Raw genomic sequence first — 57671 nt, forward strand, 5'->3', positions numbered from 1 at the left:
CGATGCTGGAGCTGATACTGTCCGGCTGTTTGGGGTCATTCAAGAACAGCCTGGCTTTTTCTGTGAGCGGATCAAACAGGTTCAGACCATCCTGGGTGCCTACCCAGAGTTTCCCATCCGCAGCCAATTTCAGGGCTCTGATCTTGCTGTTGCTGATACTGTCAGCCTGATCCTGCTTGTGGTAGTAGACCTTTATCTGCTCACTGGTCCTGTCAAGGCGGTTGAGGCCATTACCGGTACCTATCCACAACACCTCATCCTTGCCGGTGATTGCCGACACCGTGTTATTGCTCAGGGTATTGGCCTCACCCGGTAAATGCAACAGGCGCTCGAAACCGCCGCTGACCAGGTTGGTACGGCTGGCGCCACCCAGCCAGGTTCCTACCCATAAGGTGCCTGACCTGTCCTGCAACAGGCGGGTGACACGGTTATCGGCCAGGCTGTGCCTGTCGCTGGCATGATGGCGGTAGGAGGAAAAACGCTGCTCGGCACCATTCCAGCGCTTCAAACCATCATCCGTCCCGATCCAGATGATGCCTTCGCGATCTTCCAGCAGCGAACTGACAGGGCCGGGGTCAAGTCCCTCCTTTGCACCCAGCCTGCGCTTCTCGGTGCCTGCCTTGTTCCAGACCTCCAGGCCGGCCACCGTGGCTATCCACAGGTTCCCCTGTCTGTCACGCAAGATACTTTGCACAGTGTTATGGCGCGGATCAGGCCTGGCATCGCTGTCGAGACGAAAATTTTCGAAGACAATCTTGCCACGGGGCAGCATGCTGAGACCGGCATTGCTGCCTACCCACAGATTGCCGTCTTTATCAAGGTTGAGCGCATTCACCTGGTCACTGGCAACACTGCCGGCATCCTTGTCATCATGACGCAATATCTGGAATCGTCCGCTGTCCGGGTCGAAGTGGGCAAGACCGTCACCGGTGGCCAGCCACATGCCGCCGGCACTGTCGCTGATGATGGCAGAAATCTGGTTACTGCCGGCACTGCGTATATCGGCCAGGTTGCGCCTGTACCTGACCATGGTTTCTGTCGCCATGTCATAGCGATGCAAGCCGCCATTACGGGTACCTACCCAGATACGCCCCAGTTCATCCTGATGCAGCGACCAAACCCAGTTATCGGCCAGGCTGTCGTTGCGGTTGGGGTCATGGCGGAAAAAAACTACCTTGGTGCCATCATAGCGGTGCAGGCCGCCCTGGGTGCCAAACCACATATAACCCTGGCGGTCTTGCAGCATGGACTGCACCGACTCATGCTGCAAGCCCTGGTCACGTCCTACCTGCTCAAAACGCAGGCTCTGCACATTGCCAGCCTGCACTGTGGGTAAAAACGACAGGAGCAAGACGAGCAAAAACAATAAACTGGTGCAGGAAAATAAAAACTGACGATATTGGTATGGGGTAGCCCATCGCTCCTGCCTCATTGCCGGCCCTCTATGTGCGCAAATGGTCTCTGAATAATTTGTCTCGGAAATTGCCATACAAGCTGGAAGTATAAGTTATCCAGCCCACAAGAAAGCGATTTGAACTCTCCCGGCATGGCGTTTTTCCGTGTTTGCGAGTAAATGACTTTAGCAAACTATACTGGCTATACAGGAAGCTGTCCCATCTTCCATTGAGAAATTTACGTTGCAGGACAACATGACAACAGGCAGACGACATTACTGCAACAGCATTCAATTTCTGCATCCCATGACACCGTCGGCTGCACACTGTTTTCCCGTTTATTATTTTGTCTCTCGAACATCTGGATAAAGACCTACTATCTAGAGGCATATCAAGGCAAAAGCCCGCCCCAGGGTTTATAATGCACACTTCAAGACCTCAGGATGGTCAACACATGGATAGACAGTTTTTTTACCTGATTTTCAATTAGGCAATGTTTATCTCCATTGGCACATATCCACCCTGCCTCCCCGGACTTTCAACTGACGACATCAGCATAGAAGTCGCTCTTGTTAAAGTATTGAAGTACACAGACAAGTATTGGCAATGAATCGATAACTATCGCAACCATCGGCAATCAAGCAGTGGCAACAGGTCGACAATATTATCTATGCAACAAGTAACAAAGAAAAACACCCTCATATGAATGCAAACGAAAAAATACTAGGACTGACAGAAATGCCCCCCCAGGAAATCTCTCTCGATGTCTTGCTGGAAAAATACGCTAAGGGTGATGAAGTCACCATCCATGACGTACAGTCACGTGTTGCCAGGGCACTGGCCAGTGTGGAGCAGCCAGACTTCCAGGCATATTACGAAGAAAAGTTTCTGTGGGCGCAAAAAAATGGTTTCGTACCGGCAGGTCGCATCAATTCTGCCGCGGGTATGGACTTGCACGCCACCCTGATCAACTGCTTCGTACAGCCGGTAGGGGATTCTGTCTCCAGCGCCACCGATGGCAAGCCGGGCATCTATACGGCCCTGGCTGACGCGGCAGAAACCATGCGTCGCGGCGGCGGTGTCGGTTATGATTTTTCCACCATACGTCCCAAGGATGCCCTGGTGCGCGGCACACGTTCGCGCGCATCCGGCCCGGTGTCTTTCATGCAGGTTTTCAATGCGTCATGCTCCACCGTCGAGTCGGCCGGCGCCCGTCGCGGCGCGCAGATGGGTGTCTTGCGTGGCGACCATCCGGACATACTGGAATTCATCCGATCCAAGGACAAAGGCGGGCTGACCAATTTCAATATTTCCATCGGTGTCACCGATGAATTCATGGAAGCCGTTGCCAAAGATACCGATTTCTGCCTCGTGCATAAAGCAGAACCAGGGGAAGACAAAAAAGCCGCTGGTGCCTATCAGCGCGAAGATGGCCTGTGGGTTTATGAAACTGTCCGTGCGCGTGAATTGTGGGATGTGGTCATGAAGTCGACTTATGACCATGCAGAACCGGGCATCCTGTTCCTTTCACGCATGAATGCAGAAAACAACCTGTACTATTGCGAAAAAATCGAGGCAACCAATCCCTGCGCTGAACAACCCTTACCAGACTATGGCTGCTGCTGCCTGGGTTCGATCAACCTGACCCGTTTCATCAAAGGCGCGTTTACCAATGCGGCAGAGTTTGACTATGACGCATTCCAGTCCGTCGTCACCATTGCCAGCCGCATGCTCGACAATGTGCTGGATGCCACCGCCTGGCCACTGCCACAGCAAAAAGCAGAGGCCATGTCCAAGCGCCGCGTGGGCCTGGGCTTCCTGGGCCTGGGCAGCAGCCTGGTAATGCTGGGCATACGCTATGACTCTGATGCAGGCCGCGCCTTTGCACAGAAAGTGTCTGAAGTCATGCGCGACGCCGCCTATCTTGCGTCTGCAGAACTGGCCAAGGAAAAGGGCCAGTTCCCCCTGTTTGACAGCAGCAAATACCTGGCCGGCACTTTCGCCAAACGCTTGCCTAAGAATGTACGCACAGCGATTACCAAACACGGCCTGCGCAATTCTCATCTGCTATCGATTGCGCCAACCGGCACCATTACACTGGCATTTGCTGACAATGCTTCAAACGGCATCGAACCCGCTTTCTCCTGGGTTTATAACCGCAAGAAACGCATGGCGGCGGGCGACAACAAGACCTATGAAGTAGCCGACCATGCCTGGCGTCTGTTCCGCCATATGGGTAACGACGTATCAGACGACAGCAAGCTGCCGGAACAGTTCGTCACTGCCCTCAACATGTCCGCCAGCGACCATATGAAGATGTTGCAGGTTGTGCAACCCTTCATTGATTCGGCCATTTCCAAAACGGTTAATGTACCGGCTGACTACCCGTATGAAGATTTCCAGAATCTCTACATGAATGCCTGGCGCGCCGGCCTGAAAGGCCTGGCGACTTACCGCCCGAATAATATCCTCGGCAGTGTCCTGTCCGTCACTACCGAAGCAGCCCCGGAAGTCAAACAGATACCAGACGACGACCTGCTTCGCAAGCAATTCGATGGTCGCCCGTTTGGCGACCTGGAATCGGTCACCTCCAAAGTGCAGTACATGACGTATGAAGGCAAGAAGACTGTCTACCTGACCGTCAGCTTCATCCATATCCAGGGTATGGTCGGTGGCGAACGCGTGACGATCGAGCGGCCGTTTGAATTCTTCATGCCCGCCGGCCAGAAGAACGATGGCCAGCAATGGATATCGGCCAGCATGCGCTTGCTGTCGATGGCGGCACGCTCCGGCGGTTCAATCGCCAAGGCACTGGCCGATATGCGTGAAGTGGTCTGGGACAAGGGCACGGTACGCTGCGGCATGATCACCAAGGACGACGGATCGCAGGCGCCGCTGTTCCATGAGTCTGAAGTAGCCGCCATCGGCTACTCACTGCAACGCATACTGATGAAGCGCGGTTTCCTTGATGCTGCTGGCAACCAGATACCCATCACCGTACTGGCAGAAAAGTTCAAGCAAAGAACCCACCACTATGGCATGGATGATCTTGCCTACGAAGGCGAAACAGCCGCACCGATCAGCTATATCCCGACCGGGAAAAAATGCCCCGATTGCGGCGCACACGCCCTGCAAAAGATAGACGGCTGCAGTCGTTGCGTTTCTTGCGGTTATGTAGGGGCTTGCGGTTAAGTGAGCAGGCAGTACCCACCCGGTTAGTTCGGGTGGGTACCACAGGTTAAATATCAGTTGCAGATTTTTTTAGTTGGCTGAAACAGGTACATAAAAATCAAATATCTCTCCTAATACAGCAGGTTCTGCCTTGCTGTGCATAGTGGTTTGAGTTTTTCACAGATCCGGTTTGCCTGCTCAGAAATGGCGATATGCATATCGCCAGCACTTTTCTTTGTAAGATACCAGCCTAGCGGTGCACTCCGCAAGCGGTGAATGAATTCACAGCGGTGGTTCGCATCGCTGATGGAATGGCTGAATGCCTTATCGAGGTCGATATTGACATAAACGTCTTCCAGAGTGGTTTCGAGCCTGCGGACAGCCAGTCCTGCCTGGGCTTCACGTACGGCGAACAAAGCGCTCAGGCCTGACCAAGCTTCTTGCGTCTTTGCTTTTTCCAGTGTCGGGCAATCAACCGCTGGCGGGTTGCCGTCAATATTGATCCAGTGTTTACCGGCATCACCTGCCTGACTGCCGGTAGTACGCAATGTTTCGGCGCCGCTATTGTCGGCATAACCGCCATCGACCAGTTTATAAGTACCATCAGACTGCGGGAAAGATCCTGACGGAGATACCAATGGGAAGCGTGCGCTGTGCAGTGCCGCCATCCCGACCTGGAACTGGCTAGCCAGTTTGCCTTGTCGGCCTGCACCGTCGCCCCAGTTACCAGTATTGGAGAGCCAGAGTCTTTGGCCGCTTGCTGATTCAGTACTGTTGAAATAAATTTTTGGGGCAGGTGCGACGCCAGCCGTAAGGCTGGTGATGGGCCTGGCCAGGGCGAATAAAGAAATGGCATTACTGCCCTCTGGCCCTTGTTGCGCCTTCAGATTGCCCAGTGCTTTTTGGGTGGCATCTTGCCAGCTATTGAGCAACGCCTGTCCGCGTTGAGGAACGATACCAGGCAGCAAGTCGATAGACAACATACGTGCCAATACAGGAGAAAGATGGTCTTGTATCAGTACATCGTCAATCAACAGTTCAAGATGCGCAAGTCTTGGCAGGTGCCGGCGGCAATCAGCAGGCCAGCCACCGCTGGCCACATACTCCTGCCTTAACGTCGCATAGACAGCGATGCCAACGCTGCCACCGGATACGCCACTGAGGCGATCAAGCTTTTGTCCGAATTCACCGCAGGACATATCATCGACCCTTGCCAGCAGCGTTGCGGTGAACAGGGCGGCTCTGATGCCACCGCCATAAGCGTTGACAATAATGTCCTGTTCTTTGGCTGGCTGAATTTGCGGAAGCATGAGTGCCTCGGATTTCGCCATCAGTACCTCTTCGCCTGGTACTTCCTTGAAAGGTGACCAGCCGAACTGGGCGTGGAGTACGAAGTACACGGCCAGGAGTACCAGGCTACCTGTCAACGCGAAGCCGGGTACATGGTACCCCAGTCGCCTGAAGCATAAAGTCAATGCGCACAACAACAAGAGACTGCTGCTGCAAAACAGCATGACGATTGCAGCAGATCCTATACTGCTTGTCAGGCTTTCTGCACCGAAAACCAGGAACAGGAACAACATGACAGCGGCAATGAACAGGCCCGCCAGACGCCTGACAGCATGCTCGAACAGAAGTGTTTCATTGGCTTCTGGCACGATGATGTTGAGCTTGCGCAGCAAGGAACGGCGATTTACCGTCGCCTTGTACAGCAGGATGGGTAGGTATGTCATCGCCAGCAAACTGCTCAGGACTGGGATGTTAAACCGGTCAGGCAGGCAGGACATGACCAGAAACATAGGCAAAAACAAGACCAGCAACCATACCATGCATGCACCGGCTGAGCGCAGGCTCCAAGGTTTTGTCAGCATCACGATAAACAAGGGTAACAGCGTTGATGCCCAGGGCATGAGTGTAGTGAGCAGGTTTCGCATGCCCCAGGATTGCTGGGCGTGAATAAACACCGAACCCAACAGGGCCGCGCTAAGTGCACCCAGTATCCTTGGTAAATGCACGATAGCTCTCTGCACATCGGACAGCAATAATCCTGAACGCAGATTGAGAGGCATTTGAAGCCCGGCATCAATGGTAACGAGCAGCCTTGAGGTATACCAGATCGTGGCGGCAAAAATGAAGACACTGAACGCGAACCAGAGCATCTGGATACTGCTGGATTGCAGATCAATCGTGCCATACAGCACTTCCTGTACTTGCCCAAGCCTGAGGAGGATAGCAGTAATCACTGTTGCCACCAGCACCGGGAGCAAGGACTGATACAGGACATAAGTCCAGGGAGTGATTAAGTGCGCTGTCCCGCTGGCTGTACGGCGGATTTTCTCTGATAAATCATGCATGCCCGGTCCTTGTCGAAGGAATGAACAGGATTAAATCATCGAGTAGAAAAAAAGACAATTAAATCTTTAAGCTTTTACCATTATCTGGGTGATGTCACACCGACAGCGCTCCCTTACACCTTCACACGCTCTGCAAAAAATGTCTTGGTGACATGCATAAAAAACATGAATTGAAAATAATTGCAAAATTGATTTCAAAAAACAACAACTATTTATCTACCACCGCTCAACGATGTTGCAAGACACATGTCAATTTCATAAACTATGTTAATAAAATATTAAATCCACTGAACGACATCAATTTGCTGCCCTGAGCAATCAGTATTTTTCTGACAACCCTGCTTTCCAGGTAAGAGCCGTTTGAGTCAGGCAATATGGTCTCAAAAAGGATAACAATCAACTTCATCGTTTTATCCACTTGCAATAGCACACCCCGATAACATCCGCCCATCCACCGACTTACTCATTTCAGAGAGCATCTTATGCAAGTACAACTGAAGCAAATACGCCGCATCGCCGGTACTGCCGCCGTGACCGGAGCCAGCCTGTTCTGCCATGGAGTACAGGCGCAAGGGACAAATGCCAAAGAGGCACCGCAGGCACCGCCGCTGGCAAGCCAGATTGCAGAGCACGATGTAACCGCAGACCTGATCAAGCCTGCGGCCAATCTGTTGAGTACCGAGCAACGCAAGATGGTGGAAAAATCAGGCCGGGAAATCCGCTACTTCCTGCCGATACAGATGACGGAGGGATTTATCTACAACCCTTCCAGCAAGGAATACGACAAGGTTTCGCTGCGCTCCTACGGGCGCAATCTTTCTGGCATACCAAATGTGCTGCGCCCGGACTTTGTCGCCCCTACCGTGGTCATGAAGCCAGGACAGACCGTGCGCTTTGACCTGAGCAACCGCCTGGACAAGGAGCCGGACTGTGAAAAAGTGGCGGCAGACAATGTCAATACGCCACATTGCTTCAACACCACCAATCTGCATTCGCATGGGCTGTGGATTTCGCCGTCAGGTAATAGCGATAATGTGCTGCTGGCGATCAAGCCCACAGTCAATTTTGAATATGAATACAATGTACCGGCAGATCACCCGGCTGGTACTTTCTGGTACCACCCTCACGTACATGGTTCAACCGCCATACAGGTTGGCAGCGGCATGGCTGGCGCCCTGATCGTCAAGGGCGACAGACAACCGACGATACTCAGCAACGGTGATCTTGATACCTTGCTCAATCCTTTCAAGCCTGCCGCCGGCAACTATGGCGAAGTAATGCTGATGCAGCAGATTCCTTATGCCTGCTTCATCAAGGATGCGGAGGGCAAAGAAGTGATACAGACCAACCCTGACGGCACCTGGCTGTGCAAAAAGGGAGATATTGGCGTCGTGAAGGATTTTTCCAAACAGTTTGAACCTGGCAGCTGGGGCAAGTCTGGTCGCCACACCTTGATCAACGGCTTCGCACGTAACCCGGATCGCCCACTCGTCATGGAAGCAGGCAAGTTATATCGCTGGCGCCTGATTGACGCAGGCGTACGCGAACCTATCGCCTTGCGCATCCGTAAAATCAGTGATGTCCGCAAACTGACACCAAGCGCCGCTACGCCGGAAGCACTGGAAGCCGAAGTCAAAAACGCCTGTGACGGTATTGACGTATTGCAGTTTGAAGTAGCAACCGACGGTTTGACCCGCCCCAATGCTTTCGCCAAAATCACCAATACCTTGCAACCTGGCTATCGCAGTGACATTCTGTTCAGCCTGCCGGAAAAAGGCGATTACTGCGTTTATAGCGATTCCGGCGCGACCGGTTCTGTCTCGTCCTTGCCGGACAACGCCAAAGTGATGACGGTGATCCATGCTGTCGGCAATAAGACCAGCGGCGATCAAACCCAGTTCGTCACCAAAGAACTGGTACGTGCAGCCGGTCTATTGTCGAGAAGCGTACGCGACACCATCATCAGGGATTTGAAGGACGGCCTGAAGCTGACAAAATTTGTGCCGCACAAAGCGATCCCGGAATCCGAGCTTACTGATCCGAAAAAACCGGTCGAGCTGACACTGGGCATCGACTTCCGTGGTGAAAAATTAAGCTTTGATGTCAATGGCGCCCCCTATAAACCAGGCGATGTTAATCAAACCCTGATTTTGGGACAGGTCCAGGAGTGGCATATCAGGTCTTATAACCCGACCAAGGATGGTGAAAGGAGTGTGCAGCATCCTTTCCATATCCACGTCAATCCTTACCAGATCATCAGCATTACCGATAAAAACGGCGTCGATGTCAGTGCATTGACGGACACGAAAGCTCCAACAATCGGGCAATACGCTGGTCTGCAAGGCACCTGGAAAGACACCATCATGGCAACGCCTGGCTACACCATCAAAACCCGTACCCGCTATCAGCGTTATATCGGTGAGTACGTCCTGCACTGCCATATCCTCGACCATGAAGACCAGGGCATGATGCAAAACGTCAAGGTTGTACTGCCGGACGGCAATGGCGGTGCCTCCACTGGCGCACATGGGGCGCATGGTTCGCACTGACAGAAACACCTCTCTGCCTTGACTGAACAATGATGTGGCTGCCCTGACGGCAGCCGCATCAGCATGCATGCCTGACCAAAATGCTGGAAATGAAGGAGTAAAAGATGAATATTTCAACATACCGAATACTTGCGTGTGCACTGCTGCTCAGCCTGTTCACCGCCCACGTGGATGCGCAGACGGCGACGCCCAGGGAAGTCTTGTATCGCAAGAACATTGATGAATTAAGCGCCGAAGAACTGGCTGCGTTCGAGCACGCGGTGAAAATGATGAAGGTGAAAAGCGCCAGGAACATTTATGACAGGACCGGTTTTTTATGGCAGGCCTGGGTCCACAATTGCACCTCGGTTGCAGTCAATGAAAAACGTCAATATGCACTGGGGAGTGGTGACAACAAACAGCTCTACGAGATCATCAACCAGCAATTAAATACCGGTGAAAATATCGACGAAACTGCCAACAACCCTTTCAATACCTGCCGCTTCGACAACCAGGTGAAAGGCACTGGCAACATCACGTATGAAAACCCGGGCATGTGTGAGCACAGGAAAGACACTTTCTTCCAGTGGCACCGGGCCGAGTTTTATTTCTACGAAAAAGCCCTGCAGGACGCCGACCCGGAAGGGCTGTATGGCCCGAGCACAAAGAACGTGACAGTACCGTACTGGAACTTCACCAAACCGCCCACCGGAAGCCGCTACCCCAAAGCCTTTGAAGACACTGCATCACCGCTGTGGTTCAAGCACAGGCTGCAAAATCCACCAGGCAGCAAACCTGACATGCCCAGCTATACTTCACCCTATCTGCTGGCTTACCTGATCTACAGGCAGGACTGGCCGAGCTTTGGAGGTTATCCGACCGGCAGTGCCGCCATCGCTGGTAATCCTGGCAATTCAGGCTCATTTGAGTCACAAATCCACGACGCCATGCATGACGAATATGTGAATGGCTATATGCGTACACCTTCCACAGCCGGTCTTGATCCCCTGTTCTATTCCTTCCATGCCTTTGTTGACTATGCACTCGAAAAATGGATAGAAGAACACGGTACAGAGACCATCACGGGTGGCACCTGGTTCATGCGCGGCGAGCAGGATGAGCGGCTGCTCCTGCCATCAGGCTTTGAACCTGGCAGCGGCCAGAAACGCGAGCCTTTCAGCAATTACACAAAGAACATGGGGCGCGCCGAGCTGTATTACGATACAAGAAAACAAGGCTTTGCGTATCAGGCAGGCGCTTTTGGTGAATTCGTCCCCAGAAGCCAGATTGACGCCATCATCGCGAAACATAACCTGCCCGGCGCAACACTGGGTGACGGTCCGCAAAGCCTGTTTAGCGAGTTGATGTCCTTTGGCGCACACGGTCCAGCCGCCAAACCCGATGCGGTAGTCCAGGGCAAGGTCAGGATACAGCCTCTGGATGGCAAAAAAGCCCTGATCGACATCGTACGCGAAGCCGGTAGCGATGATTACAGTTACCAGGTGGATGTCTACTTTCATCCGCAGAATATCGCGGCAGATATCGGCAACAAGAAATTCCGCGCACGCTATCTGGTCCTCAGTGCCAACTATTGGGCACTGTCTGGTCACCATCATCACGACGATACACCCGGCACTGCCTTGACGCTGACCCAGGACATCAGCAAGGATATCAGTAACCTCCGTCTGGGCGGCAAGGATGGCCAGGAATGGACGATCACATTGGGTATCAGCTCCCGTGACAATCACAGTGGCAAGTTTTCTTTCAATGCCCCCGTCGTCAACTACAGTAAATAAAATCAGGAGTATGCAATGGTTTCTTTTAAAACTGACATCAAGCCGATTTTTGCAAGCTATGTTCCCTGCATGAAAAGGGTGGTGCTTGGCGATCAGCAGGGTACGGCCAATCTTGAACTCGACAACTATGAGTGCGTAAAACGTTTTTACTACGAAGTGCAAGTGGCGATCCATGGCTATGACGTCGCTGTTGGCGCACCGCCCCTGCTGGTGAAAGATGGCCCGGACAAAGGCAAGCCGGCTGCCGCCCCACATCCCATGCCGCCCGGCGGCAAAGAAAAGCGCCTGAAGCAGGCCAGCATAGACTTATACGATCAATGGGTAAAAGAAGGCATGCGCGCCTGAAGAGAAAAAAAAGCATGCATCTGCTGTTGAAGATACATGCCTGAAAAACCTGGGGGAAAACACCCCCAGGCAAAGGGAAAGCAAGTGCAGTCCGGCGCGGCTACAGTCCACTGGTTTTCTGCGCAAGCTGATAGCCATCAGCCTGCCAGCCGCCACCGAGAGAACGTATCAGACTGACTGTTGCCTTGGCACGTGCACCATCAAGTTGCGCAGCTACGCGGCGTTGTTGCAAGACATTGCGGTCTGCATCAATCACATTCAAAAAACTGACAGAACCTTCACGGTACTGGATATGAGACAGCGCCGCCGCCCGCTCTGATGCCTGGAGTGCAGCATCCTGCGAGCGTACCTGTTCTGCCAGCAGGCGAAGCTCGGCCAGACTGTCTTCCACTTCGCGGAAAGCATTCAGCACAGTCTGGCGATAGTTGGCGACTTCTTCTTCATACTCAGCTTCAGCCTTGCTGACACCGGCCTGGCGACGACCGCCATCAAACACGGGCATGGACAGCAGCGGCCCGATCAGGAAGGTACGGGTACTCCAACTGAACAGGTCGCCAAGACTGGCCGACTCATGCCCCAGCGTGCCGGTCAGGTCAAAACGCGGGAAGAATGCCGACCTTGCCACGCCTATGCGTGCATTGGCTGCTGCCATGGCACGCTCAGCGGCAGAAATATCTGGCCGCCTTTCCAGCAAAGCCGATGGCATGCCTGCCGGTACATTGACTGCCGTGCGCGTCAATGGCGCTGGTTTCAGGTCGAATTCTGCCGGTGCCTGCCCGATCAGCAAGGCCAGTGCGTGCTCGGCATTGCTGCGGGCACGGGCTATGCCAAACGATTCCGACTGTGCAGTAGCCAGTTCAGACCTGGCCCTGGCGAGATCAAGCTCACTGATATCACCTTCGTCATAACGCCTTTGCACCAGCTTCAGCGTTTGCGAACGCAAGGTGACCGTGCCTGTGTAATGCGCCTGTTCAGCATCAAGCTCACGTATCAGGAAGTAGGTCTGCGCCACGTCCGCCTGCAAAGCCAGTTGCACGGAAAAAAGCAAGGCATCCCCTTTTTGCAGGTCAGCACTGGCGGCATCGACTGTGGCAGATACACGGCCAAATACATCAAGCTCATACGAAATACCGAGCCTGGCATTGTAGGAGGTGCTTGTCGGCACATTGCTTTTATCCGGTAAGCCCTGTGATACCGGTGATGGTCTTGCCCTGCTGGCCCCCAGCGCGGCATCAACCTGCGGGAACAGGCTTGAGCGGGCGTCTTCGCGCAGAGCTCGCGATTGCTTCAGACGGGCGGTGGCTGCCTTCAGGTTCTGGTTGGCTGTCATGGCCTGCGCTTCCAGGTCGTTCAGCTGCTCATCACCAAATACCTGCCACCATGCGCCGCGCTGGATATGTTCAGACGGTTGTACTTCTTTCCAGCCAGCGCTGGCAGCATTGGTAACATTGCCAGCAGGGGCGGCCGCTACTGCTTCTTTGAATGCAGCAGGCGTCGTGACTTCAGCCCGTTCATAGCGCGGCGCACTGGCGCAACCGGCCAGTATCAGCAACGTTGCCAGCAATGCAGACAAGGTTCCTGGGCGATTAAATTTATTCAACATGATAGATGACTCCATTTTTATTGAGACTGCAACGGTGTCACAGCATGACCTGGCCTGGCTTCGCCATGAGCAATGGCAGGCGCTTCATGATGGACGGCTGAATGCAGCTTGCGGCTGCCTTTCATGGAGCGCAGCAGGACATAGAAAACCGGCGTCAGGAACAGGCCAAACAAGGTCACACCCAGCATGCCAAAGAATACCGCCACACCCATGGCATGCCGCATTTCTGAACCTGCGCCTGTTGAAGTCACCAGCGGGATGACGCCCATGATGAAGGCAATGGAAGTCATCAAGATAGGACGCAGACGCAGGCGGCTGGCATCAATCGCCGCCTGCATGGGCGTGCTGCCCTGTAGTTCCAGCTCACGGGCAAACTCAACGATCAGGATGGCATTCTTCGACGCCAGACCAACCAGCACCATCAGACCTATCTGGGTAAAGATATTGTTGTCACCACCGGTCAGCCACACACCGGTCAGTGCAGCCAGCAAACTCATGGGTACAATCAGGATGACAGCCAGTGGCAGAGTCAGGCTTTCATACTGGGCAGCCAGTACCAGGAATACCAGCAGTACACTGATGGGGAATACCCATATGCCTGCATTGCCGGCAATGATTTGCTGATAGGTCAGGTCTGTCCATTCAAACTTGATACCGGCTGGCAGGGTCTGAGCTGCAATACGTTCTGCCGCCGCCTGTGCCTGGCTCGATGAATAGCCGGGCGCAGGACCGCCATTGATGTCAGCAGCTGTATAACCGTTGTAGCGCACCACCATTTCAGGGCCAAAGCCAGGTGTGACCTTCACCATCGATGACAGGGGCACCATTTCGCCGTTGCTGCTGCGGGTTTTCAGTTGCAGGATGTCTTCCGGCTTTTCGCGGAACTGTGCATCCGCCTGCGCCCTCACCTGGTATACCCGGCCAAAACGGTTGAAATCATTGACGTATAAGGAACCGAGGTAAATCTGCATGGTGTCGAACACATCGGTAATCGGTACGCCAAGCTGTTTGGCCTTGACGCGGTCAAGATCGACATTGAGTTGCGGCACATTGGTCTGGTAGCTGGAAAACATCGGTCCCAGTTCCGGCGCCTTTTGTGCCGCAGCAATGAAAGCCTGGGTGGCATTGTCAAGCTCCTTGTAACCCAGTGCAGCCTTGTCTTCAATTTGCATCTTGAAACCGCCGACAGTCCCCAGACCCATCACCGGTGGTGGCGGGAATACGGCAATGAAAGCGTCCTTGATGCCAAAATATTTCTGGTTCAGGCTGCCGGCAATACTGTTTGCTGACAGAGCCTTGCTGCGACGCTCTTCAAATGGTTTGAGTGTGACGAACACGATACCGGCGCTGGAACTATTGGTAAAGCCGTTGATGGACAGACCAGGGAAAGCAACAGCGCTTTCCACACCAGGTTCTTTCAGGGCGATCTCGGTCATGCGACGGATAACCGACTCGGTACGGTCGAGGCTGGCACCGTTGGGTAACTGGGTAAAACTGACCAGGTATTGCTTGTCTTGCGAAGGTACAAAACCGCCAGGCACGATATAAGAGACACCAACAGTCAGGCCCAGCAATACTGCATAAATACCCATCATCATCGATTTGCGTGAAATCACCCTGGCGACACCACTGGAATATTGCTCAGAACCACGGTTGAAGAAACGGTTGAATGCAGCAAAGAAACGGCCGAACAATTTGTCCATGACGCGCGTCAGCCAGTCTTTCTTCTCATCATGCCCCTTGAGCAGTATCGCTGCCAGCGCTGGTGACAGAGTCAGCGAATTGAAAGCCGAGATCACGGTAGAAATTGCGATCGTCATCGCAAACTGCTTGTAGAACTGGCCGGTCAGGCCCGTCATGAAAGCCAGTGGTACAAAAACCGCAACCAGGGTCAGGGCAATCGCAATGATGGGGCCGCTGACTTCACGCATGGCGCGATAGGTGGCTTCTTTCGGTGTCAGGCCGGCAGCAATATTGCGCTCGACATTTTCCACCACCACGATGGCGTCATCGACCACGATACCAATCGCCAGCACCATGCCGAACAACGACAAGGCATTGATGGAATAACCAAAGCCCAGCATCAGTGAAAACGTACCGACGATGGATACCGGCACTGCCAGCAGGGGAATCAGCGAAGCCCGCCAGGTCTGCAGGAATACAATGACCACCAGCACCACCAGGGCGATGGCTTCCAGCAAGGTTTCCACAACGGCGTGGATACTGGAACGCACAAACTGGGTCGGGTCATACACGATCTCATACTTCACTGAGCTGGGGAAGTCTGCCGACAGCTCCTTCATCGCAGCGCGCACCTGGTCAGAGACATTCAGGGCATTCGCACCTGGTGACTGGAAGATGGGGATGGCGACCGCTGACTTGTTGTTAAGCAGCGAGCGCAAGCCATATTCTGATGCAGCCAGTTCTATCTTGGCGACATCACCAAGGCGGGTGACAGCACCATCGTCCGATGTCTTCAGGATGATACCGGCAAATTCTGCCTCGCTTTGCAGGCGGCCTTGTGCGTTGACATTGAATTGCAGATCGGTATTCGATGTCGTCGGCGATGCACCGATCACACCGGCTGCCACCTGTATGTTCTGCTCGCGGATGGCATTGACGACATTGGCTGCGGTCAGGCCGCGTTGCGCTACTTTTTGCGGGTCCAGCCAGACACGCATGGCATAGTTACCCGAGCCGAACAGGCCGACCTCACCGACACCATTGATGCGCGCCAGCCTGTCCTTGACGTTCAGCACGGCATAATTGCGCAGGTAGGTCATGTCATAGCGGTCATCCGGTGAGGTCAGATGTACCACCATGGTCAGCGTCGGCGAACTCTTGATCGTGGTCACGCCCAGACGCTGTACGTCAGGCGGCAGACGAGGCAAGGCTTGCGACACCCGGTTTTGCACCAGTTGCTGCGCCTTGTCCGGGTCAACACCAAGCTTGAAGTTGATGGTGATGGCCAGGTTGCCGTCACTATTGGCCTGCGACTGCATATAGAGCATGTTTTCCACACCGTTGATCGATTCTTCCAGCGGCGAGGCCACGGTTTCTGCGATCACCTTGGGATTGGCGCCAGGGTATTGTGCACGCACCACCACGGAAGGCGGCACCACCTCGGGGTATTCCGAGATCGGCAACTGGAACACTGCCAGGGCGCCGGCCAGCAAGATGATTATTGACAGCACCCCTGCAAAAATAGGGCGGTCAATAAAGAATTTTGAGATATTCATGGGATTTTTTTACCTGTAGGATGTGCAGATCAGGACTTGTTCGCTTCCGCAGTATTGGCGGAGGACCTGACCGTCTCTTTATCACTATTCGCTTTGCTCATCGGTACAATATTCGGTGCGATACTGTCACCGGGACGGGTACGTTGCAGGCCATTGACGACAATGCGCTCGCCGGCTTTCAGACCGGCCTCAACCACCAGCAGATCATCCTGTCTTGCCCCTATGCGTACTTCGCGATAGTTCGTATGATTGTCTTTATCAACACTGAGGACAAAGCGTTTGCTCTGATCGGTACCGACGGCCTTCTGGTCTATCAGCAAGGCTTCACGCGGTGAGCCACCACCCAGGCGTATGCGGGCATACAGGCCGGGTAACAGCAGGCCATCCTTGTTGTCGAACACGGCGCGCACACGGATGGTGCCTGATGCACTGTCCATGCGGTTGTCAATGGAACTGATTTTTCCTTCACGCGAAAAACCATCTTCATTCGCCAGACCAAGGAAGACCGGCACCTGAGCATTCTTTGCCTGGGCCGGACTGACGTATTTCAAAAAGCTCTGCTCATCGACATCAAAAGACGCATAGATTTGCGACACAGATACCAGGGTGCTCAATGGCGGCGAGGTTGGCCCGGCAGACACCACATTACCCACCGTCACTTCGGCGCGTGAGATGCGGCCAGCCACCGGTGCAGTAATCTGGGTGAATTCCAGATTCAGTCTGGCCGCTTTCAGCGCGGCCTGGGCTGCCAGTACATTGGCTGCCGCTTCTTTGGAGGCATTCTGTTTTTCCTCAAAATCGCGACGGGCAATTGCATTGTCTGTCAGCAGACGTTCAGCACGCGACACGTCAGATACGGTATAGGCGGCGCGGGCTTCTGTTGCAGCCAGTTGCGCCACGGCCTTGGCAACTTCTGCGGCGTAAGGGCGCGGATCTATGGTGAACAGGATGTCACCTTTTTTGACCAGACTGCCATCCTTGAAATGCACTTCCTTGATGGTGCCGCCAACCTGCGGACGAATCTCCACCCTGTCGACAGCTTCCAGCTTGCCGGAATAGTTTTGCCAGTCGATGATGGAACGACTGACGACTTCCGCCACATCAACTGAAGTAGGTGGTGGTGCGCCCTTGGCGTCCGGTGTACTGGCCTGGACATGGATAGCGCCGATGACGCCGACGATGCTGATCAGTACGACGATAGCCGATGAAACAGCGATGGAAATATTTTTTCTTTTGAATGATGATGTAGACATGATGATCCTCGTGAGCGGTTTCAATTAAGAGATGATGTGGTCTTCCACAATCAATCTGCATGTGGAGTTAGTACGAAAGCATTACTGCTGGCAGGTGTCTGGTCATGGATATTCTCCTTCGCTGATGTCGGATTCTGGTTCATTAAGTAATAGCCGTATGCAGGCGGCGATGCAGAAAGGCAGCCAGGTCGCTCAGGGCCGGCGCATGATGCAGCAATGAGCCATGTCTTACGCCGGCATACCTGGCAACCTGCGTAGCAACCCCGGCGGCAATGAGTTCGGCTGCATATTTTTCTGCCTCCACATGCAGCACGTCATGCTCCGCAGTGGCAATGAACGCTGGTGGCAAACCCTGCAGACGACGTGATTCCAGCGGTGCGGCATAGGGGTGGAAGCGCTGCAGTGTCTGCGGCAGGTATTGGCGATAGCAGGCGGCGCATTGCTGCACGGTCTGGTCTGAGTCGTTTTTTTTCACGTCACCCAGGCGCGTCATACTGGGGTCCAGCATGGGCCCGATCAGGCCTTGCGCCAGGATGGGGCTGGCATGGCGGTCACGTGCGATCATGGTCAGACTGGTCGCCAGGTTACCACCGGCATCGTCACCGGCGACGGCAATACGGCCGGCGTCGACCGCTATCGCCGCCGCATTTTTCTGCACCCAGCTTATGGCGCTAAAAGCATCCTCCGGTGCTGCCGGAAATGGTCGTGCCGGCGCCAGGGAATACCCTACCGAGAGCACCGCAGCCTGGCTTTCTGCTGCAATCACCTGGGCCGGGATATCAGCGTCATCGAGCGTACCGCCGATAAAGCCACCACCGTGGAAGTACAGCACCAGGGGCAAAATCAAACCACCGACCGGCCGGTACAGCCTGACCGGTATCGCACCCAGGACGCCGGGTATCAGGAAATTATCGATTTTGATCGATGATTTCGATACTGTTTCAGACTGACCTGTGATTGTTCTGGCAATCTTTTTCTTGGAGTGAAGCATGGTATGGCGCGATATCCGCTCATGGAATTAACGATGGAGCGAATAGTAGGACGCTAAACCATCTAGATAAACTAGCAAATATTGACAAGACTATTCGGCTGGACGGAACAATCTTTTATTTCAAATGATGTATGCTTTAACCTGTCGAACAAACTTGTGCTATTCCACCGGTATTGCCGGTGCTGTATCAGGAATTTTTCCAAAGCAGGAGTTTTTCCAAAGGGCTTTTTTCAGGAGTTTTTTCATGGACCGTTTCCAGGCAATGCAGGTATTCATCCGCGTGGTGGATTCAAACAGTTTTTCGCGTGCGGCGGACAGCCTGGGCATACCACGTACCAATGTCACGACGACCATACAAAACCTGGAAAGCCTGCTGCAGGTCAGGCTGTTGAACCGCACCACACGTCGCATCAGCCTGACGCCGGATGGTGCGGCCTACTATGAACGCTGCCTGCGCATCCTGGCCGATGTCGACGAGACCGAAACCCTGTTCCAGAACGTGGCCCGTGGCCCCAAAGGACGCTTGCGTATTGACGTCCCTCCCTCCATAGGCAAACTGGTGCTGCTGCCGAATATCTGTGAATTCTATCAACGCAATCCGGATGTGGAGATCGTCATGGGCCTGGGTGACCGTATGGTCGACCTGGTACAGGAAGCCGTGGATTGCGTCATCCGTGTGGGCGAATTGCAGGACTCCAGCATGGTGGCCCGTCGCATAGGCACTTTCCAGAGCATCACCTGTGCAGCCCCCTCCTATCTGGACCAATATGGTGAGCCAGAACAGATCTCAGACCTGGAGCAGCACAAAGCCGTCCATTATTTCTCCAGCCGCAATGGTCGCAACCTGGACTGGGATTTCGTCGTCGATGGCAAGAGCATCGTGGTCCCGGTCAAGGGCAAGATCGCTGTCAATGATTCCGACGCCTACCTGGATTGCGCATTGAAAGGATTTGGCCTGATACAGGCGCCACGTTTCATGCTGATGCCCCACCTGAAATCAGGTGCTTTGCGCGAAGTCCTGCCGGAATGGACACCGCCCCCCATGCCTATCTCTGTCATGTACCTGGCAAACCGGCATCTGTCCCCCAAAGTAAGGGCCTTTGTTGACTGGACAGTGGAAATCTTCAGCGCTTGCCCGCTATTTAGTGGACGTGACAAGGAATTCCTGGAAGGACTTCAGGAATGTCATTTCGCTGAAATTTCAGCAGCAGTCCCCGTCAGCGCACAAAACTCCATACGTAACGTCATAGAAAGAAAAAACCTCGCCGAGAACGTTTTCTGACAACCTGAACGACAGAGGCTGTCACTGTCAGATGCTGACAGGACTGTGCCAGCGCTGCACCAGGAAATCAGCCAGAGCCCTGGCGGCGGGGCTCATGGGTCGTGATGGTGCAATGGCATAGACACCGCTTTCTTTGCCTGTCCAGTCTGGCAGTACCTGTACCAGTTGCCCTTTGCTGATGTCTTCGGCCAGGCTGACAGCAGAGCGAAAACAGATGCCCATGCCATCGACAGCCAGGTGCTGCACGGCATCGCCATTATTCGCACGCAGGCGACCACCTGGGCGGAATACACGCTCGCCATCCACGCCAAACAAACGCCATGTTTCACCATCATGGTTGACGGTGGAAACCAGGCAATCATGCTCTCTGAGATCAGCAACCGTGCCAGGCGTGCCACGTCTGGACAGATAGGATGGCGAGGCTGCCAGTATGCGACGGTTATCCAGCAGTTTGCGACTGATCAGATTGGAATCCATCAGTCGTCCGATACGGATCGCAAGGCCTATGCCTTCTGCCACAACATCAAGCAATTCGTCGGTGATCAGCAGGTCAAGCTGCAGTTGCGGATGCATCTGCAAGAAATCAGCGAGATGCGGCACCACGTGCGTGCGGCCAAAAGCGACGGAGGCACTCAGACGCAAATTGCCATGCAGTACAGCACTCTGTTCACGAACCCGCTCACAGGCCGAGCGCAATTGTTCAAAAGCGCTGGCGCTGTCATGGTAAAAACGCTGGCCGGCCTCAGTCAGCGACATGGCGCGTGTGGTACGGTTCAGCAATTGCACACCCAACTCCTGCTCCAGGCTCTTGACCAGACGGCTGACAGAAGACGGTGTCATGTTCAAGGTCTTTGCTGCCTTGGCAAAACCATGCTGCTCAACCACGCGATTAAAGGCCTCAACCAAGTGCCATGGCAATTTTTGCATTACGTCCTCCAAGGAATGAAACCAGGCTATTTGCAGCTATTATCATCACAAACAGGCATGGTTAAAATAAGTTTTTTGGGAGAAAAACTGATGGACAACCTGTTTCGCCACTTGCATCACCAAGCCGCCCCGCTCTGCCTGCCCAATGCCTGGGATGCCGGCAGCGCCTGTCTGATTGCTGACCTGGGGGCACAGGCGATCGCCACCACCAGCGCCGGCGTGGCATGGTCCCTGGGTTACCGCGACGGCGACGTATTGCCGCTGGATGAACATCTCGCCTGCATCAGGCGCATACATAGGGTGATTGATGTGCCGCTCAGTGTGGACATGGAAGGCGGCTACTCCGCCAACCCGGCTACGGTCGGCGACACGGTAGCGCGTTTCATGGATGCCGGTGCAGTCGGCATCAACCTGCAGGACGCTTCTGCCCCACCGGAATTATTGTGCGAAAAAATCATTTCAGCCCGTACTGCTGCGGCACGAGCTGGTATTGATCTCTACATCAATATCCGCACTGATGTCTTTGCACGCCAGCTGGTCGCAACAGAGCAACGGGTGGAAGAAACGCTGAAGCGGGCACAAGCGTATCGCAATGCCGGTGCGGACGGCATCTTCGTATTGGGTGCAGTTACTGTGGATGAGATTCGCCGTATTGCCAGCGGTACAGAATTATTATTGAATGTGATTGCCTGGCCGGGGCTGCCGCCAGTGTCCGAACTAGCGGCGCTCGGTGTGCGCCGGGTCAGTGCCGGTTCATGGCTGCCACAAACATTGTGGGCGCAGACGGCCACTCTGGTGCGTGATTTTCTTGAGCATGGCATGTCAGAGCCTCTGGTTGAGCAGGCCGCTCCGTATGGCAATATCAATGCACTGATGCCAGTGTAATCAGCTCTCCAGAAAGCGCTGGGCATCGAGAGCCGCCATGCAGCCTGTGCCGGCACTGGTGATGGCCTGACGATACACATGATCCTGCACATCACCGGCAGCAAACACACCCGGTACATTGGTGGCGGTCGCCATGCCTTCGGTGCCGGTACGTGTCTTGATATAACCGTTATGCATGTCCAGCTGGCCTTCAAAGATGCTGGTATTGGGCTTGTGGCCAATGGCGATGAAGACGCCATGCAAAGGTACGGCGGTGATGGCGCCATCGGTAGCCTTGATCCGGATGCCGGTCACACCGCTGTCATCGCCTACAACTTCATCAAGGGTGTGGTTCCATTTGACGTCGATCTTGCCCTCGGCCACCTTGGCCATCAGCCTGTCGATCAGGATCGCTTCTGCACGGAATTTGTCACGCCTGTGGATGACGGTGACCTTGCTGGCAATATTCGACAGGTAGAGCGCTTCTTCGACAGCGGTATTGCCGCCGCCGACCACGGCGACTTCCTTGCCGCGATAAAAGAAACCATCACAGGTGGCGCAGGCAGATACGCCCTTGCCCATGAAGGCCTGTTCAGATGGCAGCCCCAGGTACTGCGCTGAGGCGCCGGTCGCAATGATCAGGGAATCACAGGTGTATTGCGCCTGGTCGCCGATCAGGCGTATGGGTTTTTCATCAAGCTTGGCAGTGTGGATATAATCAAAGATGATGTCAGTATTGAAACGTTCTGCATGTTGCAAAAAACGCTGCATCAGTTCTGGACCCTGTACACCCATGGGGTCGGCAGGCCAGTTTTCGACATCGGTAGTGGTCATCAGCTGGCCACCCTGTTCCACGCCAGTGATCAGTACGGGGCTGAGGTTGGCGCGGGCGGCATAGATGGCAGCCGAATAACCTGCGGGACCAGAACCGAGGATTAAGACTTTAGCGTGTTTGGGTGTGGACATGGTGTTGTATGCTGGAAGTGTATAGAGAATTTCATAACCCGAGGTAACGGTCCAGATGCTGGTTAAACAGTCTGGCTTCCAGAAAACCGATGACGCGGCTTTGCGGTATTTCCTTACCCGACTTGTCGAAGAAAATAATGCCCGGCGGTCCGAACAGCTGGAATTTTTTCATCATGGCACGGTCATCATCATTGTTTGCCGTGACATCGATTTGCAGTAATTGCATGCCCTGCATCTGCTGGCTGATCTTGCTGTCAGAGAAGGTGAAACGTTCCATCTCCTTGCAGGCCACGCACCAGTCTGCATAAAAATCCAGCATGACCGGACTGCTTGTTTTTGCCAGTGCCTGTTCCAGTTCAGCCAGATTACGCACACGGGTAAACTGTTTTTCTGTGCCGTGCTGTTCGCCAGCTCTGGCCGTTGTCGTTACAGCGGCAGCATGCCAGTGTGCCAGCGGCTGCAAGACATCACTCCCCTTGCTGGCGGCACCGACCAGTTCCAGCAAGCCCAGGATCAGGCATACCAGCCCCAGTGCCTTGCCAGAATAACTGCCTATGCCTGCGCCGTTAGTCAGGGGATTGAAGACATGCAACATCATGGCGCAGAGTATGAGAAAAGCCCCCCAGGCAGCCATCATCACCGTCACCGGAAAAACCGGGCTGACCATCCAGATGGCAACCGCGATCAGCAACAAGCCGAATAGTTTTTTGACACCATTCATCCAGTTACCAGCACGCGGCAGCAAGCTGCCTGCTGATACACCGGTCAGCAATAAAGGTGCACTCATGCCAACTGCCATCGAGAACAGGGCCCATGCACCTGTCATGACATTCCTGGTCTGGCTGATGTACAACAGCGCACCTGCCAGAGGGCCTGCAACACAAGGGCCGACAATCAGGGCTGACAAGGCGCCCATGATAAACACACCGGTCAATTTGCCACCCTGCAATTTGCCACTGCTTGCACTCAGGCGGCTTTGCAGTGCACCGGGCATTTGCAGTTGATAGACATCAAACATGGACAGGGACAGCAAGACCAGCAAAAAACCAAAGCCGAGCAAGACCCACGGTTTTTGCAGGGCAGCGGCCAGTCCTTCACCAGCCAGGCCGGCTGCCACGCCAAGACTGGTATACACCAGCGCCATGCCCAGACTGTACGCCAGAGCCAATGCAAATCCCCGGCCCTTGGAGACGACACCTTCACCCACAATAATCGACGACAGTATAGGCACCATGGGCAAGACGCAGGGTGTAAACGACAGCAGCAAACCAAACACCAGAAAAGCAATGGCGATACGCCACAAACTGCCGCTGGCCAGCGTACGCTGCACCAGCGAACTGTCATCATCTGCACCGCTGGTAGTGCTCACACTGCCTGATGACGCCGTGCTTGCTGCCTTGGCCGCAGTACCTGTATCAGCAGTGGCAACTACCGGCGCGTCGGCTTCTGTCAGTATGCCTGGCTTGTCCAGGTTCAGCGCATATTTTTTTTCTATGGGCGGATAACACAGACCTGCATCTGCGCAACCCTGGTAACCAAGAATGAATACGGCTTTGCCTGTTGCATCAGCACCTGCCTGCAAAGGCACATCCACCACCAGCTTGTCCTGATAGATTTCCATTTCTTTATTGAAATTACTATCAAATTCACGCTTGCCAGCCGGTAGTATCGGCGCACCTGCAACGAGCGTTGCGGGTGTACTGCTGTTGAATGAAAGTCTGTCACGGTACAGGTGGTAGCCGGGCGCAATGACCCAGCTTACCTGGACTGTCTTTTTGTCCTGCAATTGCACCTGCACCTTGAATGCCTGTTCAGGGTCCAGAAAATCCCCGGCCATGGCCACTCCCATGCTGCACCAGACAAACAGCATGCCGATGATTCCGGCGATCAGATTATTGAGATAAGGCCGCTTCATTCATTACTCCTGAATATTTTCATGTTCCTGACCGGAGGTGCTCCCTCTGACGACCAGTCAACAGACGCTTGCTACCATTGATGTTCAAAACCGACTTGCACAGAGCGCGCCGTCAGTGGCTCCAACCCTGGGCTACCCCGATGGAACAGACGCCAGTTGCCTCTTTGTTCATATTGCTCCAGCCGGACATCCATACGCCAGTCCTTGCCCAGTTGTTTCCCCACTTTAAAACCAAGTGCGACCGCTCCAAAGCCGGACAGACGCTGATCAGCAGTCAGCAACTGATTTGAGCCAAAGACATACCCGGGTGGAAAAGGTGCACCGAGTTTGCTGTCATAAACAGGATCAAAATAAAAACTGGCTGCACTTTGCGAATACAGGCGCAGTGACGGCGTGACAGTCCAGCCACCGGCCAGCGGTTGCACATATTCTCCCAGCAGGGTGTGTGCTTTTACGTCATAGCTATCACTGTAATAACGGTAACTGATACGGCTGCTGCCTTCGCTGGCTGCGAAGTGATGATTCCAGCGCAGCATCAGTGCAGTCTGTCGGCGCTCACGCGGGCGATTGTCCAAAGCCTTGTAGGGGTCGGAATAATAACCATCGCCGCGCGCATGAGTAAGCGTGACCTGGGCGATGTCTTGCGGTGTCAGTATGCGGGTCATGCCCAGCATGATATCGAGGGTCTTTCTGCGTTCATTGACGACGATATTATTGACAGGATTGATCTTGTCTTTGGCATAGCCAAGACCGGCCAGCCAGGTCGTATTCTTATCGTCACTGGACAGACTTCCCTGGACCGATAAAGCCTGGGATACATAGTCATGCTCGGTAGAATAGGCCGTACCTACCGTCAGGCTGCCGGTAGGGAAATAGCGCGTGATGGAAGCATCACCGGCTTTCCTGTGATCATTCATGCCTGACGCACCGGATACTGCCGTGTGATAACGTGGTGATGCCCCCGATACCGAATCCGAAGTCAGGCTGGTTTGCAATAGCCATTCACCCGCAATGGGCAAACTCAAAGACATTGATGGAGAATTGACGTTGATACGTTTCAGGCTGGCCTGGCTTTCTTCATAGTTCAGGTATTTGAAGGCGATAGTCGCCTGTTCGGGCGGCGTTTCTGCATGGGCGTCTGCAGGCAACATGACTGTCATGGCGACACTGCTGCCAACGATGACACCGGGCAGCATCAGTGCTGCATGCGCCAGCATATTACCAATGGGATGGGTCACGGCTTTCTGTTCCTGTGTTTGCTTCATATTCGTCATGTGGTTTCCGTTCTCTGTCAGTTGCAACCACAGCCGCCGCCGCCAACACCGGCGCCGCCGCTTGCTGCTTCCTTGCTGGTGTACATGTGTTCGGAGAAGCGGGCAGCCAGCCTGTCTTCTTCAAAAGTCATCGCAGGTTTTGCCAGCATGCCTTTTTCCCAGGCTTGCACCTGTTTGAAGGGAGTCAACTGGCTGCAGGCGCTCAGACTGCTCATTGCCATACCTAGCAAACTCAGGCCTGCCAGGCGTATCAGGGACAGGTGTTTCTTGCTCATTTTGCAGACCCCAGTAAAGATTTGATTTTGTTTTCCAGCTCTTCTTTATCGCTTTCCCTGAAACCGCTATGCTCATGAACCAGCTTGCCGTCCTGGTCTATCAGGAAGCTGCTGGGCATGCCCTTCACGCCATAGCTGCGCGGGGTAGCGCCAGCGGGGTCAAAAGCAACCACAAAACGTGCCGGTGTGGTGTTGAGAAAGTTTTTGGCGTCTTCATTCTTACTGTCCAGATTCACCGCGATGATCTGCAAACCACGCGCACCGTACTTGCTTTGCAATTCATTCATCCATGGAAAAGACTGGCGGCAAGGGCCGCACCAGGATGCCCAGAAATCCAGGTAAACCAGCTTGCCCTGGTACTTCGACAGCTTGACAGTAGCTTCACTGCCATTGAGTTCAAAAGCCGGCGCCGGCTTGCCCTTGTCCAGGGCATGGGCCTGAACAACCACAAGCAAGCCGACCACCAAGGTACTGGCAAGCGTCTTGATCTTTTTAGGTTTAAAAAATGTATTCATGGTTCATCCGATGTGTATGTCGTAACTGGTTGCTCTTCCTCGCAGCCTGCAAGGGAATGGCAGATGCCTCCCTTGCCAGTTGCATTCGACGAAAGATCAGACTTGCGCCTTGTTTGCAATTTGTCGCACCTGACGACGACGCCAGATCAGCACGGCTGCCGCCAGCAAGACCAGTACGGCCAGCATGGGATCATTGCCATCCTGTATGGATGTGCAACCGCCGCCACCGCTGTTGCTGACAACGTTGGCGCTTTGCACTACCGGTATGGCTGCTGTTGCCGCACCTGTCAGCGCCAGTGTCAGGTTAGTGGCCGCATCATTGGTCTGTATGCTGGCGCTGCCATTCGCAGTGCCGGTGACAGCCGGATTGAATTGAATCGTCAAACCGCAAGATGCACCTGCCTGCAAGACAAAAGGCAGCGCCGGGCAGGCAGCGGTATCCGCGCTGGCTGCAATAGAGAATGCGCCGCTGAAACCCAGACTGTTCAGGCTGACGGCGCTTGAACCTGTATTGCTGATGACAAAGCGTTTGCTGACTGCGCTTGAGCCCAATGTGACAGAACCAAAATCAAAAGACTGTGGACTGACACTGAGCGATGCGGTATTGCTCGCCACTGCGACGCCATTACCGAGCAGGTTCAGACTGAGTTGTGCACCGCTATCCGTCACCAGCAAGACATCGGCACTGCGCTTGCCGGCTGCTCCAGGTTTGAAGCTGGTCTCTATCGTGCAACTGCCGGCGGGGCTGACGCTGACATTACCGGCACATGTGCCACCCAATACGAAATCATTCAACTGACTGCCACTCAATACCAGGGACGTGATTTTCAGAGCTGCGGTACCGGTATTGCTCAAACTGGTGGAATGGACTGCCGACGTTTTACCCACCTGCGTGTCGGCAAAGCTGATGGGGCCAGCTTCTGACAATACGGGCCTGGCCGAGGCTTTTGCCGTACCCGTGCCACTGACAGCAAGCTGCGTGTTACCGGCATTGCTCGCCACCAGCAGGTTGGCGGTCACATCCCCCTCGGCAACAGGGCTAAAATTGACGACCACATTGCAACTTGCCGCCACCGCCAGAGTATTGGCGCAAGTGCTTCCTGCCGCTACTGAAGCCACTGAGAAAGCAGCATTGCCACTGATAGTGATGGAGCTGATGTTCAGTATGACGTTACCTGTGTTTGTCAGTGTAATAGTCTTGCCTGTACTGCTTGCCAGGGTTTGCGACCCGAAAGCCAATACGGTCGGTGCAGCAGTCAGCACCGGGGTCGCTGCCGTGGCGCTGGCGGTCAGGTTGATGACCGTGCTGCCATTACTGGCGTTGGATGCATTTGAAGCGATATTGATCGTCGCAGCAAAACTGCCAGCCGTGCCTGACTGTGCCTGTGCAGTGACGGTACAACTGCCGCCCGCAGCAAGTGGTGTGCCGGTACTGCAAGTGCCGCCGAGCTTGAAAATGGCAGCATTGCTGCCAGCCAGACTGATGCCGCTGAAGTTCAGGGCTGCCTGACCGCTATTGCTGACCGTGACAGTCTGTACCGCAGATTGCGTATTGACCAGCACGGCAGCAAAATTGATACTGCTGGCAGACAAGGCAATACTGGGCAAGGGCAAGGCATTGCCGGTACCGCTGAGGCTGGCCGTACTGCTGCCACCCGTTCCATTGTGGCTGATCACCAAAGAAGCAGCACGTGCACCGGAGGTCGCTGGCTTGAAGCCGACCTGGACGGTGCAACTGGCGCCCGCATTGACGCTGCCGCCGCTGGCACAGCTGCCACCACTGATGCTGAAGTCGCCGACATTGGCGCCGGTGATACTGATATTGCTGATATTCAGACTGGCTGTACCTGTATTGCTCAGGGTGGCAGCCAGGGCATCAGAATTCTGCCCCACACTGGTGCCGCCAAAACTCAGACTGGCTGGAGACAAGGTGGCGACGGGCCCGGCGGTCACACCGGGATTACCGATATAGGCTGCCAGGTCGGCTATTTCGGCTGTGCTGAATTTGCCATTATAAAGTGAACCCATGCCGCCCTTGTTGGCAGCCCAGGAACTGCTGATCACTGTCGGACTGTTCGCGCCGCGCAAAATGCCGTTCACATTCAGAGCCGGGCTGGCACCGTGACAGGCTGTACAACTGGTCCCGCCACCGGTCGGGCCGTTCAGATACAGGGTCTTGCCATTGAGGGCATCAGCAGCAGAGGCAGTGCCGGATAAAAAGACTGCGCTGGCATAGAGGGCAATACAACTGGCCCGGCCCAGTGACTGGAAGAGTCGCGATTGCAAGCTGTTCATAGAGTTTCCTGTCAAGTTTCTTGTTAAATAAAAAAGCAAAGGTTCAGAAATACGGAATTAAAAAAACTGTGAACCAGGGCGCAGATACGCCAGTCCTTTTTCCACAGATACAGCAGTCCCAGCAGCAAACCTGGAACAAAAACCAGGCTGGCGGACAGGTAACCTGAGCGCAGATGCAAGAGGCTGAAAGCCAGGGCAGCCAGCAAAACCACCGCTGCCTGCCGCCACCTGCCCCGCCCGGACCATCGCATCAACTGATGTTGCAGGCCGGCACGGATAATCCATTCTTCCAGTACCGGCCCCAACAGCAGCAAACGCAATACCGTCAGCCAGGTCAGTGGAAAAACGGCATTGCTGCAAAAATTGCTGTAAAAACTGTCCGGGCCAAATTGCATGTATCAAAAAATCATGTGGTCAAACATCGACAGATTGCAGATGGACAAAAAACCGTGCACCATCATCGCCATATCCCTGTCGTGACATGGCGGTAAAATTCACAGGTCAATACTGAACCGGCCCGAACAGGTTCAAAAGAAAATGCAGATTGTTGAAAAAAAATCGATAAAAAAATAAATCCGGAAAATTTCAATTTTCTTTGAACCTTCTGTATGACATCCGGTATTCACAGCCAGGATGTCAACAAAGAAGTACAGCAAACCAGACAATTGCACGTCGGATAAAAGCTGAGAAAGCAGGAGTGGCGTATCAAACAATATGACAAGGGCACCACGAATGGTGAGGCGTCTGAGGTGGAACTTATACAATTGATATCAAGGGCGGACCGTAGCGCCTTTGAGGTCTTGTATCGCGCCTACTTCCAGCGTCTGAGCCGCTTTCTCTCCAGTGCCTTTCATAATTCGCGTCTGATAGAAGAAGTGATCAACGAAACCATGTTTGTCGTCTGGCAAAAAGCGGATACCTATAACCATGCGTCCAAGGTTTCGACCTGGATATTTGCGATTGCCTACAGACAGGCATTGAAGGCCATCAACCAGTCAGACGAGCCGGTCGACAACGAGGTGGGACAGGAACTGGACAATGAAGAAAATGAGCCTGAGCAACAACTGTCCCGGCTGCAACTGGGCCAGTTGATACAAGGCGCGCTCAAGTCTTTACCGTTTGAGCAACGCATCGTTGTCAGCCTGACTTATTTTCATGACATGGGTTATCAGGAAATTGCTGAAATGATCAACTGCCCGGTCAATACGGTCAAAACCCGCATGTTCCATGCGCGCCTGAAATTGAAGAACATGCTTTCCCTTCATATGGGAGTTACAGAATGAACCAGCCAGCAATGAATAAACACCCAGCCAGTGAAGACACGCATCGTGCGATACAAGAGTTGTTACCCTGGTTTGCCGCCAACAGCCTGACCAGACAGGAAAAAGACATGTTGCAGCAGCACCTGGCATCCTGCACCCAGTGTCAGTCAGAACTGGCGTGGCATCAGGCCTTGCGTGAACATGAACCGCAAGCGGCGATCATGCCTGATGTCGATGCAGCCTTTGCAAAATTGTTGCCGCGCCTGCCGCCGGAAGTACAGTCTGCCAGACAAACGGAATTACCAGTAGAGTTGCAGGCAGGATCGCAGGCGGGGTCTGTATTAAAAACAAAAACAGTAGTTGACCAACCGGCTCCAGGCTGGCTGGCAAGCCTGAAGTCAAGATTAAAAGAATACCTGCAACAACCGGGCCGGGACTGGGCCATGGCAACCATAGCCTGCCAGTTTGTACTGATTGCGGGACTGGGCTTGGGGCTGGTATTCCAGTATAGTGAGCAAGATGGCAGAAACCATGAGTACCGCGCCCTCAGTGCTGCATCGGGCATGGAAAGCGTCAGGCATGCTGATGGTGATATTGCAGTCAGCTTCAAACCTTCCGCGACAATACGCGAAATACAAAAGAGCCTGCATGCCAGCGGAGCCAGGATAATCGACGGACCAACCATCGCAGATGTCTATATACTCAGCGTACCGACAGAGCAGTACCAGCAGGCATTGCAGACCCTGAGCGCCGAAGCACATGTCGCCTCGGTCGCCTCACTGAAAACCGGTGCAACAAAATGAAGCTGCGCTTATCTATCTCTTTCAACATACTGCCAGGTTTTCTCATGGCTTGCCTGCTCGCCGCTACGTCGGCGATTGCAGCCATACCCAATGATGACACGACCGCCCCACAGCAGGTGCAGCAGGCCGCCGTTGCAGAACGCCAGTTACTGGTCATGCTGCGCATGCCTGCCCCCCATTATCGCCCTGATGTATCTTATGGTGGCAGCTATAAGAATGATATTACCGAAATCGCCAGACGCCGCCTGGCGGAAGAACTGGCTGGCAAATATGGCTTGAAAGTCATTGATAACTGGCCCATGCCCGCACTCAACATCAATTGCTATGTGATGCAGGCCGGCGAACATATTTCGCTGGAACAGGCCATCAGGCAATTGAACCAGGACCCGCAAATAGAATGGGCCCAGCCACTCAATACCTTCACCGCGCAATCAACCACACAGCCTGCCCTGTCACCTGCCGATGCCGGTCTGCAAGGCATGCAACTGGTTCAAAAATACTGGCAACTCAATGATGTCCATAAACTGGCTACCGGACGTAATGTACTGGTGGCCGTGATTGATAGCGGCATTGATACCGGCCACCCAGACCTGCAAGGCCAGGTGCCAGTCAGGGAGAATTTTGTTGATGGCAATCCTTATCTGCCAGAAATACATGGCACAGGCGTAGCCGGCATCATTGCCGCCCATCCGGATAGCAAGGGCATCACGGGCGTCGCTCCCGGCGCCCGCCTGATGGCTTTACGCGCCTGCTGGCAAGAAAAAAATGGCAGCACCAGTTGTAACAGCTTTACCCTGGGCAAAGCCATCAACTATGCAATCCTGAACCATGCCCAGGTCATCAATCTCAGTCTGTCCGGTCCTGACGATCCCTTGTTGCGCAAGTTGATAGATCTCGCCAATGCACGCGGTATCAAGGTGACAGGTGCTGTCGATTCAAGAAAAAGCGATGGCGGCTTCCCTGCTTCACATCCTGCCGTATTTGCCGTGTCCAACCAGCCTGAAAGTGGTATGCCGGACAAGAAAATACTGATTGCGCCCGGTATTGACATCCCTACGACAGCCTTGCATTCACGCTGGAATTTTGTCAGTGGCGCATCCTATTCGACTGCCCATATTTCTGGCATGATGGCGCTCTTAAGTGAGCTGCAACCGACGATCAAGCCGGTGAAAATACGCGATGGCATCATCATGCGCAACAGGCAGGATGATGACGTCAGGCTGAGTGGCAATATCGATTTTTGCGCCAGCATGAAACAACTGTCCGGACGATGTGCATGCGTCTGCAAGAAAGATTAAATGTCCGACCTGAACGACATCACGGCATATCAACAGGAACAGGTAGCGAATTGCGCCGACAGCTATTGATACCCCGTCCCTGGTTATTCACCCTGGCAACTGCCTCACTGGTATCGCTGCTGTGCCTGCCTGCCGGCATGGCGCAGGCGCAGACCAGCGGCAGCGTCGCTATCGTTTCTGATTACGTGTATCGCGGCATTTCGCTGACGAATGATAAACCGGCCTTGCAGTTCAACCTGGTCTACGACGCGCCGCAAGGCTGGTATGGTGGATTGTTCGCAACCCAGATGGCCGCGTCGGATAACCAGACCAGGATACGTTACATAGCCTACGGCGGCTACTCGCAAACCCTGCCCTCCGGCCTGAACTGGGAGCTGGGTGCCAATCAATTCCTGATGCCCCAGGACAGCAGCACCAATTACTCAGAAGTGTATGCAGGCTTGGGTTTTGAGCGTCTCAGCGCAAAAATCCATTATTCACCCAATTACCTGAGAGCCAACAACAAGAATATCTATCTTGATCTTGGTGCAACCTATCCTGTCACCGATATGCTTGATGCCTTTGTCCACATCGGCTTTTCGAGATTGCTGCCCGCCACGATCTACGACAGCAGGGCCACCCGTTGCGACGCCATGCTGGGCTTGAACTTGCATCAGGCAGAGTGGACCCTTAGACTGGGCAGAACCGTGCAATGCGGCAATCAGAAAACAGCTAACCCATATGCAACGGCTTTTCAGGCCGCTACCGTTTTGAGCATTATTCGGGCTTTTTGAATGGCAACTTGCCAGGTCCAGGTGATTATGCACAATGACTGAACTTCAGGTTCTGCACAGACCAGGTCTTGTCATTTAACTTTTTACAATAAAATTGTATTTTGTGATGCACATCACATTATTTAAATAAAATTTCAATAACAATTCCGCATGGAAAAAATGCAGCTGATGTGCAATCAGCTTTTCTGTTTAAAAGCAATTTCTTTCCTTTTCAAATGCATGTGGTGTGCTATGGCATCGGTCGAAACAACAAACGGAAAATGAACCCCGCCGGCAAAAAGATGTCAATACGGCAGCAATAATGAGAGTAATGGCTGGACAATCCCGCCCCGAGGACGAACCCGTCTGTGGCGACAAGACAATTGTGCATCAAGAGAAGATCAACCAATTCAACAGCGGATCATAAATGCCCATACAGGAAAAAATCAACGACACGATAGTCAGTTACTCTTTTACTGATCTTGGTACATTTGGTGGCCGTACCAGCGAGGTACGCAAAATCAGCGACAACGGAACCATCGTCGGCTATGACACCAAGAATGAGCATTCCCTGTTTGCTCCCTCATACATAGAAAAGAGCTATGCAGCCAAATGGAGTTTTTCACCGGCTACGCCGACCAGGACAGAAATCATCGCCGACGCCGGCAGCAAGATTACCTGTCTCAACAACAAGGGCCTGATGACGGGCTCTTCAGTGTGGTCCAGCACCGGGAACGGCAAAGTCCTGCAAGCCACTGTCTGGACCGAGACCCAGGCCATCAATCTGGGTTCGCTCAACGATAACAGCTACCGAAGTGAAGCAACATCTGTCAATGATGCTGGCCAGATCACCGGCATCTCTTATCTTGACAGCAAGCAGGGCAGTTACCACGCCGTCAAATGGCAGGACGGGAATATCAGCGACCTGGGTACGCTGGGTGGACGCTTCAGCCAGGCCAATTCCATCAACAAGTATGGCGTTATCGCCGGCTGGTCAGAGGATGCGAACCAGGGCTCCATGCATGCCACCATCTGGAATGGCGACCAGATCATCATCATGCATTCGAATTACAGCCACTCGCTGGCAAAAGATATCAACGACAATGGCGTCGTTGTTGGCGCCGTGTCCGGCGAGCATGTCAATCCCATGGCCAGTGTCTGGGTCGACCAGCGGGAAACCGTCTTATCAACAGGCGACAGTCTGTGGTCACGCGCCAACGCCGTCAATAACATGGAACAGATCGTTGGCTATGTGCGCTATGCGAATGAAGAACTTCAACATGCCAGTCTGTGGCTGAACAAAAGCAGCACAGCCATTGATCTCAACGATTTCATTGACCCGGCAATGCGTGAAGCCGGCTGGGTGTTGACAGACGCCAGAGACATCAATGAGCAGGGCGACATCGTCGGCACCGCTTTGAACACCCTCACCTATCAGTCGCACGCCTATCTGTTAAAGGCCAGCAATTTGTTCTCACCAGCGCCAGTGGTTACGATAACAGGCGTTGATGCTACGGCATTTTCGTCGGCACATTTGCTGTTACAGGTTCAGTAAAATTTTTCTGCATGCTGCCATACTTTGGCAGCATGCAGACATCACCCTTCTGGAAAGAGCAGGCCAGCTCCTGCCCTTATCCGCGCCAGCCCGGAAAATCAGCTTCCTTAAACACCGCTCTCTCCCTGATTAGCTTACGTACATTCAGGTACGTTTGCATCTTTAAAAAATCCCTTTAAAAACAAAGCACTAATTCAATTCCGAACTGTAGCAATTTGAAACGAATTAATCGCGTCTTTTTCCTTGACTTTAGTTAACAACATACTAATATTGAACAATTAACATGCAAATTAAGTAATAAGTATATGCGCTGATCTTCCATACCGTTTCTGTTTTCAACTCACCTGCAAATCCCTTTCCTCCAGGACTCGCCCGTGCGAGCCCCAAGGGGTCATCGTCGCCGTTTTCAAAGCGATGCCTTGGTGAATAAGGCTGGAACAGGCTTGATGAGCAGATGGCAAATTACCCTTTGTGGAATACGCGTCAAGGTTTTGCATGCCCAGATATTGCAAGGTTTTTGTACCTGATCCAGCTATCCAGACAAGCCCGATGCTGATCAGGTGTTTTAATCAACCGGAGAACTGTAATGGCAAAAAGTAAGAGTTTTGTAGAGGTGCTGGCTGACGATCCCAATGCTGTTCCTGACGTGATTTTACTCAATGGCTTTACGGGGAAATCCGCCATGGAGGGTTATACCCGCCTCTACCTGAACGCAGTACTGAATGAATTTTACGAAATACCCAGTGACGCAATCCTGCATACGGCAAGTGCTACTACTGCGGCTGACAATCCACTGGAAACCAGCTATTTGTGGATCAAGGCAGACGCCGAACTGATACGCAAAGGCAAGAGCGTTGCCGATACCAAGACCTGTTTCTTTACCGGCCCGATACAGAGCGCACAGACAGCCCAGACCAATGCGGCGGCCGCCGTCCAGAGCGGTCCGACAGGTGTCCAGAACTGTACGCAAGCGCCTGCCACATGCGGCAACACCGCCTGGCCAGGCTGTCCGGCAAATCCCAATTGAAATATTCGTGAAGTGGAAGGCCAGTCCTTTTTCTCATGCGAATGTGTGAAGTGATGACCATTTTCACCACAGCGTGGCTGTATTTGCCGTCATCCAGTTGTGCCCTTTGTTTTTATATTGACCTTGAATTGTAGTTCCACTCTTAGGAGAGTTAGTCATGACTACGCAATTCCCGATATGCCCCCCAATTACTCATCTACCCCCCTGCGGCGTTCAGACACTGTTGCCACAGTGTTTACCTCATACTGTCATCATCCAGCAATGCCAGCCGCAGACTTTGCAACCACCGTGCCTTCCCCATACGATCATCATTCAGCAGTGCCAGCCGCAAACGCTGCAGACACCATGCCTGCATACTGTGCATCCGCCATGCCCGCCTCAAACCTTGCAACCACATTGCCTGACACAAACTGTGCCAACACTGTGTATAGCTGGTACACACATTCCACCAACATTCACAACAACGACACCGGTCTTCAACACACCCGTGCAACAGACACCGGTTCAACACCAGGCACAAAACGCGTTCGCAGCACCGGCACAGGCACAGCAATTCGCTGCGGCAGCACCGGCAGGCGCAGGTCCTTTTGGCCCAACTGGCGTGCAATATTGCACAGCCGCACCACAATATTGCGGCAATACCGCCTGGGGTTGCCCACCACCCGCCGCCGCACCGCAACAGGCAGCACAAATGATGCCGCATCAGACCACCAATCCAACGGCATCGACACATTGCTTCATTTGCCCGCCAATGACGGTTGATGCAGCTGCCGCCAATGCCGCTGTTGGCCCAACTGGTGTCCAGCATTGCACGATTGCCCCGCAAGTTTGCGGCCACACGGCATGGCATGGTTGCCAGCCACCGTTTTCCGCTCCACCGCATTGCCCTACCGTGGTCGCTGCCTTGTGCCTGCCACCATTGACTGCGCCACAGCATTGCCCGACTGGTGTCGCTGTTTGCCACCAGACTGCCACACAGACAGTTGCACCGACACATCTGCTCGGTTGCACTTGCCTGCCGATGACGGTTGGCCCGGTAGTCCCTACACACAATATGCCAATTTGTGGCCATGGTTGCCTGCCTATGACGATAGGTCCTGTCGTGCCTACACATAACATGCCGATTTGTGGCAACACTTGCCTGCCGATGACAGTCGGTCCGGCAATCACAGTACCGGGAGTTTGCTAAGCGGCTCTGCCGGCAGGCTGATCACCTGACATCAGCCTGCCAGTCATCTGCAAAGCCCGGCAAGATCAGGCAACAACGGCCAGACAGGCAATGTCTGGCCGCGGGGATCTTGTCGTCCTGTTTTTGTTTTTCAAGCCCGAAGCGCGCACTGGCACGCTTCGGGCTTTGGTCTCCAATCAGTCTTTTCGCAAAAAACAAGGAGTAGCCCTGATGTTTTTGACGCCTTCCAACATGGCCCATTATCTGCTGGCGAGAGGCACGCTGACGCCGGCCACGGTAGTCAACGGTGACTTCATGGTCGTCGAAGCTGGCCGCCGCAATCGCAATTTTAAAATCATCCATCGCAATGGCAGCGGTCTCTTCATCAAGCAGATCAAGGATATGGAGGCGATGTCCATCTCCACCATGCAGCGTGAAGCTGCCTGTTACCGCATGGCTTTGCAAGAGGGCTATCATGGTCTGGCGCAACTGATGCCGCGCATGATAGACCATGATGCAGATCGCCATTGCCTGACCATAGACTTGTTGCCATCGGGTGAAAACCTGACTGAATTCCATCAACGCAGACACAGCTTCCCTGTGGAAATTGGCAAGATGCTCGGCGTCTCGCTTGGCACTTACCACCAGACCCTGCGCGGCAAACCCTTGCGTGCAGAAGACCTGGCAAATTTCCCACGTACCGCCCCGTGGATATTATCCTTCCACCAGACCAGCCTGATGGGCGGCAATACCCTCAGTGGCGGTGTGCAGCAACTTGGCGCCATCATCCGGCAATACCCTGACCTGCAAAACAACCTGATGCGACTGGCCCGGCAATGGCAGTACGACAGCATCATCCACGGTGACATGAAGTGGGATAATTGCGTGGTCTACCCTGATGCGGAAGGCAAGCTCAATTTGCGCATCATCGACTGGGAACTGGTCGATTATGGCGACGCCAGCTGGGACATCGGTGCAATATTACAGGCCTACCTGACTGCCTGGATATTTTCCATGCCTCTGGTGCAGGAAAACTCCCCTGAAAAATATGTCAGCAAGGCTGCTTATCAGCTTGAGACCATGCAGCCCGCCATCCATGCATTCTGGCGCAGCTATACAGAAACTGCGGGCATAGGCAAGGCACAGGCAAATGCTTACTTGTTGCGTTGTATAGAATACGGCGCTGCACGCATGGTGCAGACCGCTTTTGAAATCCTTTATTACTCAAACACCATGACGGCACATGCAGCAACCCTGTTGCAGGTCAGCCAGAATATTTTGCTTAATCCGCGCCAGGCAGCAACGGCCTTGTATGGTTTTCCCCAGGAGTTGTCATCATGAACGAACCCACTCTCACTGATGAATTGACTGGCATTTTCGAACGCCTGCATATCCACAGCTATGCCGGCTATTCCTTCGGCGATGCGACTGTCCTGCCGGTGCCTGCCTACCCTGGTGTGAATGATCCGGCCATGGTCTTGATGGAAGCCATACGCACTACCCTGTATGGCAAATGCTATGTGCGTGACTGTGGTGATGAAGTAGCGACTCCCGCGCAAAACCTGATCCCTGTCCTGACTCAGGTCAACCAGACACAGGACCGCTGGGACCCGGGCTGGAGTATTTACCAGCAAAGTCCGGACGGCCGCATTCTGGTGCAAAAAGGTGAACGCAGTCGCCCTGCCGTGGTCGGTGAATATGCAACCAACAAATGGCCGGGTGTACCGCCCGTACAAGGGGAGCAGGTCAACCTGCGCGTCTACCCTGGCACAGGTGACGCCCAGCAAGGTTTTTATTACGCCTTTGGCAGCAGCCTGTCTGACCAGTTTGACGATTATGCGTTGTTGCGCTTTTACTTCAATGTACCGGCACATGCAGCGACGGAATTACTGCATGGCCTGACCGGCAAGCTCAATCGCTATGCCATCCCGTTTCGTTTCAAGACCCTTGTGGATGCCAGTGCCTACCGGCGCGCTGACGCTGCGGTCTTGTATGTAGCCAAACGTTATCATGCCATCGTCAGTTCGCTCTTGCTGGATCTGCGCGAATCGTTAGGTGACAAATTGCGTCCTGCCGTACCGATGTTCAGCAAACGTTTTGCCGACGGTATAGGCATGGCAGAAGAGCCAGGCACGGGCGAAAGCTTTGGCATGCATCGATGCCGCCTGGTGGCAGAAGGTATCATCGACGCCTGGCTGGCGGGCACACAGGCAATCAGCGCACGCAGCGAAGCGGTGAAAAAACGTTTCAGCAACAATGGTCTTGATCTGGCCGCACCTTATCTGAACAAACGCTCTGTTGACTTGCTCGACACTGTCACTCTTACCGGGGGATTGAATTTATGAATACAGGCAAAGACATGTACCTGGACGTGGCTGACCGCATAGGCCGCAATCTTTGTCGTGATGCCGTGTGGGATGGTGCACGCTGTAACTGGCTGGGCTGGTCCATGGAGTCGGTCAACCAGACCTGGGTGCCTGCGTATCGCTCATTTGCCGGGGACCTGTACTCGGGGACCAGCGGTATCGCCCTGTTCCTGGCTGAGTTGCACCAGTTTAGTAGCGACAGACAGCAAAAACGGGTGATGGAAGCAGCACTGAACCAGGCCCTGTCCCTGTCGGCGCAAATGCAGGGCGCGGCGCGCAATGGTTTTTATGCCGGCGCCAGCGGCCTCGCCTATGTCCTGGTACGGATAGGACAATTGCAGCAAAACGAAGCCTTGATACAACGTGGCCTGAGTGAAATGGCGACGCTGTTGCCACTGGCGCCCGACGCGCACTACGTCGACGTCATCGGCGGCAGTGCAGGTGCCATACCTGCCATGCTGAAACTGGGGCTGGAACACCAGCGGGCGGACTTCGTCGAGATGGCGCAACGACATGGTGACGAACTGCTCAAACATGCTGTCAAGAGTGATCAAGGCTGGTCCTGGGACACCATGCATGTACCCGGCCAGAAAAACCTGACCGGTCATTCACATGGTGTTGCCGGTATTGTCACGGCGCTGCTGGAACTGTACCGTGCATGTGGTGAAGAGCGTTATCTGGAAGGTGCGAAACAAGGTCTGCGCTATGAACGTCATCTGTTCAGCGCACAACATAGCAACTGGCCCGATCTGCGCATGATGGATACCAGCCAGCCCGAAGCCGCACCCATCTATAACCTGGCCTGGTGTCATGGCGCACCTGGCATAGGCTTGTCACGCCTGCGCAATGTCGCCCTGCTGGACTCAGACCCTGAGCTGATACAAGAACTCAATGCAGCACTGCAAACAACTGCACATGCCCTGCTGACACCGTGGGTGCATGGCATGGGTAATTATTCGCTCTGTCATGGCTCCTGCGGCAATGCGGAATTGATGATCATGGCAGGCCATGACCTGAATCGCCCTGACCTGCTACAGGTCGCACACAAGGTCGCGCAAGAAGGCTGGCAGCACTATGGCCAGACTGAGATGGCCTGGCCCTGCGGTGTCGCAGGCGCGGGGGAGACACCCAACCTGATGCTGGGCACGGCAGGCATAGGCCATTTCTATCTGCGTCTGCATGACCCCGTGGCAGTACCCTCAGTACTGATCGTGACACCGCCGCAAAAACTGCCGCATTAAGGTTCTGTCATCTGAAAAAAACGGCATCGTCGCGAGTGACGATGCCGTTTTTTCTTCCTGACTTTTTTCTCCTGGTTTTTCTGATTCAGCCTGATTACAACAAACGGCTATAGTAAGCAACTTCTGCTTTCAGGCGTGCCAGTTCCGCCTGGTCGCCGCGTGCCACGGCGTCCTGTATGGACACGCCATACAGGGCTTGCGGTGGCATGCCTTTGGCTTTCAATGCCCGGTCCAGTGAAGGCAGCAAGCGTTCAATGGCGGCAGCAGAGGTCAGGTAATCGAGTACCTGGTCGCGGATGGCAAGCATTTTGCTGACATCGCCACTGGCGATGGCGTCATGCATGGGGACTGCATATAAAGCAGCGAGAGGTGCAGCATTGGTAGAGGCCATATCTATTCCTTTCAGTAGTGCATGCAGCGATATTGCTGGCATGCGATTGCAAAGAGGACATTTTCATCAAATCAAATGCGGGTGAACTACCCCGGCAGGCAGGAACTGTGCTTGCCGGTTCTTGCTCTTCATACGGTGCTGGTCAACGCATTCAGGCGATCAAGTACACGCCTGAGTTCGGCCATGACGGCTTGCCGCCTGGCTTCTTCAATTGCATACTTTTGTGCTGCTGCGGCAACATCCGCCCGGCAATGCGGACATGTTGTTTCATCTGGCCAGATGTACTCATTGCAGTTGCGACAAAGCGTCAGTTCCGGCAGGGGAGCACTGGGCGTACGTTCTGCCACCCTTGGTGGCGGGGCCGGCTCTTCAGGCAGCACTTCACGCCCCGGAATGGCTTCTTCATACAATTCAAATCTGCCTATGGCAAAAGGCTTGTCAGGCGCAGGCGCCACCTTGCGGATTTTTTCATGTATGCCGCGTTTTTCCAGTTTCAGTGCGCGGTAGTGGCAATAAGGGTTATTGCCAGGTTTGCCAAACAGGGAATCGGAAGTCCAGGTGCAGCCACCACGACAGACATCGGCGTAGTAACAGGTACGACAATGGCCCCACAAGGAATCAATATTGCGCATGCGGCCAAAGTGCAGGGCTTCAGAGGTGTTCCACAATTCTGCTACGGCAGTATCGCGGACATTGCCGCCGCCATAGGTTTCTGTCGCCAGCGAAGGACATCCCTTGATGGTGCCATCGGCTTCCAGGCCGATAACATTCTGACCGGCGGCACAACCTGTCCAGTGCAGGGTTTCATCGCCCAGACCACGCCAGTGATGCTCGAATGGACCGAAGTAACCAAGGTTATTGCCAAAGGTCAGCAACAGGCCGCGTTGCTGACCCTCATGGTAAAGACGGTTCAATAAAGGCATGAGTTCCAGGACACGATGCGGTTGCAACAGCAGGTGATCATTCTCTACCGCATTGCCCATGGCCACCGTGATTTGCAACTGCCAGTGGGTGGCGCCGGCTTCGATGATGCGATTGAACAGTGGTTCCAGCTGCTCTATGGTTTCTGCACCGATCTGGGTATTACAGCTGACACCCATACCCAGGGACTTCGCGGTTTCCATGGCGCGCAGGGCATCATTCCAGGAACCAACTACACCGCGTACCCTGTCGTGATAGTCCTTCATGCCATCGATGGAAACACCGATGCCAAACAAACCTGCCTCTTTACCTGCCTGCAACCTGGCCGTATTGAGGTTGCGCGCCCCGGTCTGTATACCTACCCGGATGCCATGGCCGGCAATGCGCGACACCAGTTGCAGCCAGTCCTTGCGCAAGAATGCTTCGCCACCTATCAGGGTGATTTCACGTGTGCCCAGGGCAGCCAGCTGATCGATCACCGACAATGCTTCATCGGTAGACAGTTCGCCCACCCTGCGTTTGCCTGCACGCGAACCACAATGACTGCACTTGAGGTTACAGGCGAGTGTAATTTCCCACACAACATGCACAGGGGTATGGCCATTCAGGTCGGACAGTGTGCGCGCCCTGGCGGGTTCGGATACGAGAGTTTGTTCCATGCTTGGCTCCGGTGGGAAATGCCAGCGAACTGGCATCTGGGATTAAGTGATGCCTGCTTACTTCCCTGCGTTGAGTTGCGCCAGCAGGCTTTGGGCATAAGCTTTGAGACGATCCACTTCTGCGTGGTCGCCACGGGCCTGTGCATCCTGTATGGCAACGCCGTAAGGTGTGACTGGATGAAAGGCGCTGGCGCCACCCAGCAGGTTGTTATAGGTATTCAGTTCAGTTTTGATGCGGGCAATTTCAACACTGTCACCACGGGCCAGTGCGTCTTGTATGGTGACGGCATACAGCGGACGTATTACACCGCCCTTGGTCTTGATGGCATTTTCCAGCTCAGGCAACAGGCGGGCAACATCAGCCGCTGCTGCCAGGTGGGTGAATGCGGCTTCGCGTGCAGCACTCAGTTGAGCCGTATCACCACTAGCAATGGCATCGCTCATCGCTGCAGCATACATAGGTATAACAGGGCCATAAGAATCTTTATTGGTAGTCATGAATTACTCCTTTAAATGATGCGTCTGATTCGTGCGTACTTGAGTTTGGCAAACCTGCTCGCTATCAATAATGCAAGCTTAGTTAGTATATTTTCAATTATTGGAAAGTCAATGTTATTATTTTTTGATTAATAAAATATTTGCAAAATATTGTGGCAAATCCTGCATCTTTTCCAAAGTCACCGCTGAATTCCGGCATGTCCAGTACATTCATTCAAGAAATGTTGAATGCGTTTAGTATCTGCTTTTGCGCAAGAACACCAAGGAATAAAAATGAAAAATGTGCAGGTCAGCGGCACCGAAGGTTATGCAGAGGCTGCTGAATTTCTTATCCCGCAATGGAAAGAAATTTCGTTTTCCCGGCAACATCAGATCGTCATGCATCTGTTACCGACAGCACCTGCACGTATCCTTGATCTTGGCGCTGGCATAGGTAGGGATGCTGCGGCATTTGCCACCATGGGGCACCAGGTGGTGGCAGTTGAACCGACCAGAGAGCTGCGTCAGGCCGGCATGACCTTGCACGCATCGACAAGCATCGACTGGCTTGACGACAGCCTGCCGGACCTGACGCTGCTTCGCTCACGTAAAGAACAGTTCGATCTCATCATGCTGACAGCTGTCTGGATGCATCTGGACAGTCAGGAACGTGAACAGGCCATGCATGTGCTGACGGAGCTACTGGCTGATACAGGCTTGCTCATCATGTCCCTGCGCCATGGCGCGATTCCAGCCGGGCGACGCATGTTTGACGTCAGTGCAGATGAAACAATCAACCTGGCACACAAGCATGGCCTTAACCTGGAACTGAATAAGCACACTGCATCCCTGCAAAAAACCAATCAACAAAATGGCGTCACCTGGACCAGGCTGGCTTTCCGGAGAAAACCATCCTGATCGCAAAGACGTCTTGCTGACCGGTCACAGATAACAGGAGCAACAGCAAGGGTCACACTAAATGACATATTGACCACAATTGCATTTTATGAAACACTTGGTAACACACTTCCATGAAGCTCACAACATCTCCCCCATGCCAACGATAGTCATCCCAAACAAACCGCTACCCCGCCCATGCACATCTGAAATCATCCTGCGTGGACTGAACAACCCGCGCGGTTTGCGTATCAAGGCAGATGGCAGCCTGTTGCTGGTTGAGGCTGGTACTGGTGACGCCGACAATCCTTTCTCTGGAAGGCTCTTGCAATTCAAGCCTGGTGCTGCGAGCAACTTCTTGCCGGCTGAGGTACTGGCTTGCGGCTTTCGTTCCATGAATATGCAGGCCCGCATGTGTCGCGATGAAATTTTTGGCCTGGCCGATATCGCCTGTGGTGACTATGGCCATAGTGAGAAGCGCTGGCTGTTGAGTCAGACTGATTATGTGGCCGGTTCACGCGTCATGGATGTGAGCAACCTGCCGCCGACTACCCTGTTCCAGAGCCATGGCAATCTGAATGCCCTCTGTTATCACCCGCAAAGAAAAAGCTGGCTGACAGTCAAACCCGACACCAACCAGGTGGTGGAGCTGATGGAAGGACAGCCAGAAAAAGTGCTTGCTGACTTGCCTGACTTGCCGGGTGGACAGCATGCCGTGCCTGTCACTGTCATACTCGATCAATACATGTCCGACACGACTACCCAGCCGGTACTGATTTCACTATTCTCTGGTGAGTTGCAAGGCGATGCAGACAAGACCGGTATCCATTTTCAAAAAGCAGTCAGCAAGATTTTACGTCTTGATCCTGACAGCCGTGAACTGACAGCGGTAGTGGAAGGCCTGACCTTGCCCACTGGTCTGGCTTTTACAGCCCAGCGCCAGTTACTGGTACTGGAGTTGTGCGCAGATTTTTGCCAGCCTATGCCAGCAGGACATGTACCGGACCAGGCCTGGCATGGTGGCTTTGAACGATATTCAGGTCGCCTGTTGTGCCTGGATTTGCAGACAGGAACGGTGAACTGCCTCGCTGACCATCTTGATACGCCATCGAATTTATGTGTAGACGGCAATACCGTTCTGATCAGCGAAGGCATGGGTCTGCCCGGCCGCCTCATCCCGGATCAGGACGGGCAGGCCCGGCCTTTGCAAGGCTATGTGCGCAGGCTGTTTTTGCCTGCCAGTTAGAGTCACACGTCCCGCTATACTTATACCTGTTTACTGCAGATTCTGCAAATGCGCTGTCAACTCGGCCAGCCTGGCAGGGAAAGGTTCTTGCGCTATCCAGTCAGCCGGGTCCCCTTCTTTTTGCCAGGCAAAGCCGACCACGGCCATCACCTCACCGGCCTGGCTCAGCAAAGGGATGGCTATCGCCGCCTGAGCGCCGACTGCCTTGGCGCCAGGGCGTATATTGCCACTATTATCGTCTTGCAGGTTGCAGGTCTGCACCGGCGCTTTGCGCAATTGTGCGGCACCCGCCATGCCCTTGCCATGGACGACATGAGCAACGGTAGCAATGACCGGCGGTGGTATGCGTAGTGCGGCACTCAGGTACAGGTCTTCACCACGTTGTATGTGTACCGTGCCAGCCGCAGCGCCCAGACTGGCGATGCTGGCTTCCAGCCATTGCTGGTGTTCACTGTTTTGTTCGTACATATTTTCTCCTTATCGGTTTAAACGTCCCTTTGCACAAATTTTTCGTATAGTTGCTGCCAGCTGAAATCTGTTGCGGCGGCGATCAGGCCCATCTCTTCGCAGCGCCGGTATACGGCCAGACTGATCGGGTTACAGCTCGCAGGCAAGCTCTTGGCGATGGCCAGCTTTTCTATCCTGGTCGACTTGTCCAGTGCCTGCATTAAGGCGGCAACACCGTATTCGTCAGCATGTGGTGTGACGCATCGCCAGAGTTCCGGGCTGATGGAGCGGCCAGCTGCCCAGCGCTCATAAGCCAGGTCAACCAGAATGACCGCCAGCGCGGGATTAGCTCTTGCATCGACAGCCTGTACCGGCCACAAGGGGCTGTCAAGAAAGAAGGTCTTGACCACCATCTGGTTCCAGGCTGCCTCATCAAATGCCTCCACCGGATAGGGATTGCGATGCGCCATCGCCTCAAAGACAGGGCGCATGCTGGAACGTATCGCTTCACGCGCCCTGTGCTCTATGGACTGAGTAGCAGGGTAAAGAGCAAAGCCGCAATACAGGGCAATCAATTCATTGATCTCGGCACTATCGGCCAGCCTGTCCAGTAAAGCCGCAAATGCCTGCTCATCATCATGCATGCCGGCATACGCGATCAGGATGAAAACGACTCTGGCGGCAATGTCGATGCTCCAGTTTCCGGGGTCAAAGCCGGTACGCAGCAACCCAGCCCGTTGCAATTCTCCTGCATCCAGACACAGGTCTGCCTTGCCGAGTTTGCGCGCCGCCATACCCATAGCCTTGAACAGCTTGCTGTCTTGCCCATCATCGGCAATCAACTGGCATTGCTGTCTGAACCACTGGCACGCCGCGTCGCTGCTACGCGCGGTTATCCAGCCATCAAGCAAGGTGATAGCTGCTGTTACCCTGGGCAAAGAGCTGGCTGGCATAGCTGATGTATGTATCATGATAAATCCGGCACTGTTAAGATTCTGGCTCAAGTCCCTGGAATGATACGCTGCAAAAAGCGTGTCAATGCAAAGGCCAACACGCAAAACACCACGGCTTCGGGTGTACCGCCAGCCACGGCAATAACCAGCGCATCCAGCAGTGATGTTGCGGCAATCAGTTGCGCCACAGCCTTGGGTACTGCCCCAGCAATATGGCGGGTGATCAACAGGCGCACCGCGATGATATCAGCCACGGTCAGGGCAAGCAGCATCAACAATGGCAAGGCGCCGTCTGACCAGGTGTGGACAAAACGGCTGCCATACAAAACCACCGGCAGCGCCAGTATCATCAAGGGCCATAAGCTGCCCAGGCGGTTCAGGCTCTCTTGTTTTGCAGCGTAGGTAAGACCGACCACATGCGCCCAGATCGCCAGCGCCGCCAGCACCACCGCAGTGTGTACAAGTACGCCATGATTTCCCGACATCGTGACAGCTTCGGCAGACAAAGTCTGTTCAGCGATATTGCCGGTAATAGCCATGGCGCAGGCAGCAGCAGAAAAATACACCAGGGCACGGCATAGTCCCATGATCAGGGGGCTGAAAGAATTACCCTTGTGCCAGACGTTATAGAGCAAAATCGTGGCCGCCAGCGCCAGGCCGCAAACAAATGCCCAAATGCCATACTGACTCAGCACCAGCAGACCAAAAGCCTGCATGACAAAACCCATAACGAACACCGTCCTTGCTGCAATCTGTCCGGAAGGTATGGGGCGGCCCGGCCTTTCACGGGCATCGATTTCGCGGTCGAAGGCATCATTCAGATACATGCCTGCACAATAGAAGGCAGATATCGCCAGCATGACCAGCAGGGTATGTATGGCAGACAGCGGGCGACCGGTAATACTGCTGGCCACGATCGTACCAGCCAGGACATTGCTCCATACCGTGGGCAAATTGGATACCCGCCCCAGACGCAGGTATGTGTTCATGCGGCTATTGCTGAGGCTGACGCTATTCATGGTGTTTTCCTGTCGCTTCACAGTTTTAACTGAGTCAGTTGATTTTGCTGAGACCGTCTGACCGGCTGCTGCAGCTCTTTCATGACAAAAGACAATTCACGGGCAATGGCCGTCGCCTTGGCTTCCGTTTTCAGATGTGCAGGCAAGACATCCCAGGTGTAGGTTTCCACCTCCAGGTGGCTGGAAAATCCCTGGATTTGCAGGGCGCGCAGGGTTGCCAGCAAATCATCCCTGGTAGAACCCAGCCCAACTCCTTCAAGCTGTTCGTCACCATCCCAGAAGATCGGCACATGGCAATGAACGCGCCATTCACCGTTGGCTTTACCAGCTGCATAGGCAGCAAGTGCAGGCGGCAAATCGACATAACGTTGCAAGCCATCGGCTTGCCGCGCCACGACCTGGTGCAGATACACGCCATCGTCATAACGCTGCAAAGCCGGCAGCAGATCATCTTGCATATTCTTGATGCGCAAGGCGCAAGACAGCTGTATCTTGGGTATGCGTATGCCGATTTCTGTCAGTGCCTGCATGGAAGCAACCGGGTCCTCGAATTCAACCGCCGCATGGCAAACGTCATAGCAAATACCGAGATGGTGACGCATCAGTCTGGCAGCATGCGCCTCGGTGGTTTCGCACAGATCAGCCAACTTGGCTATACTCGCAGTTGCCCATAACTGCTCGGTAAAAAATGCCCTGACTTCAGCAGCAGTTTCGAGAAAACAGCAAGGTTCCGGTTCCAGCGCCAGGGCGATGGATTTGCCGCTTTGTTCTTCCAGTTTTGCCAGCATGGCGACTGCACGCAAGAGTTGCTCGACGACTTGCTGCTGTGCATCCACACCCTGTACTTCAGCCCTGAAACCACCAGGTACGGTAGAAATGCTGCCCTCCACGCCATCCGGCAAGAGCTGAGTCAATATACGTGCACATTGAGCGGTGTAAGCCAGGCGTGCCTCATGACGCCAGTCTGGCTGGTATACCTGTTCCTTCACCCCGACTGCGTGGAACGGCCCGTAGGGAAAAGCATTGATAGTGAATACATAGGCATTCAGGCGTTGCAACTGCGCCTGGAAAGCCTGCAGGGTCGCCGGTTCAGACAGGCTGAGGGCTGCCTGCCCGGACAGGCGCAGACCTATGCCGAAAGCCTGCTCATCAGCCAGTTCCAGCCTGGTTCGTATCAAGGGTACGGTTTCTTCCAGACTGGCCGCGACTTCTTCCCAGCTTTCACCAGCGTGAATATTGGTACAGTAACTGAGATGTACGGTTTGCGGTGGCAGCGCTATCTGCATGCAACCTCCTGCTGTTGTCCACCATGCGGATTTTCCTGTACCTGATCGCGTTGCTGTTGCAGCCAGCATATCGCAGCATTTATCATTGCAGCATCCATCTCATGCACTTCAACACCGCTGCCTATGGCGGCAAGCAGGGTGATGGTGAGTTCACCACCAAGATGTTCGCGAAATTCACGCAGCCCCTGCAAGACCAGCAATTCACCTTGCTCATTGCTGGCAAGCAGCTGGTTATGCCAGAGGTCAAAACCGAGTTGTGACAACAGGCGATGTATGCGTACGTCTTCACCAGCCGGAAGCAGGCCGGCCAGGCAGGAATAACGGGCATCAAGCGCCAGACCTATGGCTACGGCTTCGCCGTGCGACAGTGCATGCGCAGTCAAACGTTCAAGCTTGTGCGCCACCCAGTGGCCATAATCGAGCGGACGCGCCGAACCACTTTCAAACGGATCACCACCATGGGCAATCTGGTGCATGTGCAGACTGGCGGAACGGGCAATCACGGCATGCATGACATCACTATCAAAAGCAGCCAGTGCATGGACCTGTTTTTCCATCATCAGAAAGAAGGCATGGTCACGTATCAGTGCAACCTTGACGGCTTCCGCCAGGCCGGCACGTTTTTCACGGTTGGGCAGTATTTCGACAAAGCAGGCATCATTGATGACTGCCCATGGTGGAGCAAAGGTGCCAATCAGGTTTTTCTGTCCCTGCCAGTTAACGGCATTCTTGACGCCTACACCACTGTCATCCTGAGCCAGCACTGTGGTCGGGAAGCGTATATGCCTGACCCCACGATGGAAGATGGCCGAGGCATAACCAACCGCGTCGAGCAAGGCGCCGCCACCGATGGCGACCGAATACGAATGCCGGTCTATGGCTCTTTCAGACAGCGCCTCAAGCAGGTTTGCCACAACATGCGCATCATTCTTGCAGGCTTCGCCGCCGGGCATGACGACGATATCACCGACCAGTTCTATCGCCTGTGCGTGAAAACGTATATAGGCAAGAATCTGTTCAAGCAGCCCCGGCATGGCTTGCGCCACACCGGCATCGAGGAAGATGGCAATACGATGACGCCTTTGCGGTTCACGCACAGTAAGGACAGCACGAAAGTCAGGATTGGCAATATCAAAGGCATGACGGGTAAACACCACCGGGAAGGAATAGTCGACACGTACGTGCTGTTGCTGCCAGTTGCCGGACAGCGCACCCAGCGGGCTGACATCAAGGTCGGGGATGCGGTTGAGCTCTGCCAGTTTCACGATGCGCACTCACTCTTAAAATGTGTTGGAGCCGAAACAACCTCTACGTTGAAAAACATTATAAATCTGATATTCATTAATGTGTAAAATTTACAAGCACCCGGATTTACTACCGGGTGCTGTATTGCATGATTCAATATGGGAATGGCATTTGGAAAGCCGGCCCCGCTGTCGTGCCATCATTGAGGCCCGACGGTGTTTCCATCAATTGCTGTGCAGCCAGTTGCAGCGAGAACATCAGACCCACGGCCTGCCCCAGTTTGTCCGGTTCATCATTGAAGGCGATATGCAGTCCATTGAGCAGGGCCTGGTAAGTGCGGGCAAACTGTTCCTGCAGAATACGTGCGCGCGAACCTTTGGGGTACACCGCCAGGTTAGGGTCATCCATCATTGGCCAGACGCCGCTAGGGTCAAACGGGATGACCTCGCCATCGTAGGCAAAGCCCTCACCTTTTTTGACAAGGCGCCGTCCGTTGACGATCTCGGCATATTTGTAATAGTGAGATAATTCATGGTCACCGTCACCAGGATGACGCGGATTGGCCCCCTCCCCCTGGCGCTTGATTTCATCAATGGCACGGCAGGCATCTTCCAGCGAAGTGATGGCAAACAGCTTGCCCTTGCCATGCCATTGAGTGACCTGCTTGTCGGCATTGCCAAAGCTGATCTGCCCGGCATTGCTCAAATTGGTCAGTGCGACTTTGATTTCATCATAGAACCAGCCTATGGTGAACCTGGAGGTATCAACAGGGTCGCCGCGCCTGGCACGGTAATGCACGGTTTCTATGGTCTTTTCCGGTTGCTCTATGGACATGAAGGCACGCAATTGGTCTATAGAGCATTTGCGCAGACGTACATTCAGGTCTGCACGCAAACCGCCGGGTAAAGAGCCGGGATAAACCGGTACAAACTTGGGCCGGTTGAAAGATGGCTTGCCGCCTATGGATATCATCAGATTTGATACCAGGGCCATGTGCAGCATTTCTTCCATCACCACACTGCGTATCAGCTGGGCCACTTCGATGTTGGCGCCAGGCTTGATGCTGTACAACGCTGTCAGGTATGGCGGTATGGTGGAATGCTCGAGCTCGATTGCCTGCTGCAGAGCCAGGTGCAGGTCACCGACCGAGTCGAGTTCCATATACAGCGGGTTATCCAGCCATTTGAGCAACATCTCACGTTTCTTGGTGGACAGGTCACGGGTCACCGGCATGTAGTTGGGGTCTGACACCGGGGCCTTGAAGACATTTTTCAACGCAAAGATCTTGTTGCTCAGACTGGCGTAGTTGGACAGGTCAACGATCTTGTGCATGATAGGGTACAGATCCGCATATTGCTGGAAGATGGGACGCACATCGCTCATCCAGTCCGGCGTATCAGGTATGGTATAGCCACTGAACACCAGAGCATTGAGGCTGAATGCACCGTTCTGCACACTACCCTGTGGTGGTGGCGTACTGCCAAGCTGATAAGTGACACCATACACCTGACCATCGATATAGCCACGCGGATTACCTGGATCTGCCGACTTCAGGTTCAATTCGGCGACACCATCACTGCCAGTCGTGATGCTAGTGGAAAAACTTAGCGCGCTTTGCGGTACACCAACCACTTGTGGCCCTGGTGCCGGGCCTTGCGTGGTCTGCCCAGCCATGGCGCTGGAATCAAAATTCAAACTGATCTGCGCATTGGCCAATGGTTGCCCAAAGCTGCTGGCATACAGTTTGACGGTGGTGCTTTCTGGCGGATTGAAGCGGAAGACAAACTGGTCAGCCCGCACCCATTGCCCGTTCGGGTTCTCAGCCAGCAAGGGCTGGCTGCCATTCTGTATCAGCCCCAGCGGCGTATTCGCTGCCGCACTGAGCTGGCTGTCGCTGAGGTTGATGGTGACGATGCCAGCAGTACTTTCATACCAGGCCGGCGTCTGGTAATTGACTTCACCGAGCAATTGCGGTGGACCATCATTGGGCAACAGGGCTACGGTCAGGCTGCCAGAATCGGCACGTGGCCCGCCGACTGATGCCGTTGGCAAGCTATTGCCCAAGTCCAGTGTCAGTACATTGCCGACAATCTGGCCTATGGCATCATTCGCGGTCTGCCCTGGTACGGCAAACAGGCGACGGCCCGGCACTACATGCCTGGGTTCACCAGCCTGGCGCAAACCTATGCTGCCGACCACACGTCCAAAAGTAAAATTGGGCGAGCTCATGGTATCGTCGAAACCATCAACATTGAACTTGATGCTGAACTGGTCCGGCGGTTGCGCACCACCGAGCAATTCATTGAGAAAGCGCGACTTGCCCGCACCGATCAGCTTGACCTGCTCCAACACGGACTGATAATAGGCACTGAAGAAAGAATCAGGTTGACCGGCCGGATAGCAAACCCAGATATCAGCAAACGGGGCAACGGCAAAACGGCTGTGGAAACCCAGGCCAGACTCCGCGCTGCCCAGATTGATCGAGAAGCCCCAGATTTCCGACACCATCTGCTGTTCACTATCGAGGTCAACCAGCTTGCCTTCTACCCTGTGGTCGGAACCGTTGACTGACAAACCGATGACCGGGTCCAGATGCGGATCAGAGCAGCTGCTGCCGTCGCGATACACCACACTGGTGACAAGACAATTACGGAAACGCCATGAACCTGTGCCATTCGGATTCCACCAGCCATTGCTGGCACCGGAACCAGGCAACTGATAGTTCGAGCGAAAACGCGAAGTATTGAAATGCTCGGGATCATTATTGACAGTCGATACGTCAGCCTGGAACTGGCCGGCAAAAACCAGACGGGGCAGGTTAAGGTAACTCATTGGGTCTCCTGGGATAAAAATCTGTCACTGGCATGACATGGATTAAACATATGCCTGGGTATGCTATTGCGTACAAAAGTACGTTCAATTAATTGCACAATTCATAATTACAAATATTGAAACATTAATGCGAAATAATCAATGCAAACTTGGTAACAAATGTTTAAATAACCAAGCTTGGCTTGTTATCATTCGAGAAATAATAATTTACCAATCTATAGTTGCAATAAAGGATGGATCAAGATAATAATTAGGCAACAGGACCTATCTCCACCATCAGTCACAGGACCAATTTCCGCCACATGCAAGCTTTATTGATTTTGAACATCGTCGGTCTGACACCGCGCCTTTTGGGGGAATTGACACCCAGGCTGAAAGCATTTGCCGATCATGGTCAGCTCTTGCCAATGCAAACCGTGACGCCGGCAGTCACCTGCAGTGTGCAGGCCAGCATGATGACTGGCTTGACTCCGCAAGAGCACGGTATTGTCGGCAATGGATGGCTGTTTCGCGACCTGTCAGAAATCTGGTTCTGGCGGCAATCCAACAAGCTGGTCAATGGTGAAAAGATCTGGGAAGCCGGCAAGGCGCGCAATCCCAAGTTCACTTGCGCCAATCTGTTCTGGTGGTACAACATGGCATCAAGCCATGACTATGGGATTACCCCGCGCCCCATCTACAAGGCCGACGGACGCAAACTGCCTGATTGCTATACCACGCCACCAGACTGGCGTGAGCAACTGAGCCAGAAGCTTGGCGCCTTCCCGCTATTCCAGTTCTGGGGGCCGGCCACGACCATCAGATCAAGCCGCTGGATCGCCGATGCCGCCAAGATTGCCATCACTGAGAAAGACCCGACCCTGACCATGGTCTACCTGCCGCACCTGGACTATGACCTGCAACGCCATGGTCCTGACCTCAGCAATCCGGCAGTGCAGCAATCATTGCGCGACATTGATGCCGTTGCTGGTGACCTGATAGCGCATGCGCAACAGGCTGGCCGCCGAGTCATGATCTTGTCCGAATACGGGATCACGACTGTCGACCGTCCTGTGCACTTGAACCGCATATTGCGCGAAGCCGGTTACCTGGTCGTGCGTGAAGAAGATGGCGGAGAATTGCTGGACCCGATTGCTTCCAGCGCTTATGCCGTCGCCGATCACCAGATTGCCCACATCTATATTTCACGGCCTGAACTGGTGGCGCCGGTACGCCGGCTGCTGAGCGCCATACCCGGCGTGGACGGCATATGGGCGGGCGCAGAAAGGGCAGAGCTTGGTCTGGATCACCCGCGCTCTGGCGAACTGGTGGTGATGGCTGACAGGCATGCGTGGTTCACCTATTACTACTGGCAGGACGACGCCCGCGCACCGGACTTCGCCCGCACGGTAGAGATACACCGCAAACCCGGCTATGATCCGGCAGAGTTGTTTGTCGATGCTGGCATACGCCTTCCCAAGCTGGCAGTTGCCTGGCGCCTGGGCAAGCGCCTGCTCGGTTTTCGCAGCCTGATGAACGTCATTGGCCTCGATGCCAGCCTGGTCAAGGGTTCACATGGTCGCCCTGTCGACGATGCACAGGATGGCCCTCTGCTGTTGTTTGACCGCGCCGCCACCTGCCCTCCAGACCAGGCCAGGGCCACTGCCGTCAAGGATATAGCACTGAACATCATTTTTAATGAAGGAGTGGGCAAATGAATCAGAATGGAAAATACCCCGATAACTTCGTCGCTGACAGCACCATCGTCGACGAAATGTTTTCTGACCGTGCCGTCACCTGTCCCTGCTGCAATGGTACGCTGACTCCACAGATGCTGCAAAACCTGCTCGCTCAGGCCGGGCAGTTGCAACTGGGCCAGGCCGCCTTCCGTCAGTTACCCAGTGGCGGCAATGGCATGATGATAGACCCACATGCCCACATGATTGCCCGCACTACCGACGACTATGAAGCGATGGCCAGGGCCGGTATCGTCGCCGTCATCGAGCCGGCGTTCTGGCTGGGGCAGTTGCGTACCAATGTCGGCAGCTTCATCGACTATTTTTCTACCATCACCGGTTTTGAGCGGTTTCGTGCCGGCCAGTTCGGTATACGCCATTACTGCGCGATCGGTCTCAACCCCAAAGAAGCCAATAACCCGGCGCTGGCAGAAGCGGTACTCGACATCCTGCCGCGTTACCTGGGCAAGGAAGGTGTGGTGGCGCTCGGTGAAATTGGCTACGATGAACAGACAGAACTCGAAGACAAGGCCATGCGTGCGCAAATCGCCATGGCGCTGGAATTCGACCTGCCCATCATGATCCACACGCCACATCGTGACAAAAAGCGTGGTACTACCCGCACCATGGATGTGCTGGAAGAATGCGGTTTTGACCCGGCCCGTTGCGTCATTGATCATAACAATGAAGAAACCGTGCAAGAGGTACTAGACCGTGGCTACTGGTGTGCGTTCACCATCTACCCGTCCACCAAGATGGGCAACGAAAGACTGGCCGACATCGTCAGCCATTACGGTCCTGAACGCATCATCGTCAATTCTGCCTGCGACTGGGGTGTATCAGATCCGCTGGCCGTACCCAAGTCTGCTCGCCTGATGGCTGCACGCGGCATCAGTGCCGACGTGATACACCAGGTCGTATATGCAAACGCCCTGGCCGTGTACGGCCTGAACCAGGAAATGCAGGAAGTCCACTGGTGCCAACCGGCCAGGATAGACCAGCGCAACCTGTATAGCGGCAACTCGGTTTTGCGCGGGCAAACACCGAGAGTCGATGAGAACTTGCTCAACCCTGACATTATCCGCTGAACTATGGCGGACATTTGAGTTGCCGGACGACATACAAAGATCATTGATTAATGGTTAAAATGACTGATGCTTGCCGGGGGTAACTCTCCGGCGCCCTGAATATCAGCGCAAATACCAACTCAAATGACTCGCACCTATGTTGAAATGGCTTAAAAACACCTTTTCCAAACCCCGGGAACCTGCTGAAACATCCCAAGCCCAGCTTCAGGAATCCATCAGCACTGAGGGACGCGAACCAGCGCCAGCCACCCAGCTGGCAGCACAGCCCGCAAAGGTGGTGGAAAACCAGATGGACAATACCCCAGATGTCATCGCCATTGCCTATCAAAAGCTGGGTATCGATCCTTCTGAAAACCTGGCTGTCAACATACTGGCCGACCGGCTGTATGACAAAAACCTGTTGCCAGAAGCCGAGGCTCTGTACCGTTTGATATTGAAGCAGCAGCCAGACTCGCTGGAGAACTGGATCAACCTGGGGCTGTCACTCGATGGTCAGTCACGCTTTGCAGAGTCGATTAGCTGTTATCAGTATGTCCTCAATCAAAAGCCCGACTTTACGATCGCTTGCTTTAATCTGGCCGTCAGCCTTTCTTTTCTGGGCAAGCCCCAGGAAGCTGAAAAAATGTATATGCGCACCCTGGAAATTGATCCCAACATGGTGCACGCGCATTTCAATCTTGGTATCCTGTTCCAGCAACGTGACCACTTCGATGGAGCCATACATCACTATCAAGAGTTGTTGAAAATCGACCCCACACATTATTTTGGCTATTGCAACCTGGGTATGATCCATGCGAGGCAGAACAGGCTGGAAGAAGCCGAGCCTTGCTTTCTGCAAGCAATTGCCGCACAGCCATCCATGGCGAATGCCGATTTTTTCCTAGTACAGTTGTACCAGCAATTGGGTCGTCATGCAGACGCGGAGACACAACTGAAAAGACTACTGCAACGCCAGCCAGAAAATGGCAATGCACGTGAAGCCTTGCTCAATCTCTACACACAGCAGCGTCGCTTTGCAGAGGCTGCCGACATATACAGACAGATGCTGGAGCAGATGCCCAATGAAGCAGCTATTCATTACAATATTGCCGTAGTGCTGGCAGAGCAGGGCAAGATGGATGAGGCGATGCGTTATTACCAACAAGCCCTGCAATTGAAGCCTGACTTTACCGAAGCCCATTGCAATCTTGGTCTGCTGTTCCAGCAGCAAGGTAAATTACAACAGGCTGAAGCCAGCCTGCAACGTAGCCTTGACTGCAATCCCTGTTTCACCATCGCGCTGGCCAATCTCAGCCACATACTCAGCACTTCAGGTCGCGCCAGCAAAGCTGAAGCCAATTACCGCAAAGCGATAGCACTGGAGCCACAGAATTCCGAACACCAAAATGGCCTGGGTCGTCTGCTTTCTCAACAGGCCCGTTATCAGGAAGCGGAAGCCTGCTACCAGCAGGCACTCAAACTGAATCCGGATTCATGGACTGCCTTGCATGATTACGGCAGGCTGCACATGCTGTTCAGTCGACTGACGGCAGCGCAACAATGTTTTGAACAGGCCATACGACTCAAACCCGACTTCGCCGACGCCTACAACAGCCTTGGCGCCCTGTTTGATGACCAGGGCATGGTGGCTGAAGCAGTTGATGCTTACCGCCATGCGCTGGAATTCCGCCCGGACTTTTCCGAAGCTTACGGCAATCTCCTGTTTGCCCTTAATTATCATGCAGACCTCAGTGCAGAAGAAATTTTTGCCGCCTACCGCGAATATGAACAACGCTATGCAGCACCGCTGTACCAGCTACAACGCCCGCATACAAATCAAAAGCAACCAGATCGTCGTCTGAAGATAGGCTATGTTTCACCAGACCTGCGCCGCCACCCTGTACAGTATTTCCTGGAACCTCTGCTGGCCCATCATGACAAGAGTCAGTTTGAAATCCATGCCTATTCGGAACTGGTGACGGAAGACGCCGTATCAGCACGTTACCGCGACTATACAGATCACTGGGTACCGACCGCCGGGCTGAGCGACGACGCCA

General features: G+C 54.0%; 44 protein-coding genes (2 of these 44 cut by a window edge). 21 read left to right on the plus strand and 23 right to left on the minus strand.

Going from position 1 to position 57671, the window contains the following annotated elements; genetic code table 11:
• Window positions 1–1366 carry the 5' end (the start) of a hybrid sensor histidine kinase/response regulator gene (locus tag LZ463_RS00265; RefSeq protein ID WP_241452586.1) on the minus strand. Its footprint begins 3842 nt before the window's first position, so the window shows 1366 of its 5208 coding nt (coding positions 1–1366); its start codon is at window positions 1364–1366; its stop codon lies beyond the left edge, outside the window.
• 730 nt (window positions 1367–2096) lie between these two features.
• Between LZ463_RS00265 and LZ463_RS00270 the strand changes: the two genes are divergently transcribed.
• Window positions 2097–4586, plus strand: coding sequence for an adenosylcobalamin-dependent ribonucleoside-diphosphate reductase (locus LZ463_RS00270; protein ID WP_241452603.1), 2490 nt, complete (start codon window positions 2097–2099; stop codon window positions 4584–4586).
• Window positions 4587–4696: 110 nt separating this feature from the next.
• Here LZ463_RS00270 and LZ463_RS00275 read toward each other — a convergent pair whose 3' ends face one another.
• Window positions 4697–6919: a hypothetical protein gene (locus LZ463_RS00275; protein ID WP_241452606.1), complete on the minus strand. Its 2223-nt coding sequence runs from the start codon at window positions 6917–6919 to the stop codon at window positions 4697–4699.
• A gap of 482 nt (window positions 6920–7401) precedes the next feature.
• On the opposite strand from LZ463_RS00275, the gene LZ463_RS00280 reads away from it, so the two are divergent.
• From LZ463_RS00280 to LZ463_RS00290, 3 genes are all read left to right on the plus strand, one after another.
• Entirely contained in the window at window positions 7402–9468 is a 2067-nt protein-coding gene (locus LZ463_RS00280; RefSeq protein WP_241452615.1) for a multicopper oxidase family protein, read from the plus strand.
• A gap of 104 nt (window positions 9469–9572) precedes the next feature.
• Window positions 9573–11243 carry a tyrosinase family protein gene (locus LZ463_RS00285; protein ID WP_241452624.1) on the plus strand — a complete coding sequence of 557 codons (1671 nt, stop codon included), beginning with the start codon at window positions 9573–9575 and terminating at the stop codon, window positions 11241–11243.
• A gap of 15 nt (window positions 11244–11258) precedes the next feature.
• On the plus strand, window positions 11259–11588 hold the full coding sequence (locus LZ463_RS00290; RefSeq protein WP_241452626.1) for a hypothetical protein: 330 nt from the start codon (window positions 11259–11261) through the stop codon (window positions 11586–11588).
• Window positions 11589–11688: 100 nt separating this feature from the next.
• On the opposite strand, the gene LZ463_RS00295 is transcribed toward LZ463_RS00290, so the two are convergent.
• From LZ463_RS00295 to LZ463_RS00310, 4 genes are all read right to left on the minus strand, one after another.
• Window positions 11689–13191, minus strand: a complete 1503-nt coding sequence (locus tag LZ463_RS00295) for an efflux transporter outer membrane subunit (RefSeq protein WP_241452627.1) — start codon at window positions 13189–13191, stop codon at window positions 11689–11691.
• 17 nt (window positions 13192–13208) lie between these two features.
• Window positions 13209–16430 (minus strand): efflux RND transporter permease subunit, encoded by a 3222-nt coding sequence (locus LZ463_RS00300; protein WP_241452629.1) that lies wholly within the window; start codon window positions 16428–16430, stop codon window positions 13209–13211.
• Between the two features lie 29 nt (window positions 16431–16459).
• Complete coding sequence (locus LZ463_RS00305; protein ID WP_241452630.1) at window positions 16460–17683, minus strand: efflux RND transporter periplasmic adaptor subunit; 1224 nt, start codon at window positions 17681–17683, stop codon at window positions 16460–16462.
• Window positions 17684–17825: 142 nt separating this feature from the next.
• Entirely contained in the window at window positions 17826–18674 is an 849-nt protein-coding gene (locus LZ463_RS00310; protein ID WP_241452632.1) for an alpha/beta hydrolase, read from the minus strand.
• 244 nt (window positions 18675–18918) lie between these two features.
• On the opposite strand from LZ463_RS00310, the gene LZ463_RS00315 reads away from it, so the two are divergent.
• A complete protein-coding gene (locus LZ463_RS00315; protein WP_241452636.1) occupies window positions 18919–19956 on the plus strand; it encodes a LysR family transcriptional regulator in 1038 nt (345 codons plus the stop codon).
• 27 nt (window positions 19957–19983) lie between these two features.
• Here the strand turns inward: LZ463_RS00315 and LZ463_RS00320 are convergent, their stop codons facing one another.
• The gene (locus LZ463_RS00320; protein ID WP_241452640.1) at window positions 19984–20883 is read right to left on the minus strand and encodes a LysR family transcriptional regulator; all 900 of its coding nucleotides are present in this window, start codon (window positions 20881–20883) and stop codon (window positions 19984–19986) included.
• A gap of 90 nt (window positions 20884–20973) precedes the next feature.
• On the opposite strand from LZ463_RS00320, the gene LZ463_RS00325 reads away from it, so the two are divergent.
• Window positions 20974–21768, plus strand: coding sequence for an isocitrate lyase/PEP mutase family protein (locus LZ463_RS00325; protein ID WP_241452642.1), 795 nt, complete (start codon window positions 20974–20976; stop codon window positions 21766–21768).
• Here LZ463_RS00325 and trxB read toward each other — a convergent pair whose 3' ends face one another.
• The 7 genes from trxB to mrtJ all read right to left on the minus strand — a co-directional run bounded on the left by trxB (window position 21769) and on the right by mrtJ (window position 29382).
• Window positions 21769–22713, minus strand: a complete 945-nt coding sequence (gene trxB / locus LZ463_RS00330; protein WP_241452643.1) for a thioredoxin-disulfide reductase — start codon at window positions 22711–22713, stop codon at window positions 21769–21771.
• Between the two features lie 31 nt (window positions 22714–22744).
• Complete coding sequence (dsbD, locus tag LZ463_RS00335) at window positions 22745–24628, minus strand: protein-disulfide reductase DsbD (protein ID WP_241452645.1); 1884 nt, start codon at window positions 24626–24628, stop codon at window positions 22745–22747.
• A gap of 71 nt (window positions 24629–24699) precedes the next feature.
• Window positions 24700–25902, minus strand: coding sequence for a DUF3570 domain-containing protein (locus LZ463_RS00340; RefSeq protein ID WP_241452647.1), 1203 nt, complete (start codon window positions 25900–25902; stop codon window positions 24700–24702).
• A gap of 17 nt (window positions 25903–25919) precedes the next feature.
• A complete protein-coding gene (locus tag LZ463_RS00345; protein ID WP_241452649.1) occupies window positions 25920–26177 on the minus strand; it encodes a DUF4266 domain-containing protein in 258 nt (85 codons plus the stop codon).
• Window positions 26174–26692 (minus strand): TlpA family protein disulfide reductase, encoded by a 519-nt coding sequence (locus LZ463_RS00350; RefSeq protein ID WP_241452651.1) that lies wholly within the window; start codon window positions 26690–26692, stop codon window positions 26174–26176. Before LZ463_RS00350 ends, LZ463_RS00345 begins: the two co-directional genes overlap by 4 nt.
• Before the next feature lie 96 nt (window positions 26693–26788).
• Window positions 26789–28987: a choice-of-anchor D domain-containing protein gene (locus LZ463_RS00355; protein WP_241452652.1), complete on the minus strand. Its 2199-nt coding sequence runs from the start codon at window positions 28985–28987 to the stop codon at window positions 26789–26791.
• Window positions 28988–29010: 23 nt separating this feature from the next.
• Window positions 29011–29382: a JDVT-CTERM system glutamic-type intramembrane protease MrtJ gene (gene mrtJ / locus LZ463_RS00360; RefSeq protein WP_241452653.1), complete on the minus strand. Its 372-nt coding sequence runs from the start codon at window positions 29380–29382 to the stop codon at window positions 29011–29013.
• Between the two features lie 354 nt (window positions 29383–29736).
• On the opposite strand from mrtJ, the gene LZ463_RS00365 reads away from it, so the two are divergent.
• The 10 genes from LZ463_RS00365 to LZ463_RS00410 all read left to right on the plus strand — a co-directional run bounded on the left by LZ463_RS00365 (window position 29737) and on the right by LZ463_RS00410 (window position 40459).
• Window positions 29737–30270, plus strand: coding sequence for an RNA polymerase sigma factor (locus LZ463_RS00365; RefSeq protein ID WP_241452655.1), 534 nt, complete (start codon window positions 29737–29739; stop codon window positions 30268–30270).
• On the plus strand, window positions 30267–31052 hold the full coding sequence (locus tag LZ463_RS00370) for a zf-HC2 domain-containing protein (protein WP_241452657.1): 786 nt from the start codon (window positions 30267–30269) through the stop codon (window positions 31050–31052). The genes LZ463_RS00365 and LZ463_RS00370 overlap by 4 nt, the downstream gene beginning before the upstream one ends.
• Window positions 31049–32350, plus strand: a complete 1302-nt coding sequence (locus LZ463_RS00375; protein WP_241452660.1) for a S8 family peptidase — start codon at window positions 31049–31051, stop codon at window positions 32348–32350. Before LZ463_RS00370 ends, LZ463_RS00375 begins: the two co-directional genes overlap by 4 nt.
• Window positions 32329–33123: a TorF family putative porin gene (locus LZ463_RS00380; RefSeq protein WP_241452664.1), complete on the plus strand. Its 795-nt coding sequence runs from the start codon at window positions 32329–32331 to the stop codon at window positions 33121–33123. The genes LZ463_RS00375 and LZ463_RS00380 overlap by 22 nt, the downstream gene beginning before the upstream one ends.
• 406 nt (window positions 33124–33529) lie before the next feature.
• Window positions 33530–34657 (plus strand): DUF3466 family protein, encoded by a 1128-nt coding sequence (locus tag LZ463_RS00385; protein WP_241452665.1) that lies wholly within the window; start codon window positions 33530–33532, stop codon window positions 34655–34657.
• Window positions 34658–35243: 586 nt separating this feature from the next.
• Window positions 35244–35684, plus strand: coding sequence for a hypothetical protein (locus LZ463_RS00390; RefSeq protein ID WP_241452667.1), 441 nt, complete (start codon window positions 35244–35246; stop codon window positions 35682–35684).
• Window positions 35685–36096: 412 nt separating this feature from the next.
• Window positions 36097–36873, plus strand: a complete 777-nt coding sequence (locus LZ463_RS00395; RefSeq protein WP_241452668.1) for a hypothetical protein — start codon at window positions 36097–36099, stop codon at window positions 36871–36873.
• Window positions 36874–37083: 210 nt separating this feature from the next.
• Window positions 37084–38193 (plus strand): phosphotransferase, encoded by a 1110-nt coding sequence (locus LZ463_RS00400; RefSeq protein ID WP_241452672.1) that lies wholly within the window; start codon window positions 37084–37086, stop codon window positions 38191–38193.
• Window positions 38190–39197: a T3SS effector HopA1 family protein gene (locus tag LZ463_RS00405; RefSeq protein ID WP_241452677.1), complete on the plus strand. Its 1008-nt coding sequence runs from the start codon at window positions 38190–38192 to the stop codon at window positions 39195–39197. The genes LZ463_RS00400 and LZ463_RS00405 overlap by 4 nt, the downstream gene beginning before the upstream one ends.
• Window positions 39194–40459: a lanthionine synthetase LanC family protein gene (locus LZ463_RS00410; RefSeq protein ID WP_241452678.1), complete on the plus strand. Its 1266-nt coding sequence runs from the start codon at window positions 39194–39196 to the stop codon at window positions 40457–40459. Before LZ463_RS00405 ends, LZ463_RS00410 begins: the two co-directional genes overlap by 4 nt.
• A 94-nt stretch (window positions 40460–40553) precedes the next feature.
• On the opposite strand, the gene LZ463_RS00415 is transcribed toward LZ463_RS00410, so the two are convergent.
• The 3 genes from LZ463_RS00415 to LZ463_RS00425 form a co-directional block, all read right to left on the minus strand.
• The gene (locus LZ463_RS00415) at window positions 40554–40850 is read right to left on the minus strand and encodes a DUF1843 domain-containing protein (RefSeq protein WP_241452679.1); all 297 of its coding nucleotides are present in this window, start codon (window positions 40848–40850) and stop codon (window positions 40554–40556) included.
• A 128-nt stretch (window positions 40851–40978) separates the two neighbouring features.
• Window positions 40979–42430: a GDL motif peptide-associated radical SAM/SPASM maturase gene (locus LZ463_RS00420; RefSeq protein ID WP_241452681.1), complete on the minus strand. Its 1452-nt coding sequence runs from the start codon at window positions 42428–42430 to the stop codon at window positions 40979–40981.
• A gap of 57 nt (window positions 42431–42487) precedes the next feature.
• A complete protein-coding gene (locus LZ463_RS00425; protein WP_241452684.1) occupies window positions 42488–42928 on the minus strand; it encodes a DUF1843 domain-containing protein in 441 nt (146 codons plus the stop codon).
• A 273-nt stretch (window positions 42929–43201) separates the two neighbouring features.
• Here LZ463_RS00425 and LZ463_RS00430 point away from each other — a divergent pair, with 273 nt between their 5' ends.
• Window positions 43202–43825: a class I SAM-dependent methyltransferase gene (locus LZ463_RS00430; RefSeq protein ID WP_241452685.1), complete on the plus strand. Its 624-nt coding sequence runs from the start codon at window positions 43202–43204 to the stop codon at window positions 43823–43825.
• An 88-nt stretch (window positions 43826–43913) separates the two neighbouring features.
• Complete coding sequence (locus LZ463_RS00435) at window positions 43914–45050, plus strand: hypothetical protein (RefSeq protein WP_241452686.1); 1137 nt, start codon at window positions 43914–43916, stop codon at window positions 45048–45050.
• Between the two features lie 30 nt (window positions 45051–45080).
• On the opposite strand, the gene LZ463_RS00440 is transcribed toward LZ463_RS00435, so the two are convergent.
• The 6 genes from LZ463_RS00440 to LZ463_RS00465 form a co-directional block, all read right to left on the minus strand.
• Complete coding sequence (locus tag LZ463_RS00440; RefSeq protein ID WP_241452687.1) at window positions 45081–45518, minus strand: GAF domain-containing protein; 438 nt, start codon at window positions 45516–45518, stop codon at window positions 45081–45083.
• A gap of 17 nt (window positions 45519–45535) precedes the next feature.
• Window positions 45536–46468, minus strand: coding sequence for an EboA domain-containing protein (locus tag LZ463_RS00445; protein ID WP_241452691.1), 933 nt, complete (start codon window positions 46466–46468; stop codon window positions 45536–45538).
• Window positions 46469–46497: 29 nt separating this feature from the next.
• Window positions 46498–47469 carry a UbiA family prenyltransferase gene (locus LZ463_RS00450; RefSeq protein ID WP_241452693.1) on the minus strand — a complete coding sequence of 324 codons (972 nt, stop codon included), beginning with the start codon at window positions 47467–47469 and terminating at the stop codon, window positions 46498–46500.
• Window positions 47470–47486: 17 nt separating this feature from the next.
• On the minus strand, window positions 47487–48755 hold the full coding sequence (eboE, locus tag LZ463_RS00455) for a metabolite traffic protein EboE (protein ID WP_241452696.1): 1269 nt from the start codon (window positions 48753–48755) through the stop codon (window positions 47487–47489).
• Entirely contained in the window at window positions 48746–50029 is a 1284-nt protein-coding gene (locus LZ463_RS00460) for a 3-dehydroquinate synthase (protein WP_241452698.1), read from the minus strand. Before LZ463_RS00460 ends, eboE begins: the two co-directional genes overlap by 10 nt.
• A 124-nt stretch (window positions 50030–50153) precedes the next feature.
• Entirely contained in the window at window positions 50154–52832 is a 2679-nt protein-coding gene (locus tag LZ463_RS00465) for a ferritin-like domain-containing protein (protein WP_241452700.1), read from the minus strand.
• 302 nt (window positions 52833–53134) lie between these two features.
• Between LZ463_RS00465 and LZ463_RS00470 the strand changes: the two genes are divergently transcribed.
• From LZ463_RS00470 to LZ463_RS00480, 3 genes are all read left to right on the plus strand, one after another.
• On the plus strand, window positions 53135–54529 hold the full coding sequence (locus LZ463_RS00470) for an alkaline phosphatase family protein (RefSeq protein WP_241452702.1): 1395 nt from the start codon (window positions 53135–53137) through the stop codon (window positions 54527–54529).
• Window positions 54526–55635 carry a TatD family hydrolase gene (locus LZ463_RS00475; RefSeq protein ID WP_241452706.1) on the plus strand — a complete coding sequence of 370 codons (1110 nt, stop codon included), beginning with the start codon at window positions 54526–54528 and terminating at the stop codon, window positions 55633–55635. Before LZ463_RS00470 ends, LZ463_RS00475 begins: the two co-directional genes overlap by 4 nt.
• Window positions 55636–55771: 136 nt before the next feature.
• Window positions 55772–57671, plus strand: the 5' portion of a protein-coding gene (locus tag LZ463_RS00480; protein ID WP_241452709.1) for a tetratricopeptide repeat protein. Its footprint extends 878 nt past the window's final position; the window shows 1900 of its 2778 coding nt (coding positions 1–1900); its start codon is at window positions 55772–55774; its stop codon lies beyond the right edge, outside the window.

It is taken from the genome of Undibacterium paludis (assembly GCF_022568815.1).
Lineage (GTDB): Bacteria > Pseudomonadota > Gammaproteobacteria > Burkholderiales > Burkholderiaceae_D > Undibacterium.

Bases quoted from the DNA above. Each gene is read 5' to 3' on its own strand.
- LZ463_RS00275 (WP_241452606.1), bottom strand. From the start codon at position 6,919: ATGCATGATTTATCAGAGAAAATCCGCCGTACAGCCAGCGGGACAGCG.
- LZ463_RS00415 (WP_241452679.1), bottom strand. From the start codon at position 40,850: ATGGCCTCTACCAATGCTGCACCTCTCGCTGCTTTATATGCAGTCCCC.
- LZ463_RS00295 (WP_241452627.1), bottom strand. From the start codon at position 13,191: ATGTTGAATAAATTTAATCGCCCAGGAACCTTGTCTGCATTGCTGGCA.
- LZ463_RS00270 (WP_241452603.1), top strand. From the start codon at position 2,097: ATGAATGCAAACGAAAAAATACTAGGACTGACAGAAATGCCCCCCCAG.
- dsbD (WP_241452645.1), bottom strand. From the start codon at position 24,628: ATGAAGCGGCCTTATCTCAATAATCTGATCGCCGGAATCATCGGCATG.
- LZ463_RS00350 (WP_241452651.1), bottom strand. From the start codon at position 26,692: ATGAATACATTTTTTAAACCTAAAAAGATCAAGACGCTTGCCAGTACC.
- LZ463_RS00290 (WP_241452626.1), top strand. From the start codon at position 11,259: ATGGTTTCTTTTAAAACTGACATCAAGCCGATTTTTGCAAGCTATGTT.
- LZ463_RS00280 (WP_241452615.1), top strand. From the start codon at position 7,402: ATGCAAGTACAACTGAAGCAAATACGCCGCATCGCCGGTACTGCCGCC.
- LZ463_RS00445 (WP_241452691.1), bottom strand. From the start codon at position 46,468: ATGATACATACATCAGCTATGCCAGCCAGCTCTTTGCCCAGGGTAACA.
- LZ463_RS00425 (WP_241452684.1), bottom strand. From the start codon at position 42,928: ATGACTACCAATAAAGATTCTTATGGCCCTGTTATACCTATGTATGCT.
- LZ463_RS00430 (WP_241452685.1), top strand. From the start codon at position 43,202: ATGAAAAATGTGCAGGTCAGCGGCACCGAAGGTTATGCAGAGGCTGCT.
- LZ463_RS00325 (WP_241452642.1), top strand. From the start codon at position 20,974: ATGGACAACCTGTTTCGCCACTTGCATCACCAAGCCGCCCCGCTCTGC.
- eboE (WP_241452696.1), bottom strand. From the start codon at position 48,755: ATGCAGATAGCGCTGCCACCGCAAACCGTACATCTCAGTTACTGTACC.
- LZ463_RS00355 (WP_241452652.1), bottom strand. From the start codon at position 28,987: ATGAACAGCTTGCAATCGCGACTCTTCCAGTCACTGGGCCGGGCCAGT.
- LZ463_RS00285 (WP_241452624.1), top strand. From the start codon at position 9,573: ATGAATATTTCAACATACCGAATACTTGCGTGTGCACTGCTGCTCAGC.
- LZ463_RS00305 (WP_241452630.1), bottom strand. From the start codon at position 17,683: ATGTCTACATCATCATTCAAAAGAAAAAATATTTCCATCGCTGTTTCA.
- LZ463_RS00435 (WP_241452686.1), top strand. From the start codon at position 43,914: ATGAAACACTTGGTAACACACTTCCATGAAGCTCACAACATCTCCCCC.
- LZ463_RS00475 (WP_241452706.1), top strand. From the start codon at position 54,526: ATGAATCAGAATGGAAAATACCCCGATAACTTCGTCGCTGACAGCACC.
- LZ463_RS00410 (WP_241452678.1), top strand. From the start codon at position 39,194: ATGAATACAGGCAAAGACATGTACCTGGACGTGGCTGACCGCATAGGC.
- LZ463_RS00320 (WP_241452640.1), bottom strand. From the start codon at position 20,883: ATGCAAAAATTGCCATGGCACTTGGTTGAGGCCTTTAATCGCGTGGTT.
- LZ463_RS00375 (WP_241452660.1), top strand. From the start codon at position 31,049: ATGAAGCTGCGCTTATCTATCTCTTTCAACATACTGCCAGGTTTTCTC.
- LZ463_RS00465 (WP_241452700.1), bottom strand. From the start codon at position 52,832: ATGAGTTACCTTAACCTGCCCCGTCTGGTTTTTGCCGGCCAGTTCCAG.
- LZ463_RS00300 (WP_241452629.1), bottom strand. From the start codon at position 16,430: ATGAATATCTCAAAATTCTTTATTGACCGCCCTATTTTTGCAGGGGTG.
- mrtJ (WP_241452653.1), bottom strand. From the start codon at position 29,382: ATGCAATTTGGCCCGGACAGTTTTTACAGCAATTTTTGCAGCAATGCC.
- LZ463_RS00405 (WP_241452677.1), top strand. From the start codon at position 38,190: ATGAACGAACCCACTCTCACTGATGAATTGACTGGCATTTTCGAACGC.
- LZ463_RS00470 (WP_241452702.1), top strand. From the start codon at position 53,135: ATGCAAGCTTTATTGATTTTGAACATCGTCGGTCTGACACCGCGCCTT.
- LZ463_RS00440 (WP_241452687.1), bottom strand. From the start codon at position 45,518: ATGTACGAACAAAACAGTGAACACCAGCAATGGCTGGAAGCCAGCATC.
- LZ463_RS00420 (WP_241452681.1), bottom strand. From the start codon at position 42,430: ATGGAACAAACTCTCGTATCCGAACCCGCCAGGGCGCGCACACTGTCC.
- LZ463_RS00310 (WP_241452632.1), bottom strand. From the start codon at position 18,674: ATGCTTCACTCCAAGAAAAAGATTGCCAGAACAATCACAGGTCAGTCT.
- LZ463_RS00450 (WP_241452693.1), bottom strand. From the start codon at position 47,469: ATGAATAGCGTCAGCCTCAGCAATAGCCGCATGAACACATACCTGCGT.
- LZ463_RS00380 (WP_241452664.1), top strand. From the start codon at position 32,329: ATGCGTCTGCAAGAAAGATTAAATGTCCGACCTGAACGACATCACGGC.
- LZ463_RS00370 (WP_241452657.1), top strand. From the start codon at position 30,267: ATGAACCAGCCAGCAATGAATAAACACCCAGCCAGTGAAGACACGCAT.
- LZ463_RS00390 (WP_241452667.1), top strand. From the start codon at position 35,244: ATGGCAAAAAGTAAGAGTTTTGTAGAGGTGCTGGCTGACGATCCCAAT.
- LZ463_RS00315 (WP_241452636.1), top strand. From the start codon at position 18,919: ATGGACCGTTTCCAGGCAATGCAGGTATTCATCCGCGTGGTGGATTCA.
- LZ463_RS00345 (WP_241452649.1), bottom strand. From the start codon at position 26,177: ATGAGCAAGAAACACCTGTCCCTGATACGCCTGGCAGGCCTGAGTTTG.
- trxB (WP_241452643.1), bottom strand. From the start codon at position 22,713: ATGTCCACACCCAAACACGCTAAAGTCTTAATCCTCGGTTCTGGTCCC.
- LZ463_RS00400 (WP_241452672.1), top strand. From the start codon at position 37,084: ATGTTTTTGACGCCTTCCAACATGGCCCATTATCTGCTGGCGAGAGGC.
- LZ463_RS00340 (WP_241452647.1), bottom strand. From the start codon at position 25,902: ATGACGAATATGAAGCAAACACAGGAACAGAAAGCCGTGACCCATCCC.
- LZ463_RS00385 (WP_241452665.1), top strand. From the start codon at position 33,530: ATGCCCATACAGGAAAAAATCAACGACACGATAGTCAGTTACTCTTTT.